Origin of the sequence: Blastococcus aurantiacus (assembly GCF_900102425.1) — a bacterium.
In the GTDB taxonomy this organism is placed as follows: Bacteria; Actinomycetota; Actinomycetes; order Mycobacteriales; family Geodermatophilaceae; genus Blastococcus; species Blastococcus aurantiacus.
The window spans coordinates 677669-720763 of record NZ_FNBT01000001.1 but is presented as its reverse complement, the minus strand read 5'-3'; the positions used below and the strand labels follow the sequence as shown (position 1 = coordinate 720763).

Here is a 43095-nt window from a genome sequence, read left to right as displayed (position 1 = left end):
CCAGCGGGTTGATAGGCCGGAAGTGGAAGCACCGCAAGGTGTGGAGCTGACCGGTACTAATAGGCCGAGGGCTTGACCACACACACCCACTCGGGCTGTCGTGCAGGTCAGGGTCAATTAACGAAGATTGCTTCGCGTCCACTGTGCGGTTCTGAACGCACGAACCAGGTCGTCCTGGATCGATAAGTTCACAGAGTTACGGCGGTCATGGCGAGAGGGAAACGCCCGGTCTCATTCCGAACCCGGAAGCTAAGCCTCTCAGCGCCGATGGTACTGCCCTGGAGACGGGGTGGGAGAGTAGGACGCCGCCGGACAACCATTACCGAAAGGGCCCCAGCATCCGTGCTGGGGCCCTTTCGCATGCCCAGACCACACCCGCCGCCGCCGACGTCCCCCCTTCTGCTTTACCGCGGAAAAGCAGGACGTCGCCGTCCCTCCTCTGCTTTACCGCGGAGAAGCAGACCCCGGTGTCAGCGGCGGGGTTCCTTGGTGGTCGCGCCGACGTTGTCGGCGAGCCACGCGTTGAGCGGCGCCAGGTCCCGCCAGGAGGTGCGCACCCGGTCCAGGACGTCGCGGGTGTGCAGCCAGTCCTCGGGCGTCCAGCGCCGCGTCGCGTGCAGCGCCTTGTGCTGCAGCAGCTCGAGCCGGTCGTCGTCGGCGGAGTAGCCGGCGGGGACGCGCACCAGGCGGTCGCCCTCGATGTCCCATCCGGCGGCCCTCAGCCGGTCGATCTCCCGCTCCAGCCGCACGCCCTGCACGGGGTCGGCCACAGCGCGGCGGTACCGGGCGATCTGGTCGCTCTCCAGGCGCCAGCTGCCGCCGGAGACCATGAGCCCGTCGGCCGAGATCTGGACGTACCAGGACCCGGCGCCTCGTCCCTCGGGTGTGACCACGGCGCCCTGGTGCGTCTTGTACGGGGTCTTGTCGTGCGAGAAGCGGACGTCGCGGTAGGGCCGGAACACCTTCGCCGTCCCGAACTCGCCCGAGAGCTCCTCCAGCAACGCCAGCATCGGTGCGCGGACGAACGACTCGTACTCGTCACGGTGCGCGGTCCAGAAGGTCTTGGTGTTGTCCGCCTCGAGGCCCTCGTAGAAGACCAGTCCCTCGTCGGGGAAGCCTGTGAAGCTCACGTGGGGTCCGCTGCCTCGTCGACCAGCCCGGTGTGCCAGCGCAGCTCGCGCAGCGGCGTCCCCCCGGTGTCCAGGGTCCGCGCCCAGCCATCGGTTTCCCAGCCGGCCGACTCGAAGAAGGCGGCGGAGACGTCGTCCGCCTCCGGCAGCCAGGTACGCAGCCGCACCACCCCCTGGGACAGGGCGAGGTCGACCGCCGCTGCCAGGAGCCGGCTGCCGTGTCCGCGACGCCCCCAGCGGGGCTCGACCAGCAGCGTGGAGATCTCGGACGTCGGCCCGGCGGGGTCGGGGCTCTCGCCGTCGGCCAGCTCCGCCGGTCCGAACGCGGTGAAACCGACGACCGTCTCCTGCTCCAGGGCGACCAGCACGAGGTGCGCCGGCGTCGGCGGCACCTCGACGGCGGTGCGCCACGCGTGCGCGGCGGCCTGCTCGTCCCAGGTGTCCAGCAACTCGGCCGGGAGCACCGACCGGTACGCGGTCCGCCAGGCGATGGCCTGCACACGGGCGATGTCCGATGCCTCCCCGGAGCGCGCCGGTCGCACCGAGACGTCGGCGGAGCCGGTCAGGCGGGGGAACGGCGTGGGGTCCACGTCCGCGAGCCTAGGCAGGCCCCCGGCGAGGAGGTGTCGGTGGCCGGGGGCAGGATCGCGCCGTGACGTCCGTGCAACGCCTCCCGGCCGGTCTGGCCCGGCGCATGGCGCTGGCCGCGCAGGGGTTCGCGGTCCCGCGTCCGTCGTCCCCGGTCGGGTCCCGACAGCTGCGCTCCGTGGCCCAGCGTCTGGCCGTCGTGCAGATCGACTCGGTGAACGTCCTGTCGCGGTCCCACTACCTGCCGTTCTTCAGCCGCCTCGGCCCCTATCCGCGCCAGGCGCTCGACGCGCTCACGAATGGCCGGGGCGCGGTGTTCGAGTACTGGGCGCACGAGGCTTCCTTCCTGCCGGTGCGGCTCCACCCCCACCTCCGCTGGCGCATGGCGGCGGCGGACGACGAGGCGTGGGGCTCGATGACCCGGGTGGCCAGGGAGCGGCCGGAGTACGTCGCCGCCCTGGTCGAGCGGGTGCGCACCGGTGGTCCGCTGCGCGCCGCCGAGCTGGGCGAAACCCGTCCCGACCGGCCGGGCAGCATGTGGAACTGGCACGCCGGCAAGGCGGCGCTCGAGTACCTGTTCTTCACCGGTGTGCTCACCGCCCGGGGGCGGACGGCCGGCTTCGAGCGGGTCTACGACCTCACCGAGCGGGTCCTGCCCGCGACGGTGCTCGCCCAGCCGGTGCCGGAGCGTGCCGATGCCGTGCGCGAGCTGGTCCGCACCGCTGCCCGCGCTCTGGGAGTCGCCACCGAGAAGGACCTGCGCGACTACTTCCGGCTGTCACCGGGGGACGCGCGCACCGCTGTCGCGGAGCTGACCGATGCCGGTGAGCTGACCGCCGTCGCGGTGGACGGCTGGGGCCGGCCCGCCTGGCTGGACCCGGCGGCCCACCGGCCGCGCTGGATCCGGGCGCGGGCGCTGCTGAGCCCCTTCGACTCGCTGGTCTGGGAACGGCCGCGGGTCGAGCGGATCTTCGGCTTCCGCTACCGGCTGGAGATCTACACGCCGGCGCCCAAGCGGGTGCACGGCTACTACGTGCTGCCCTTCCTGCTGGGCGACCGCCTGGTGGGTCGGGTCGACCTCAAGGCCGACCGGCAGGCGTCCGTGCTGCGCGTGCAGTCCGCCTTCGCCGAGGACGACGTCGCGCACGGCGAGGTCGCCGCCGAGCTCGCCGCCGAGCTGCGGCTCATGGCCGACTGGATGGAGCTCGAGGACGTCGTCGTGGGGGAGCGCGGCGACCTCGCCGGTGAGCTCAGCCGGGTGGTGGGGAGGCGCTGAGCCCGCCCGACTCCACGCCGAGGCCGCCCAGCACCACCACGGCGTGGATGCGCAGGTCGGCGGCGTGCTCGTCGTGGGTGCGCTGCACCGCGCCGTCGGCACCGATGCCGCCCAGGCCCCGGAACCGCCACCAGACGCGCCAGTCCGCGGGGACCCGCACGGCCAGCCCGGCCATGCCCATGCGCACCGTGAGGTCGATGCCGTGCGCGGGCAGCGGCAGGGCGGTCAGGTCGATCTCCCCGCCGGCCATCGCCAGATCGACGCGCAGCCGGGACAGATCGGGGTTGGTGGGGCGGAGCTCGAGCCCGTTGTGGGTGACCACCCGGCGGATGCTCGTGCTGGTCGCGTCCCCCTCGTTCCGGCGCCAGGCGGTGAAGAACCCGGCGAGCGCCACCACCGCCTGGAAGCTGAACCAGCCGACGATCCAGGGCCGGAGCCTGCGGACCACGGACGACCAGCTCGGCTCGCTCATGGGGACAGCCTGCCGCCGCGCGGCGCGCAGGACCAGGGGCGGGCTGCTCAGCCCCGCGGCGCCCCGGCGGGCGGGACACCGGCGAGCCGGCTGACCAGGGCCAGCCCGCCGGGCTCGCCGGGCCAGTGCCGGGCCAGCGCCCCGGCGCCGGCGCGCCTGGTCACCGACCGCAGCGTCCAGGCCACCACGATCACGTCGTCGGCGTAGCCGAGCACCGGGATGAAGTCGGGGACCAGGTCGATCGGCATGAGCAGATAGCCCAGCAGCAGCCACAGCCGGACCCGGACCCCGCGGGGAAGTGAGCCGTCGGCGGCCAGGCGGCGCACCAGGCGAACCACATCGGGAAGCAGGCGGAGAGCCGTCCGGGCGGTGAGCTCGTCGGTGCGCGCCCGCCACAGGAGCGCGAGCAGGACCAGCCAGAGGAGCAGCACTCCACCCACGACGACGGCCAGCGTCCGGACCCACTCCACCGGCCCAGTCTGCCGCCGCCGTCGCCGTACGCTCACGGCGTGCCCGAGATCGTGCCGCTGAAGGTCCAGGTCATCGCCCAGACGCAGTTCACCCCGCCGGCCGACGTCCCGTGGGAGACCGACGCCGAGGGTGGGCAGGCACTGGCCGAGTTCGCCGGCCGGGCCTGCTACCAGTCGTGGAGCAAGCCCAACCCGGTCACCGCCACGAACGCCGGGTACCTCCGGCACATCCTCGAGGTCGGGCACCTCTCGGTGCTCGAGCACGGCACGGTCAGCATGTACCTGACCGGGGTCTCCCGGTCGCTCACCCACGAGCTCGTGCGGCACCGGCACTTCTCCTACAGCCAGCTCTCGCAGCGCTACGTGCCCGAGCACGAGGCCGAGATGGTCGAACCGGCGGTGATCGCTGAGGACCCGGAGCTGCACGCGCTGTTCGTGGCCTCGACGGAGGCGGCGCTGACCGCCTACGAGCAGCTGCTCGCCGGCCTGGAGCAGCGCTTCGCGGACGGGCCCAACGCCACCCTGCGGCGCAAGCAGGCCCGGCAGGCCGCGCGCGCGGTGCTGCCCAACGCCACCGAGACGCGGATCGTGGTCACCGGCAACTACCGGGCCTGGCGGCACTTCGTGGCCATGCGGGCCAGCGAGCACGCCGACGTCGAGATCCGGGGGCTCGCCATCGCCTGCCTGCGGGAGCTGCAGCGGGTGGCGGGCAACGTGTTCGGGGACTTCCGGATCAGCACCCTGGCCGACGGCAGCGAGGTGGCCGCCAGCCCGCTGGTCGGGGAGGGCTGAGCCGCCTGTGGCTGCTGCGCCGGGCGGCTCCCGGCTGTCGGTCCCCGGCCGTAGTCTCGGGCGCGTGGCAGCTCCGATCGACACCCAGTACGAGGACCTCCTGCGCCGGATCCTGGAGCAGGGGACGCCGAAGCAGGACCGCACCGGCACGGGCACGGTGAGCCTGTTCGGCGAGCGGCTCCGGTACGACCTCTCCGAGCGCTTCCCGCTGGTGACGACGAAGAAGGTGCATTTCAAGTCCATCGCCGTCGAGCTGCTGTGGTTCCTGCGCGGGGACAGCAACGTGGGCTGGCTGCGCGACCAGGGCGTCACCATCTGGGACGAGTGGGCCTCGCCCGAGGGGGAGCTGGGTCCCGTCTACGGCGTCCAGTGGCGGTCGTGGCCCACACCGGACGGGCAGCAGATCGACCAGATCACGAACGTCCTGGAGACGCTGCGCTCCGACCCCGACTCCCGGCGCATGATCGTCTCCGCGTGGAACGTCGGCGCTCTGCCGGAGATGGCGCTGGCGCCCTGCCACGCGCTGTTCCAGTTCTACGTCGCCGACGGCAAGCTCTCCTGCCAGCTCTACCAGCGCAGCGCCGACATGTTCCTCGGCGTCCCGTTCAACATCGCCAGCTACGCGCTGCTCACCCGCATGGTCGCCGCCCAGGTGGGCCTGGAGCCGGGCGACTTCGTCTGGGTGGGCGGGGACTGCCACGTCTACAGCAACCACGTCGCGCAGGTGACCGAGCAGCTCTCCCGCGAGCCCAAGCCGTTCCCCACCCTGGACCTGGCCCCCGCGCCGTCCCTGTTCGACTACACCTACGACCACTTCACGATCCGCGACTACGACCACCACCCCGCCATCCGCGGCGCCGTGGCCGTCTGACCGCCCGCTCCTGATGACCGTCGGCATGGTGTGGGCGCAGGCCCGCGGGGGCGTGATCGGGGTGAACGGCGCTCTCCCGTGGCACCTGCCGGAGGACTCCGCGCTCTTCCGCCGGGTGACGATGGGGTCGACGGTCGTGATGGGACGCCGCACGTGGGAGTCCCTGCCGGAGCGCTTCCGTCCCCTGCCCGGCCGGGTCAACGTGGTCCTCACCTCCGACCGCGCCTGGACGGCGGACGGCGCGCTGACCGCGGCGTCGGTGGACCAGGTGCTCGCCGAGCACGAGGCGTTCTGGGTGATCGGGGGGGAGGCGGTCTACGCCGCGTTCCTCCCGCACGCCGACCGGCTGGTGGTCACCGACGTCGACGTCGAGGTGGACGGCGACACCTGGGCGCCGGTCCTGGACGGGGCCTGGACCCTCGCCGCGCGGACGCCGGGCAGCGGCTGGTCGGAGTCCGCGACGGGCGGCCTGCGCTACGCCGTGTCGGAGTACGAGCGCGCCGACGCGACCGGGACCGAGCACCCGCACGCGGCTCGGTAGATTCAGCCCATGACCACCGACCCCGCCCGGCCCTTCGGGCGCGTGCTGACGGCGATGGTCACGCCGCTGGCCGAGGACGGGTCGATCGACCTCGCCGGCGCCCAGGAGCTGGCCGCCCACCTCGTCGACCGCCAGGCGCACGACGGCCTGGCCGTGCTGGGCACCACCGGCGAGTCCCCGACCATGAGCGACGGCGAGTCGCACGCCGTCCTGGAGGCGGTGATCGACGCGGTCGGCGACCGCGCCACCGTCCTCGCCGGGGTCGGCACCAACGACACCGCCCACACGATCGAGCGGGCGCAGGCCGCCGAACGCCTCGGTGCCGACGGCCTGCTCGTCGTCACCCCGTACTACAACAAGCCCCCGCAAGCGGGGCTCCTGCGCCACTTCACCGCGGTGGCCGACAGCACCGACCTGCCGGTGATGCTCTACGACATCCCGCACCGCTCGGCGGTGCCGATCGAGGTCGAGACGATGGTGCGCCTCGCCGAGCACCCCGGGATCGTCGCGGTGAAGGACGCCAAGGGTGACTTCGGCGCCATGGCCTGGACGAAGGCGCGCACCGACCTCGCGTTCTACAGCGGCGACGACATGCTGAACCTGCCCATCCTCGCCATGGGCGGCGTCGGGGTGGTCAGCGTGGTCGGCCACCTCGTCGGCCCCCGGCTCGCCGAGCTCATCGCGGCGGTGGAGGCCGGCGACCTGGCCCGCGCCCGCGCCGTGAACGACAGCCTGCTGCCGGTCTACACCGGCATCTTCCGCACCCAGGGCGCGATCCTGGTCAAGGCGGCGCTCAACGCTCTCGGCCTGCCGGCCGGCCCGCTGCGGCCGCCGCTCGTCGAGGCGACCCACGACCAGCTCGCGCAACTGCGCATCGACCTCGCCGACGGAGGCGTTCAACTGTGAGTGGCCAGGTCACCCAGCCCCATCTCGATCTCAAGGCCCCGCCGCCGTTACCCGAAGGCGGCCTGCGCGTCATGGCGCTGGGCGGACTGGGCGAGATCGGCCGCAACATGGCGGTCCTCGAGTTCGACGGGCAGCTGCTCGTCATCGACTGCGGCGTCCTCTTCCCCGAGGCCGAGCAACCCGGGATCGACCTGATCCTGCCGGACTTCGGGGTCATCGAGCACCGGCTGGACGACATCACCGCCGTCGTCCTCACGCACGGGCACGAGGACCACATCGGCGCCATCCCGTACCTGCTGCGGCTGCGCGAGGACATCCCGCTGGTCGGGTCCCGGTTCACCCTGGCGCTGGTCAAGGCCAAGCTGCGCGAGCACCGCATCGACCCGGTGCTGGTCGAGGTCGCAGCGGGCGACGACCACCTGGCCGGGCCGTTCCACTGCGAGTTCATCTCGGTGAACCACTCGATCCCGGACGCCCTCGCCGTCGCGGTGCACACCCCGGCCGGGCTGCTGGTGCACACCGGTGACTTCAAGATGGACCAGCTGCCGCTCGACGGCGTCCTCACCGACCTCGGCGCCTTCGCCCGGCTCGGCGTCTCGGGCATCGACCTGCTGCTCGCCGACTCCACGAACGCCGAGGTGCCCGGCTTCGTCACCCCCGAGCGCAGCATCGGCCCGGTCCTGGACGACGTCTTCGCCCGGGCCACCCAGCGCCTGATCGTCTCCAGCTTCGCCAGCCACGTGCACCGCATCCAGCAGGTGCTGGACTGCGCGCACAAGCACGGGCGCAAGGTGGCGCTGGTGGGCCGCTCGATGGTCCGCAACATGGGGGTGGCCCGCGACCTCGGGCTGCTGCACATGGCCCCGGGCCTGATGGTCTCCCTGGACGACGCCGCCAAGATGCCGGCCGAGCAGGTCGTGCTGGTGAGCACCGGCTCGCAGGGCGAACCGCTCTCCGCGCTCGGGCGCATGGCGCGGGGCGACCACCACCAGGTCACCATCGAGGCCGGCGACACCGTCGTCCTCGCCTCCTCCCTGGTGCCGGGCAACGAGACCGCCGTCTACAAGGTCATCAACGGGCTGTCCCGGCTCGGCGCCACGGTCGTGCACAAGGAGACGGCGCGGGTGCACGTCTCCGGGCACGCGCCCGCCGGTGAGCTCCGCACGCTGCTCAACGTGGCCAAGCCCCGCTACCTGATGCCGGTGCACGGGGAATGGCGCCACCTGCGCGCCCACGCCAAGCTCGCCGAGGAGACCGGCATGGCGGCCGACCGCGTGCTGCTCGCCGAGGACGGCGTGGTGATCGACCTGGTCGACGGCAAGGCCACGATCGTCGGCAGCGTGCCCATCGGCAACGTCTACGTCGACGGGCTGAACGTCGGCGACGTCGGCGAGGAGTCGCTGCAGGCCCGCCGCATCCTCGGCGACGAGGGGTTCGTGGCGCTGACCGTCGTCGTCGAGCCCTCGACCCGCACGATCGTGCGGCCGGTGCACCTGTCCACCAAGGGCTTCTCCGACGACCCGTCGGCCTTCGACGAGGTCCTGCGCCTGGTCGAGGACAACCTGCGCCGGGCACTGCAGGACGAGGACGTCGACGCCCACCGGATGTCGCAGATCATCCGGCGCACCGTCGGCAAGTGGGTCTCGGACAAGCACCGCCGCCGTCCGATGATCATCCCGACGGTGCTCGAGGTCTGAGGTCCCGGCCGGTCGGTCAGCGCACCACGTCGATCGGCTCGATCCTCTCGCCCGCGGGCAGGTGGAAGCCCCACACCTGGGCGTAGAAGGACAGTTCGCCGTCCAGTGCGGCGCGGATGTTGGCGGCCTTGCGGAACCCGTGCTGCTCACCGGCGAACAGCAGGTAGGCGTGCGGCACGCCCTTCTCGCGGAGCGCCGCGACGATCGCCTCGGCTTGGGCGGGCGGCACGATCGCGTCCTCGTCGCCCTGGAAGACGGCCAGCGGGGTGTCCAGCGCGTCGACGTGGTTGATCGGCGACCGCTCCGCGTAGACGTCGGCGCCCTCCGGCCAGGGCGCTACCAGGCCGTCGAGGTAGCGGGACTCGAACTTGTGGGTCTCCGCGGCCAGCGCACCCAGGTCGGCGACGCCGTAGTGGCTGGCTCCGGCCGTGAAGACGCCGGGGCGCAGGGAGAGCGCGGCGAGGGTGGTGTAGCCGCCGGCCGAGCCGCCCCGGATGGCCATCCGCGCGGGGTCGACCCGCCCGGAGTCCGCGAGGAACCGGGCGCACGCGACGACGTCGTCCAAGTCGACGACGCCCCACCGGCCCTGGAGCGCGTCGCGGTACCGGCGTCCGTAGCCGGTGGAGCCCCGGTAGTCGACGTCGGCGACGCAGAAGCCGCGTGAGGTCCAGTACTGGACGGCCAGGTTGAGCACCGGCGAGGCCGCCGAGGTCGGGCCGCCGTGGACGACGACCAGCAGCGGCGGGAGGTCGCCGTCGGCAGCGGGGACGTCGGGGTTCGTCGGCGGGTAGACCAGCGCGTGGGCGACGTCGATGCCCGTGCCGGCGTCCTCGGTCGGGAAGGCGACGTGCTCGGGACGGGAGAACCACGCCGGGTCCAGACCGAGGTCCCGTGCCGGGCGCAGCACCACCGCGTCGCCACCGTCGAGCGGCACGCGCAGCACCACCGGCTCGCTGTCCGGGCCACCGGCGACGCAGACGACGCCGTCGCCGGCCGCCGCCAGGTTGCGGAACGACGCGTAGGGCACCTCGAGCTCGCGCACGCTCCCGTCCGCCTCGAGGACGGCGAGCCGGTCGGCTCCGTCGCGGCCGTAGGCGAACGCGACCCGGCGGTCGGCCAGCAGCGCGAAGCGGGACTGCCCGAACACCCACTGCGGGCCGGCGATGTCGGCACCCACGTCCACGACCAGCTCGGCCTCCTCGTGCGGCCGCTTCCGGTACAGCGACCAGAAGTTCGTGCGGTCGGCGAACCACCACAGCGCCAGGTCCCCGCCCCACGTGGGCTGGACGACAGACTCGCCGGGGCCGCCGGCGAGCACGTGCTCGCTGCCGTCGGCGGCGCGGACGACGAGCTGGGCGGCGTCCCACGGCATGGAGGGGTGGTCCCACTGCAGCCAGGAGAGCGTCACGCCGTCCGGCGCGAGCCGGGGGTCGGAGACGAAGTCCGGACCGCTCACCAGGACCTCGGCGCCCTCGGCGGTGATCCGGACGATCTCGTTGACGACGTCGGCCGCACCGCCGGAGGCCCGGTGGGTCTCCCGGACGGCGAGAACGCCGTCGGCGGTGACGTGCAGGTCGGCGTAGCGCACGCCCGAGGGCGCCGCGGGCTCGGGCGTGACGGCCACGGGGGAGTCGCTGCCCGCGTCCAGTCGGTACAGCCGCTGGTCCGAGAACTCGGTGAACCAGAGCGTGCCGTCGCTGACCGTCCACGAGCCGCCGCCATACTCGTGCACGCGGGTGCGGGCGTTCCACGGAGCGGGCAGGACGTCGGCCACGGTCCCGTCCGGTGAGCGCCGCACCACCACCGACCGGCCGCCCTCGTCGGGCCGGGACTCCGCCCACCACACGTCGGCGCCGTCGACCACCACCTCGCCGATCCGGGCGGCCGCGCGGACCACGAGCTCGGAGGTGATCGGGGTCGGCCAGCCGCCGTGTCGACGAGGAGAGCTCATGGCTGTGACGTTATGAGATGCGGCGCCGGTGCGGGACACGACCGCCTGCCTGCCCCGTCACGGCCTCCGCGCGGATTACCGTTCGACGCATGCCTGCCCGCACCACGTCGACGCGCCGGCCGGCGTCCACGCGCAGCCGCTCGGGATCGACCGCGGCCAGCAAGAAGCGGCCGGCCGCCAAGCGGTCCGGCAACCGTCGTCCACCCGCGCGCAAGAAGGACGCCGGCTTCAGCCTGTGGCGTGCCGCCAGCGGCACCTGGGGGCTGCTCGCCCGGGGGGCGGGCGGCCTCGCCCGGTCGGTCGCCCGGCCCGCGGAGGCCGAGCCGCTCGCGCCCGAGCACCGCCGTGACGGGGTGGGCCTGGCCGTCCTCGGCCTGGCCGTCGTCCTGGGCGCCGCCGCCTGGAGCAACGGGATCGGCCCGGTGGGCGTCGCCCTGACCGACGGCGTCCGCTGGGTCATCGGCTCGCTGGTGATGGTGCTGCCGGTCGTGCTGTTCTTCGCCTCCCTCCGGCTGCTGCGCAGCGGGCCGCGGCCCGAGGCGCGGGGCCGGCTGGTGATCGGCTGGGTCTGCGTGACCGCGTCGGTGCTCGGCGTCGCCCAGGTGGTGGGCGACCCCGCCGACCCCGAGCGCGGCCTGCCCGGGTCCGGCGGGCTGATCGGCTGGGCCGTCGGCACGCCCCTGGTCGCCGGCATGGGGCCGGTCGTCCCCGTCGTCCTGCTCGCGCTGCTCGCCTTCTTCGGCCTGCTCGTCATCACCTCCACCCCGGTGCACCAGATCCCCGAGCGCCTGCGCGAGCTCACCGACCGGCTGCTCGGCCGGGACGACTACTACGAGGACGACGACGAGTACGGCGACTTCGACGAGTACGAGGAGGAGGCCGACGCCGCGCCGACCACCCGGAAGTCGCGGCGCAAGCTCGCGGAGGACCTGCTCGCCACCGGCCCGATCGACCACGGGGCGATGGCCGCGGCCGCCGATGCCACGCTCACCACCGAGCCCGAGCACACCGAGCTGCGTCCCGCACCCCCTCGGCCGCCGGTGGTGGACCGCACCCTCCCCGAGGACCTGCCGCCGATCACCGAGCCCGAGCAGCTGTCCATCCAGCCGGTGGAGGGCAACTACGTCCTGCCCTCGCTGTCCATGCTGCGCCCGGGGGACCCGCCGCGGGCCCGCTCGAAGGCCAACGACGTCGCCATCGAGGCGATCACCGGCGTGCTCGACCAGTTCAACATCGACGCCGCGGTCACCGGCTTCACCCGTGGCCCGACGGTCACCCGGTACGAGGTCGAGCTGGGCCAGGGCGTCAAGGTGGAGAAGATCACCGCGCTGACCCGCAACATGGCCTACGCGGTGGCCAACGACAACATCCGCATCCTCGCCCCGATCCCCGGCAAGTCCGCCGTCGGCATCGAGGTGCCCAACACCGACCGCGAGAAGGTGTCGCTCGGCGACGTCCTCCGGTCCGGTGCGGCCAAGCAGGACCCGCACCCGATGCTCGTGGGCCTGGGCAAGGACATCGAGGGCGGCTTCGTCTGCGCCAACCTGGCGAAGATGCCCCACCTGCTCGTCGCCGGTGCCACCGGCGCCGGTAAGTCCAGCTGCGTCAACTCGATCCTGACCTCGCTGCTGCTGCGGGCCACCCCGGACCAGCTCCGGATGATCCTGGTCGACCCGAAGATGGTCGAGCTGACGCCGTACGACGGCATCCCGCACCTGATCACGCCGATCATCACCGACCCCAAGAAGGCCGCCACCGCGCTGGCCTGGCTGGTCGAGGAGATGGAGCAGCGCTACCAGGACATGAAGTCCACCGGTGTGCGGCACATCGACGACTTCAACCGCAAGGTCGAGAAGGGCGAGATCACCGCGCCCCCCGGCAGCGAGCGGGTCTACCGCCCCTACCCGTACATCCTCGCGATCGTCGACGAGCTCGCCGATCTGATGATGGTCGCCCCGCGGGACGTCGAGGAGCACATCGTCCGCATCACGCAGAAGGCGCGTGCGGCCGGCATCCACCTCATCCTCGCGACGCAGCGCCCGTCGGTCGACGTCGTCACCGGCCTGATCAAGGCCAACGTGCCCTCGCGTCTGGCGTTCTCCACCTCGAGCCTCACCGACAGCCGGGTCATCCTCGACCAGCCCGGTGCGGAGAAGCTCATCGGCATGGGTGACGCGCTGTTCATGCCCATCGGTGCGGGCAAGCCGATGCGTGTCCAGGGCGCCTTCGTCACCGACGCCGAGATCGAGGCGGTCGTCGAGTTCGCCAAGCGGCAGGCCGAGCCGGAGTACCGCGAGGAGGTCTTCTCCGCCGGGAACGCCGGCGAGAAGAAGGACATCGACGAGGACATCGGCAACGACCTCGACCTGCTGCTGCAGGCCGTGGAGCTGATCGTGACCAGCCAGTTCGGCTCCACCTCGATGCTGCAGCGCAAGCTGCGCGTCGGGTTCGCCAAGGCCGGCCGCCTCATGGACCTCATGGAGAGCCGGGGCATCGTCGGCCCGTCCGAGGGCTCCAAGGCGCGCGACGTGCTCATCAAGCCCGACGAGCTGGAATCGGTCATGTTCACCCTCCGCGGCGGGCCGGCCTGACGCGGAGGACAGGGATCACTCCCAGGAGCGGTGGGGACGGCGGTACGGGCGACTACGATGGCCCGGTGACAGCTGCGCCCCACCCTGCCCGGAAGGTGGCGGTGGTGACCCTCGGCTGCGCCCGCAACGAGGTCGACTCCGAGGAGCTGGCCGGCCGGCTGGCCGCCGGTGGCTACGAGCTCATCGACGACGCGGACGCCGCCGACGCCGTGCTGGTGAACACCTGCGGGTTCATCGAGTCGGCCAAGAAGGACTCCGTCGACGCGATCCTGGCCGCCACGGACAGCGGCGCCCCCGTCGTCGCGGTCGGCTGCATGGCCGAGCGCTACGGCTCCGAGCTGGCCGGGGCGCTGCCCGAGGCCACCGTGCTCGGGTTCGACGACTACGCCGAGATCGGGAACCGCCTCGACGACGTCATCGCCGGCCGCCCGCTGGTCCCGCACACCCCGCGCGACCGCCGCACCCTGCTGCCGATCAGCCCCGTCCAGCGCAGCGCCGCACGCGCCGCGGTCGACGCCCCCGCGATCCCCGGCCACGACTGGCTCCGCCGCAAGCGGCTGGCCTCCGGTCCCGTCGCGGCGCTGAAGCTGGCGTCGGGCTGCGACCGCCGCTGCGCCTTCTGCGCGATCCCGACGTTCCGTGGCGCCTTCGTCTCCCGCCCGCCGGCCGAGGTGCTCGGCGAGGCACAGTGGCTGGCGTCGCAGGGCGTCACCGAGCTGGTGCTGGTCAGCGAGAACTCCACGTCCTACGGCAAGGACCTCGGCGACCTCCGCTCCCTGGAGAAGCTGCTGCCAGAGCTGGCCGCCGTCGAGGGCATCGCCCGGGTCCGGGTCGCCTACCTCCAGCCGGCCGAGCTGCGCCCCGGTCTGCTCGAGCTGATCGCCGGCACGCCGGGGGTCGCCCCCTACTTCGACCTGTCCTTCCAGCACTCGTCGCCGTCGCTGCTGCGCCGCATGCGCCGGTTCGGCGGCACCGACGACTTCCTCGCGCTGATCGAGCGCGCGCGGGCACTGGCCCCGGGCGCCGGCTTCCGCACCAACGTCATCCTCGGGTTCCCGGGGGAGACCGAGGACGACGTCGCCGAGCTCGAGCGGTTCCTCACCGAGGGCCGCCTGGACGCCGTCGGCGTGTTCGGCTACTCCGACGAGGAGGGCACCGAGGCCATCGGCCTGCCGGGCAAGCTCGACCAGACCGAGATCGACGCCCGGGTGCGGCGGATCACCGACCTCGTCGAGGAACTCACCGCGCAGCGCGCCGAGGACCGCGTCGGCGAGCACGTCGAGGTGCTGCTCACCGAGGACCTCTCCGCCGAGGAGGGTCCCGGCGTGTGGCTCGGGCACGCCGCCCACCAGGACCCCGACGCCGACGGCACCACGACCGTCGCCGGGGTGCCCGACGGAGCGGTGGCCGGCGAGCTGGTGCCGGCTCTGGTCGTCGGCACCGAGGGCATCGACCTGGTGGCGCGGGCCGTCGTCCCGGCCGTGGCCGGATCTGGTCGGTGAGGGGATGAGCGAGGTGCTGCCCGACCCGGCCGCGACGCCACCGCAGACGGCGCGCCTCGTGAACCTGCCCAACGCGCTGACGGTGCTGCGCCTGGCCGTCGTCCCGGTGTTCGCCTACCTGCTCCTCCACGACGAGGGTCTCGACGACGCCGGCCGCTACTGGGCCACCCTGGTGTTCGCGCTCGCGATCATCACCGACCGGTACGACGGGATGATCGCCCGGCGCACCGGTCAGGTGACCGAGTTCGGCAAGCTGGCCGACCCGATCGCCGACAAGGCGCTCACCGGCACCGCCCTCATCGGGTTGTCCGCGCTGGGGATGCTGCCCTGGTGGGTGACCTGGGTGATCCTCGTCCGCGAGGTCGGCGTCACGGTGCTGCGCTTCTGGGTCATCCGGCACGGGGTGATCGCGGCCAGCCGCGGCGGCAAGGCGAAGACCGTCGCCCAGGCGCTGGCCATCGGGCTCTACATCCTGCCGCTCACCGGCCTGCTGGCCACCGCGCGGTGGTGGGTGATGGCGCTCGCCCTGGCGCTGACCGTCCTCAGCGGTCTGGACTACGTCGTCCGGGCCCTGCGGCTGCGCCGGACCAGTGCCCGTGCGATGAAGGCCGCGGCCGCCCGCCGCTCGGCTGCCGGCAGCGCCGGCGCCGCCGACGAGCGCACCGACACCGCGGCCTGATGCCGGCTGCCGCCGACCTGCACCGGGCCCTGGTGGCGCGCGGTGAGACGGTCGCGGCCGCCGAGTCGCTGACCGCGGGGCTCTTCTGCGCCCTCCTGGCCGAGGTGCCGGGGGCCAGCGCGACGTTGCGCGGGGGCGTAGTCGTCTACGCCACCGACCTCAAGACCGCGCTCGCCGGCGTCCCGGCCGACCTGCTCGCCGAGCACGGTCCGGTGAGCCGGCCGACCGCCGCAGCTCTGGCCGAGGGCGTCCGGGACCGGTGCTCGGCGACGTGGGGCGTCGGGCTCACCGGTGTCGCCGGCCCCGCCCCCGTCGACGGGCACGGACCCGGCCGCGTCTACGTCGGCATCTCCGACGGGCAGCGGACCGACGTCGTGGAGCTGGACCTGCCGGGGGACCGGGCGGCCGTGCGCGGCGCGGCCGTCGCCGCCGCCATGGACGCCCTGCTCGACCGGCTCGGCTGAGCGAGCTGCGGGAACGCCCACCGGGGTGTTCGCGTTACGCCCTGAGAGGACGCGAGCCCGGTGGGCCAGCCACCGGACCGAGCGCCAAGTACCGTGAGCGCACGGCGCTCGACGAGGGCGCCGGCCTTCCCCGCTCGCAGGACAGGAGAGTGGCCATGTTGCTGCTGCGTACCCAGCTAGGGAGCACCCTGCGGGGTCACCGGCTGCGTCAGCGCCGGACGCTGCGCGACGTCTCGGGTGCTGCCCGGGTCAGCCTCGGCTACCTCTCCGAGGTCGAGCGCGGGCAGAAGGAGGCGTCCTCCGAGCTGCTGGCCTCCATCTGCGACGCCCTGGACGTCGAGCTGGCGGACCTGCTCGCCGAGGTGAGCCTGGAGATGCGCGTGGCCGGTGCCGGTGGCGTCCGCTCCCTCGCGCCGTCCGCCCCGGCCCAGGCCGCCGACGCGGCGGTCGCCGCCGAGCAGCCGGCCGTCGAGGAGACCGCGGTTCCCGCGGCCGAGCCCGCCCTGGCCCTCGTCGGGGGTCCGGCCCGCTCCGCCCTCCGCCGCGGCGAAACGGTCTCGCTCGCCGCCTGATGCGTCTGTGCGTCTCCCGGCCGCAGTCGTGAATCCCACGCGGCGCGGCCTGCTCGAGGGTGCGGCGCGGGCCTTCGCCGAGAACGGCGTCCGGCGCAGCACCATGCAGTCCGTGGCGGCCGCGGCCGGGGTCGCCAAGGCCACGCTGTACAACCACTTCCGGACCAAGGACGACGTCGCCCGCGCGCTGCTCGCGGCGGAACTCGACCGGCTCACCGACCTGGCCGCTGCCCGACCGCCCGGCGAGGCGCTCGCCGCTCTCTCCGACGAGCTGGGGGGCCATCCGGTGCTGCGCCGGCTGGCCGAGGTCGAGCCCGACCTGCTCGCGGGGCTGCTCGCCGTCGACGCCGCGCGCTGGGCGGCGCTCCGGGACCGGCTGGCCGCCGCTCTGCGGACCGATGCCGACGGCGCCGACCTGGCCGCCCGCTGGCTGCTCGGCGTGGTGGTCCAGCCGGGGCGGTCGATGGACCGGCACCGCCACGCCGCCCGGCTGGCCGCGGCCCTGACCGCCGCCCCCGCTGACGCCTGAACCCGGTCGGCAGCACCCTCCGGCGCTCGCCCGGGTCAGGCCGGGAGCAGCGACCGGGTGAGGACGACCCGATCGGCGCCCGAGCCGGCATGGTTCCGCGAGAGGTGGGCGCCGGCCCCGAGCGACGTGTGGAACGCGAGCGCCACCTCGTTGTCCGGTCGGGTCACCGCCTGTACGACGCGCGCGCCGGTGCTCACGGCCAGCTCGTCGAACCAGCGGCACAGCCGCCGGCCGAGCGCAGATCGCCGGTGGTCGTCCCGCACCGCGAGGAGGTGCAGGTAGGCCAGCCTGTCCGCGGTCACGACACCGAGGACGTACCCCACGTCCTCGCCGCCGGCGTCCATGGCGAGGGCGCCGAACCCGCCGAACTGGTGGAACCAGACCGGATGGTGCAGCGACCGGGTGTCGGTGTCCCAGAAGCGGTCGTGCCGTTCGAGCAGGCGGGCCCGGACGGGGGTCGCCGACAGCTCCGACAGGCCGACGATCCGCACGTCCCCAGCGGCGGTCACAGGGCGGCGCGCGCCGCGTCGACCTCGGCGCGCGTGGGCGGGTCGGCGCCGACCCGGGTGCAGTTCAGGGCGGCGACGAGCGCGGCGTCGTCGACGAGGTCGAGCAGCCGGTCGTCGTCCAGCGCCTCGAGGGCCGCCCGGTCGGTGATCCCGGCCGCGAGCAGCCCGCTGAGCAGCCCGGCGGCCAGGGAGTCTCCGGCGCCCACGGTGTCGGCCACCTCGACCCGGGGGGACTCCCGGTGCAGCACCGGATTCCCCGGCCGGGCAATCCGCAGGGGCGCGCCGCCGTCGGTGAGCAGTACCAGGGCCGGTCCGCGGGCCGCCCACCGCCGGGCGACGTCGTCCAGGTCGCCGGCGTCGGGCTCCAGCCACGCCAGGTCCTCGGCGCTGACCTTGACGACGTCGGCGTGCGCCACGAGGCGGTCCAGGCGAGCGGTGACCGACGCGCGGTCGTTGCCCAGCGTGGCGCCGACCGGGCCGTCGGCCAGCGGGGGCCGGATGTTGGGGTCGACGCTGATCAGGGCACGGCCGGCGAGCCGGTCGACCAGCGCGGCGATCACGTCGGCGCCCGGCCGGGTCCAGCTGGAGATGGAGCCCACGTGCAGCACGGCGGTGCCCTCGGGCACCGACCGGGCCAGCTCCTCGTCGGTCCACTGCCAGTCGGCCGCCCCCAGCACGTGGAAGCCGTAGTCCGGGGACCCGTCGGGGTGCAGCCCGATGACCGCCAGGCTCACCGGCTCGGCGGCGTCGACGAAGCCGCCGACGTCCACCCCGGCGAGCTCGGCGTGCCTGCGCAGGGCGGCGCCCAGCGGGCCGGTGCCCAGCCGTGCCACCAGCGCCACCGGGGCGCCCAGTCGGCCGGCCGCCACCGCGACGTTCAGGGCGTTGCCGCCCGGGCGCGCGACGTACTGAGGCGCGGTCCCCTCGGGGCCCGAGCCGGCTTCCGGGACGGGCAGCAGGTCGACGACCAGCTCGCCCAGGACGCACAGGGTGGGAGTCGGTGCGGGCACGGACCAACCGTAGGTGGCTGCGTCCCTCTCCACCGTCCGTGTCGACCCGTTGGCCAGCCATGGCACCCACCTGGGACGATGGTGACGACGAACACCGCCGCGCCGGCCACCCATCCCCGGCTTCGGTGCCGGAGCAGGAGGAACCATGCCCAACCCGTTCGTGAAGCTGTGGAAGTACCTCACCGCGTCGGCCAACGCGCAGATCGACCAGCGGGCCGATCCGAAGATCCAGATCGCGCAGGCGATCGAGGCCGAGCAGCAACGGCACCAGTCGCTGGCCAACCAGGCCGCCGCCGTGCTCGGCAACCAGCGTCAGCTCGAGATGCGGCTCAACCGGCAGCTGGGCGAGGTCGAGAAGCTCCAGTCCTCGGCGCGCCAGGCGCTCACCCTCGCCGACAAGACCCGCGCCGCCGGTGACGCCGCCAAGGCCGCCGAGTACGAGAACGCCGCCCAGGCCTTCGCCACCCAGCTCGTCGCCGCCGAGCAGTCCATGGAGGACCTCAAGCGCAGCCACGACGAGGCGCTGCAGGCCGCGGAGCAGGCCCGCGGTGCGGTCGAGCAGAGCCGCATGCGGCTGCAGACGACGCTGGCCGAGCGGACCAAGCTGATGAGCCAGCTCGAGCAGGCCAAGATGCAGGAGCACGTGGCGAGCTCGCTCAAGCAGGTCAACGAGCTCTCGGCGCCGGGGAACACCCCCAGCTTGTCCGAGGTCCGCGACAAGATCGAGGCCCGCTACGCCAACGCCCTCGGGCAGGCGGAGTTGGCGCAGAGCTCGGTCGAGGGCCGGATGCTCGAGGTCGAGAAGGCCACCCTCGACGTGGCCGGCGCCTCGCGGCTGGACCAGATCCGCGCGTCCATGGGCGGCGGAACGCAGGCGGTCGAGAGCGGCGCACCGGCGGCGGCCCTCGAGCAGGGGTCGCCCGCCGCTCAGCAGCAGTCGGCCGAGCAGCGGCAGGCGCAGCCGGTCGAGCGGCCCGAGCCGGCCTGATCACCGGCGCCCCCTTCGGGCGCGCACGCCGTCGTGGGCGGTCTCCGGTTCCCCGGAGGCCGCCCGCGCCGCGTCAGGGATGGATCAGCCGGGCGTCGCCAGCGGCCGCGGCCGCCCCGGCTCACCGGTGCGGGCCAGCGGGTCGATCGGGGCGTCCGTCGCCTGGCAGCGGGGGCACCAGTAGGTCACCCGCTCCTGCGTGTGGGGCCCCTGGTCGCCCATGAGGACGGGAGTGCGGCAGCGCCGGCAGGGCTTGCCCTTGCGGCCGTAGACCCAGTGGTCCTGGCCGCGGCGCAGATCGCCCGTGGTGCTCTGCTCCGGGTGGTCGCGGTTGGCGAGCATCAGGGTGCGGGCGCGGGTCACGAGCGGTTCGAGCTTGGCGTCCATGTCGGCCACCCGGGCCCAGGGATGCACCCCGCAGAGGAACAGCGACTCGACCTTGTAGAGGTTGCCGGGGCCGCACAGGTTGCGCTGGTCGAGGATGGCGACGCCGACCTGCTCGTCGGGGTGCGACCGGAGCCGGCGCAGCGCCTCCTCCAGATCCCAGTCCGGCCCGAGGACGTCGGGCCCCAGGTGCCCGACCAGCCGGCCCTCGTCGCTGGTGGGGACGATCTCGACGTCGTGCAGCCGGTAGCCGACGCACTCCCACTCGTCGGTGGCCAGCACCACACGGACGTCATAGCCGGGCCCGCCGCGCCAGCGCGCGCCCGGCCGGTAGATGTGCCAGCTGCCGTCCATCCGGTAGTGCGTCCGGAGCGTGCGCTCGTCGGCCAGCCGGATGAGCATGTGCTTGCCGCGGGGGACCACCTCGCGGACGGTGGCGCCCGCGAGGTCGAGGGCGGCCAGCTGCGGCAGGCGGAACTCGCCCCTGCGCAGGGTGGCGCCGGCCAGCGCCTGGTTCATGCGCTTGGCCGCCAACCAGACGGTGTCTCCTTCGGGCACGACGACCATGATCCTCTGCGGATCGCGACGGCGCCGGTGATCGGGCCGCCCGTGCCTGTGAGCGTGGCAGCATCCGCGGGGTGATCGCGGGGCGACCGGCCGAGCCGGTGGAGGTGCCGGCGTCCGTCGCCGCCGTGGTCGGGACCGCGCAGCTCACTCCGGTCTGGCGGAACCAGCTCGGCGGCCTCACCTGGGAGCTCGGCGACGGTCCGCAGCGGCGGTTCGTGAAGTGGGCTCCGGCGGGCAGCGGGCTGTCGCTCGGGCGCGAGGTGGAACGGCTGCGCTGGGCCGCCCGGTTCACGCCGGTTCCGGTGGTCCTGGGGCACGGCGCGGACGTCGACGGGGAGTGGCTGCTCACCGCGGGACTGCCGGGCCGCAGTGCCGTCGACCCGCGCTGGCTGGCCGACCCGGGGCCCGCCGTGCACGCGATCGGCGCCGGCCTGCGGGCGCTGCACGACGCCCTGCCGGTGGCCGACTGCCCGTTCGACTGGTCGGCGGGCGCCCGCGTCGCGGCGGTGCGTCCGGCCTCCATGCGTCGGGAGCGGTTCTCGTCGGAGCATGCCGCTCTGTCGCCCGCCGAGGTGCTGGCCAGGCTGGCCGACGTCCCGGACGTCGACCGGCTGGTGGTCTGCCACGGCGACGCCTGCGCGCCGAACACGCTGCTCCGCGACGACGGGCGCTGGTCGGGGCACGTCGACCTCGGGGCGCTGGGCGTGGCCGACCGGTGGGCCGACCTCGCGGTGGCCACCTGGAGCACGGGCTGGAACTACGGGCCGGGGTGGGAGCGCCCGCTGCTGGAGGCGTACGGGATCGAACCCGATCCCGTACGGCTCGCGTACTACCGGCTGCTCTGGGACGCCGATCCGTGAGTCGTCCGGTCGCTCAGCCGCGCAGCCGGAGACCACGGGGGGTGGCGCTGAAGCCGGCGGCCTGGAGCGCCGCGGACAGCGGCGTGGACTCGTGCACGGAGGCGCCGTCGGCCTTCTGGACGACCATGCGGCCCAGCGCGCCCGCGGCGACGGCACTGGACAGGGCCGTCGCCGCCTCCTTGAGCGTCTGCTCGTCCTCGGTCCAGGACAGCAGCGTCTTGCCGCCGCGCTCGACGTAGAGGACCAGCTCGCCGTCGACCAGCACCACCAGCGCTCCGGCCTTGCGTCCCGCGCGGTGCCCGGTGACCTTGCGGGTCGTGCCGGTGCCCTCGCCGAGGTCGACCGCGTCGGTGTCGACAGCCGCCGTCCGGTCGGGCCAGGGCAGTGCGGCGCCGTAGACGTTGGCCGGGTCGGTCGCGGCCAGCACGACGGCACCGCCGGGCAGCCGGTCGGGGGCGGCGAAGCTGCGCAGCCGGTCCACCGAGCCGGGCGTGCCGAACTGCGCGGCGCCGAGGGTCTCGACGAAGTAGCCGCGCCGGGCGCGGCCGTTCTCCTCGAACGCCCGCAGCACCGGGTACACCGCCGGGAAGCCGCCGGCCACCTGCTCGGCCATCACCGCGCCGCGGGTGAGCACGCCGTGCCGCTCGATCAGCGCCTCGGCGCGGGCGGTCGTCCGGCGCGTGGCGTTGGCCTCCCGGTCGGGCAGCCGGGACCAGCGGCCGGCCATCGACGGGGGACCGGAGCGGGTGGGCATCGCGGGGCGGCCGAGCCGGGTGCGGCCCGAGCGCGAGCGTTCCAGCCGGGCCCGGGGCGGAGCGGGCGTCCTCTTGTGCGTGCCGCCGCCGCCCAGCCGGGTGCGCAGCGGCGCCAGGGTGTCGTTGGTGAGCGCGCCGGCCCAGACGAGGTCCCAGACCAGGTCGGCCAGCGCGGTGTCGTCGGTCGCGCCGAGGAGGTCGGACAGGCCGCGGAAGAACAGCGCCTGACCACCGGCGAGGAGGTCGAGCAGCGAGCCGCCGGCCTCCGGCAGCTCCAGCGGTTCGGGCAGCAGGAGGGGGGCGAGGTCGGCCGGCACCAGGCTGATCCAGCCGTCGCCGCCGGGCAGCCCACCGGCGCCGGCCCACAGCACCTCACCGGCGCTGGTGAGCTCGTCGAGCATGGCGGGGGAGTAGTCGCGCACGCGGGTGGGGAGCACGAGGGACTCCAGCGCGCTGGCCGGGACGATGGCGCCGGCCAGCTGCTCGACGACGGCCAGGACGCCGTCGGTGCCGCGCAGCCGGCCGCCGACGCCCTGCCACGAGGGCGAGAAGCGGGCCAGCGTGCCGATCGGCACGGGCTCGACCTCCTGGCGCAGCTTGGCCAGGCTGCGCCGGCGGATCGAGCGCAGCACCTCGGCGTCGCACCACTCCTGGCCTGTGCCGCCGGGCCGGAACTCGCCGGACACGAGCCGGCCGGTGCTGGTCAGACGCTGCAGCGTGGCGGTGACCACGGCGACGCCCAGACCCAGCCGTGCGGCCACCTCCTGAGGCTGGAACGGGCCGTGGGTGCGGGCGTACCGGCCGACGAGATCGCCCAGTGGATCGGCGACCGGCTCGGTGAAGACCTCGGGCACACCCACCGGCAGTGCGGTGCCGAGGGCGTCGCGGAGACGGCCGGCGTCCTCGATGGCGACGTGCCGCTCTTCGCCGGCGATGCGCACCCGGAGTGCACGCCGGGCGTCGACGAGCTCGGCCAGCCACTCCTCGGGCACCCCGCGGGCGGCGGCCTCCGCGACGGTGAGGTCACCCAGTCCCCGCAGCAGGTCCGAGGCGCCGTCCACGTCACGCGGGTGCCGCTGCTGGGGGAGCCGCTGCAGCTCGGACTCGATCTCGGACATCGCGTCGCCGTCGAGCAGCTCGCGCAGCTCGGTCCGGCCCAGCAGCTCGGCGAGCAGGCCGGTGTCCAGGGCCAGCGCCTGCGCGCGGCGCTCGGCCAGCGGGGCGTCGCCCTCGTAGAGGAACTGCCCGACGTACCCGAACAGGAGCGACTGGGCGAATGGCGAGGCGGTCTCGGTCTGCACGTCGGCCACCCGCACGCGGCGGGACCGCACGTCGCGCATCAGCTCGACCAGGCCGGGCACGTCGTAGACGTCCTGCAGCACCTCGCGGGCGGCCTCGAGGGTGATGGGGAAGGAGGCGAACTCGCTGGCGACCGACAGCAGCTGGGCCGCGCGTTGGCGCTGCTGCCACAGCGGGGTGCGCCGGCGCGGGTCGCGACGGGGGAGGAGCAGGGCCCGGGCGGCGCACTCGCGGAACCGGCTGGCGAACAGCGCCGAGGTGCCCACCTCCGCGGTCACCTCGCGCTCGACGTCGTCCGGGTCGAGCACCGCGAGGTCCGCCTCCGGCGGTTCGCCGGTGGTGTCGGGGAGCCGCAGCACGATGCCGTCGTCCGAGTGCATCGAGGCGACGTCCACCCCGTACCGCTCGCGCAGCCGGGCGGCCAGCACCAGCGCCCAGGGGGCGTTCACCTGGGCGCCGAAGGGGGAGTGGACGACCAGCCGCCAGTCGCCCAGCTCGTCGCGGAACCGCTCGACGAGCAGCGTGCGGTCGTCGGGGAGGTGGCCGGTTGCCGCCTTCTGCTCGGTCAGGTACGTGAGCAGGTTCGCCGCGCCCCACTCGTCCAGGCCGGCGGCCCGGGCGCGCTCGAGGCCGGCCTCGGGCGTCGCCGTCCCGACCTCGCGCAGGAACGCGCCGAGCGCCCGGCCCAGTTCCAGCGGCCGGCCGGGAGCGTCCCCGTGCCAGAACGGCATCTTGCCCGGCTGCCCGGGCGCCGGGGTGACGAGCACGCGGTCGTGCGTGATGTCCTCGATGCGCCAGGAGGACGAGCCCAGGAGGAAGACGTCGCCCACGCGGGACTCGTAGACCATCTCCTCGTCCAGCTCGCCGACCCGCCGTCCGCCGGTGCCCTCACCGCCCACCAGGAAGACGCCGAACAGGCCGCGGTCGGGGATCGTGCCGCCGCTGGTGACGGCCAGCCGCTGCGCGCCGGCCCGCGCGGTCAGCGTGTCGGTGACGCGGTCCCACGTCAGGCGGGGGCGCAGCTCGGCGAAGGCATCGGAGGGGTAGCGCCCGGCCAGCATGTCGAGGACGGCGTGCAGGGCGGACTCCGGCAGCGAGCTGAAGGCCGCGGACCGGCGCACCACCGCGGCGACCTCGTCGACGGTCCGTGGGCGCTCGGAGACGATGGCCACGATCTGCTGGGCCAGCACGTCGAGCGGGTTGCGCAGGTAGCGGATGGACTCGATCGCGCCCGCCTTCATGCGCTCGGCGACCAGCGCGCACTGCACCAGGTCGCCGCGGTACTTGGGGAACAGCACGCCCCGGCTGACCGCCCCGACCTGGTGCCCCGCCCGTCCGACGCGCTGCAGGCCGGCCGCGACCGTCGGCGGTGACTCCACCTGGACGACGAGGTCGACCGCGCCCATGTCGATGCCGAGTTCGAGGCTGGAGGTGGCGACGACGGCGGGCAGCCGCCCGGACTTCAGCGCCTCCTCGACGATCGCCCGCTGCTCGCGGGACACCGATCCGTGGTGGGCCGCGGCGACCGGCTGGAAGTCGTCGGGCATGCCACCGCCGGAGCCCGCCTGCGCCATCAGCGCGGCCGCGTTGGTGCCAGGCGGAACGGGCTCTCCTGTGGCGCGTTCGTAGGCGAGCTCGTTGAGCCGGCTGGTGAGCCGTTCGGCCAGCCGGCGGGAATTGGCGAAGACGATGGTGCTGCGGTGGGCCTCCACCAGGTCCAGCACCCGCTCCTCGACCGCCGGCCAGATGGAGCTGCGCGGCTGGTTGCCGGCGGCCGAGCCCTCGAGCTCGCCGGTGGGCTGGCCCAGCTCGCCCATGTCCTCGACGGGGACGACCACGGACAGGTTCCACTGCTTGGTCGAGGCGGGCGCCACGACGCGCACCGGCCGGCCGCCGGTGAGGAAGGTCGACACCTCCTCGATCGGCCGCACGGTGGCGGACAGGCCGATCCGCTGGGCGGGGCGCTCCAGCAGCTCGTCGAGCCGGTCGAGGGTGACGGCGAGGTGTGCGCCGCGCTTGGTGTGGGCGACGGCGTGCACCTCGTCGAGGATGACCGTCTCCACCCCGCGCAGCGCCTCGCGGGCGGCGCTGGTCATCAGCAGGAACAGCGACTCGGGCGTGGTGATCAGGATGTCGGTGGGGCGCTTGGCGAACGCGCGACGCTCGTCGGCCGGGGTGTCGCCGGACCGGATGCCGACGCGGATCTCCGGGCGGGGGAGGTCGAGCCGGGCCGCGGCCTGGCCGATGCCCGTCAGCGGAGCCCGCAGGTTGCGCTCCACGTCGACCGCCAGCGCCTTCAGCGGGGAGACGTAGAGCACGCGGCACCGGGACTGCTCGTCCACCGGCTGCGTCGTGCTGAGCCGGTCGAGGGACCACAGGAACGCCGCGAGGGTCTTCCCGGAGCCGGTGGGCGCGACCACGAGGGCGTGCTCGCCGCTGCTGATGGCGTCCCACGCGCCGTCCTGCGCCGCCGTGGGCTGCTGGAACGCACCGGTGAACCACGCCCGGGTCGGCTCGGAGAACCGGTCGAGCGTCGAGGCGGAGGTCTGGCGGGAGGCCACGGAGCCAGTGTCCCCGCGGGGTACGACAGTTCGCCGGTCGGAGCGGTCCCCACCACCCGACCGGGCTGCGCCGGCGGCGAAAGCGACTCGGCCCGCGGGCGCCCGTGCGGCAGACTCCGCGCATGCGACCGTCGGCAGGGCCTGCTGCACCGGGCGTCCGGGACGTCCCCGACGTCGCCGCGGTGCAACGACGGACCGTGCGCGTGCTCGGTGGCAGCGTCGCACTCGCCGGCCTCGGCGTCACCATCGGGATCACCGCGGGCGGCCTGCTGGCGCGTGACGTGGCCGGCACCGACAGCGCCTCCGGCCTCGGCCAGACCGCCGGCGTGCTGGGTGCGGCGGTCCTGGCCGTCCCACTCGCCCGGATCAGCAGCTCCGCCGGCCGGCGCGCGGGACTGGCCGTCGGCTACGCGGTGAGCGTCCTGGGTGCGGTCATCACGGTCGTGGCGGCCGCCGCTTCCTCACTGCTCCTCCTGGTGGCCGGGCTCTTCCTCTTCGGTGCGGCCACGGCCTGCGGCCTGCAGGCGCGCTACGCGGCGGCCGACCTGGCCGCACCCGAGCAGCGCGGTCGGGCGCTGTCGATGGTGGTGTGGGCGACGACCGTCGGCTCGGTCCTGGGTCCCAACCTGGCGGCACCGGGGGCGGATGTGGGCACCGCTCTCGGTCTCCCCGCCCTCGCCGGGGCCTTCCTCGTCTCGGCCGTCGTCTTCGCCGTCGTCGCCCTCGTCCTGCTCGCGCTGCTCCGGCCCGATCCGCTGGTGCTCGCCCGGCGGCTGGGTGGCGGCACGGGGGCACCTCCGCCGCGGACGGCCACCCGGCCGGCGCTGCGCGCCGTGTGGGCGACGCCGGCCGGTCGGCTCGGCCTGACGTCCGTGGTCGTCGCCCACTCGGTGATGGTCGGCGTCATGGTGATGACGCCGGTGCACATGGGTCACGCCGGAGGCAGCGAGGAAACCGTCCTGCGGGTGGTGGGGCTGGTCATCAGCGTGCACGTGGCCGGCATGTACCTGTTCTCCCCGCTGGTCGGCGCGCTCGCCGACCGCGTCGGGGCCCCCACGGTCGTGGCTCTGGGCGGCGTCCTGCTGCTGGTTGCCACAGCCGTGTCGGGGACCGCCGGGCCGTCGAGCTCGGTGCAGCTCGGTATCGGGCTCCTGCTGCTCGGGCTGGGGTGGTCCTGCGGCCTGATCGCCGGCTCCACGCTGGTGACGGCGTCCGTGGGCGCCGACCTGCGTCCCACCGCCCAGGGCGGCACCGACCTGCTGATGGGTCTGGGTGCGGCGCTGTCGGGCGCGGTGGGCGGACCGCTCCTGGCCTGGGGTGGCTTCGAGCTGGTGTCGGGCGTCTCGGCGGCGCTGGTCCTCCCGCTCGCCGTGATCTGGGCGTCGGTCGCCCTGCGACCTCAGCGGCCTCGGTAGTTCCTCACCAGCAGTACGAGCGACGCCAGCAGTGCGGCGATCACGGCCAGCTGCAGCACGACGTCGAGCGTCTCGGACCCGGTGCTGGGAACCATCGCAGCAGCCTAGGCGCGCCCGGCTGCGGCGGGCATCCGGCGAGGCGCGCTAGCGTCGAGGGGTGCGCCTGCAGGAGTTCTGGTCCCGACTGGACCACCAGTTCGGGGCGATGCGCGCCCAGAGCGTGTCCCGCGACCACCTCTTCTCCGAGCTGGGCGGGCGGAGCGCGGTGGAGGCGATCGACGCCGGCGTCCCGGTGCGGAGGGTCTGGCTGGCCATCTGCGACGCCTACGACGTGCCGCCCAAGGAGCGCTGAGCCCGCTCGGCCCCGGGTCGTCCGGTACCGGTGTGGCCGGTGGTCCGGGCACCTCAGGACGCGGGCGTGTCGGCCTGGCAGTCGAACAGGTGTTCGGCCTACAGTGGCGTCCACAGGCGACCGGGATCTCCACAACTCCGGTCACGACCCGAGAACTGTCGGTGGCTCGTCCTAGCGTCGGTCCCGACCCGCTTCCCGCGAAACCGAAGGTGACCACCATGGCGACACTCGACCGCGACAAGGCCCTCGACATGGCCCTCGCCCAGATCGACAAGCAGTTCGGCAAGGGCTCGGTCATGCGCCTGGGCGACAGCCCCGAGGTGGCCATGAAGGTCATCCCGACCGGCTCCATCGCCCTCGACATCGCGCTGGGCATCGGCGGCCTCCCCCGCGGCCGCGTCGTGGAGGTCTACGGCCCGGAGTCCTCCGGTAAGACGACCGTCGCGCTGCATGCCGTGGCCAACGCGCAGGCCGCCGGCGGCATCGCCGCCTTCATCGATGCAGAGCACGCGCTCGACCCCGAGTACGCCCGCGCCATCGGCGTGGACACCGACGCCCTGCTGGTCAGCCAGCCGGACACCGGTGAGCAGGCCCTCGAGATCGCCGACATGCTGATCCGCTCCGGTGCGCTCGACATCCTCGTCATCGACTCGGTCGCCGCCCTGGTGCCCCGCGCAGAGATCGAGGGCGAGATGGGTGACAGCCACGTGGGTCTGCAGGCCCGGCTGATGAGCCAGGCGCTGCGCAAGATCACCGGTGCCCTGAGCAACTCCGGGACGACGGCGATCTTCATCAACCAGCTGCGCGAGAAGGTCGGCGTCGTCTACGGCTCGCCCGAGGTGACCACCGGTGGTCGTGCGCTGAAGTTCTACTCGTCGGTCCGCCTGGACGTCCGCCGCATCGAGACCCTGAAGCAGGGCACCGAGGCCGTCGGAAGCCGGACCCGCGTCAAGGTCGTCAAGAACAAGGTGGCCGCACCCTTCAAGCAGGCCGAGCTCGACATCCTCTGGGGTCAGGGCTTCAGCCGCGAGGGCGGGCTCATCGACGTCGGTGTCGAGCAGGGCTTCGTGAAGAAGTCCGGTGCTTGGTACACCTACGACGGCGACCAGCTCGGTCAGGGCAAGGAGAACTCGCGCAACTTCCTGAAGGACAACCCCGACCTCGCCGACGAGCTCGAGAAGAAGATCAAGGAGAAGCTCGGCATCGGGCCGCAGCTGGACGCCCCGGTGGCCGACCCGGTCGACTTCTGAGCCGCTGGTGACCGATCGATCGGGCGGGCGCCGCCGCGGTCCCGGGAGCTCCTGGGGCACGCGGCGGCGCACTCCCTCGGCTGACGCCGTCGACATGGCGCCCGAGGAGATGGCCGACCCCGAGTCGGTCGCACGGAACCTCTGCTTGCGGGCGCTGACCGGCGCTCCGAAGACCCGACAGCAGTTGGCCGATCTCCTGGCCGACCGCGACGTTCCCGATGACGCCGCGGAGACGGTCCTCGACCGGCTGAGCGACGTCGGGCTGATCGACGACGAGGCCTTCGCCCAGGCGTGGGTCAGTTCCCGCCAGGCCGGACGGGGCCTGGCACGGCGCGCGCTCAAGGCGGAGTTGCGTGCGAAGGGTGTGGACGACGACGTCGCAGCCACGGCCGTCGAGGCGGTCGACGACGACGACGAGCGGGAGACCGCGCGCCGGCTCGTGGAGCGGAAGCTGCCGAGCATGCGGCGGCTCGACCGCGCGACCGCAACCCGGCGCCTGATGGGCATGCTCGCCCGCAAGGGCTACAGCGGAGGGCTGGCTGCCGGCGTCGTGCGCGAGGCCCTCGACGCCGACGGCGCGGATGATGTCGCGGTCGCCGAGTTCGACGAGCTCGACGAGGACGCACTGCTGCCCTGAACCGGCGAGCACGTGGAGAGGCCCGGAACCACGACGGTTCCGGGCCTCTCTGCCGTCGGCCTCCTGTAGGGAGGCTGTTCTCAGGTGGGGTCGGGGTCGTTCGGTCCCTGGCGTCGTCCGGCGCTGCCGCCTATCTCGCTGACCCCGCCGTAGGGCTCGTGCCGCTTGCCGGCGTGCGCCTCGGCCTGGAGCCGGTCGACCAGGTGCGGGTAGTGCGCCTCGAAGGCGGGGCGCTCCGAGCGGATCCGCGGGATCTCCACGAAGTTGTGCCGCGGCGGCGGGGACGACGTCGCCCACTCCAGCGAGTTGCCGTGGCCCCACGGGTCGTCGCGCAGGGCGAGCTTCCCGTACTTCCAGGAGCTGACCACGTTGTAGATGAACGGGATCACCGAGGCGCCCAGCACGAAGCTGAAGATCGTCGAGATCATGTTCAGCGTGGTGAAGGTGTCCGTCGGCAGGTAGTCCACGTACCGGCGCGGCATGCCCTCGTTGCCCAGCCAGTGCTGCACGAGGAACGTGCCGTGGAAGCCCACGAAGGTCATCCAGAACTGCAGCTTCCCCAGCCGCTCGTCCATCATCCGGCCGCACAGCTTCGGGAACCAGAAGTAGATGCCGGCGTAGGCGGCGAACACCACGGTGCCGAAGACGACGTAGTGGAAGTGAGCGACGACGAAGTAGCTGTCGTTGACGTGCCAGTCCAGGGGCGGGGAGGCCAGCAGCACACCGGTCAGGCCGCCCAGCAGGAACGTGACGAGGAAGCCGACGGAGAAGAGCATCGGCGTCTCGAAGGTCATCTGGCCGCGCCACATGGTGCCGATCCAGTTGAAGAACTTCAGCCCGGTGGGCACCGCGATCAGGTAGGTCAGGAACGCGAAGAACGGCAGCAGCACCGCGCCGGTGGCGAACATGTGGTGCGCCCACACGGCCAGCGAGAGGAAGCCGATCGCCAGCGTGGCGCCGACCATGCCCTTGTAGCCGAACAGCGGCTTGCGGGCGAAGACCGGGATGATCTCGGTGACGATGCCGAAGAACGGCAGCGCGATGATGTAGACCTCGGGGTGCCCGAAGAACCAGAAGAGGTGCTGCCACAGCATCGGCCCGCCGTTCTCGCGGGAGTAGATGAGGGCGCCCAGGTTCCGGTCCGCCAGCATGGCCATGAGGGCCGCGGTCAGGATCGGGAAGGCGAGCAGCACCAGGATGCTCGTCACCAGGGTGTTCCAGGTGAAGATCGGCATCCGGAACATCGTCATGCCGGGCGCGCGCAGGCAGACGATCGTGGTGATGAAGTTGACGCCACCGAGGATCGTCCCCAGGCCGCTCACGGCCAGACCGGCGAACCACAGGTTCGCGCCCACACCCGGGCTGTGCACGACGTCGGAGAGCGGGGCGTAGGCGTACCAGCCGAAGTCCGCCGCACCGCCCGGTGTGAGGAGGCCGCTCACGACGATCAGGCTGCCGAACAGGAACAGCCAGAACGACAGGGCGTTCAGCCGCGGGAACGCGACGTCGGGGGAGCCGATCTGCAGCGGCATGATCAGGTTGCCGAAGGCGAAGAACAGCGGCGTCGCGAACATCAGCAGCATCAGCGTGCCGTGCATCGTGACCAGCTGGTTGTACTGCTCCGGCGAGAGGAACTGCAGCCCGGGGCGGCCGAGTTCGGCTCGCATGAGCATGGCCATCAGGCCACCCAGGATGAAGAAGACGAACGACGTCGTCAGGTACATCAGGCCGATGGTCTTGTGGTCGGTCGTGCGCAGCAGGTTCGACAGCCGCGAGCCGGGGCTGGGGGCCGCGGCGGGGCTCGGCCGGCTGACGATCGGCCGTGGGGCGATGGCGGTCATGCGGCGTCTGCCGCGAGTGCGCGGGCGGAGACCCGTCGGTCGGCGGTGCAGATGCCGGACATGGTCGGCCCCCGGAGTTCAGTGACGGCGCGGCGTGCTCGGCTGTTTCGAGCTGCCCCGCCATCGTCGCCCACCCGGGCCGGTTCGGAAACTGGAAGCCGTGTCGCAGGGCGACCTCTCCGGTCCCGGCCTCAGCTCCCCGGGTTCCAGGCGCTCAGGTCGACGGCGGTCCCGCCGTGCGCATCGGCGTCCGCGACCAGCCACGCGGCGTCGCGGACCTGACCGCTGCCCAGCCAGCGGGCGATGTCGAGGGCGAACGCCGACTGCGCCACAGCAGAGGGGGTGCCGACCGCCCCGGCGAAGGTCACGTCGGTCACCTCGCCGTCGGCGGACCGCAGCACCACTCGGCAGCGGGCGCGGCGGTGGCGGGCCGGGGGCACGGCTTCGCGGACGACGGCGGATTCGGCTCCCGCGGCGGCGGCGAACTCCGTCGCGGCGCTCCGCAGCCCGGTGACGAACCGCTGGGCGTCGTCCATGGGAGCGTCCGGCTGGACGAGGGCGAGCGCGAGCGCGCCGGCGCTGGCGACGGTCTCGAGCGGCATCGCACCGTCGATGGCGGTACGCGGAACGGGGGGCAGGCTGCGGCGCCGACCGGCGTGGATGGTCTCCATGGTGACGGACAGTCTCGCCACGCCGCACAGCCGTGTCCGGGGGCGCGCCGACGGTGGGGCGACTGGGACGGACGGGTCGATCAGGACCCTCAGGAGCGGCTGACCAGCGCGGCAGCGTCGTCGCCGGACGACCGCCCGGGGCCGGGCAGGCGCCCGCCGGCGGATCCGGCGACCTGCACGACGGAGGCGCCCACGCACAGCACGACCACACCCGCGAGGACGTCCAGGATGTAGTGGTTGCCCGAGCCCAGCACCACGAAGAAGGTGCTGAACGGGTAGACCATGGCCACGACGCGCACCCAGGTGCGGCGGACCAGGAGGACCAGCACGACCCCGCACCAGGCGGCCCAGGCACAGTGCAGCGAGGGCATGGCGGCGAACTGGTTGGAGAGCGCGTCCGATCCCGGGCTGCCCGAGGCCGGCCACCACCCCCAGGCCGACGTCTGGCTCATGACGTCGACGAAGCCCTCGTCGGCCAGGAGCCGCGGCGGCGCTGTCGGCAGCGAGTAGAAGCCGATCAGCGCCAGCGCCGTGGTGACCATGAGGATGCCGCTGGCGGCGCGGTACCGGGTGGGGCGCCGCACGAACAGCCAGGCCAGGACCGCCGGGGTGACGAGAAAGTGCAACGTCGCGTAGTGCAGGGCGACCGCGCCGGCGACGACGTCGGTGCGGTGCACCCAGTCGTTGAGGCCGCGCTCGAGAGCCAGACCCCAGGCGTCCTCGACGGCGAGGATCTCCCGGCCGTTGGCGTAGGCGCGGGCGACGACGTCCCCGACGCTGTTGCGCACCAGCGAGTAGACGCCGTAGAGGACGGCGAGGATCAGGATCTCCACCCACCACACCGGGCGGGCGAACGACCGGAGCAGGAACCCGCGACCGGCGGCTTCCGCGGTGGGCGACGCGTCGTCGCGCACACCGGTCGGCGCCAGGGTTGCGGTCACGTCCCACTCATCTCGTCGGCGGAGGCTCGTTCCCTACTCCATCGGATGGGACGGCACCCTCCTTGACCGCCCGGCGGCGGAAAATCCATCGCGGTCAGGCGCCTCCGCCGACCGGCGCACCGCCGACCGGAGTCAGGCCGGCGGTCTCGGCCGGCTGCTCGGTCGAGCGGCCCGCCCGCGCCTGGCGCCGCTCGATGTACTGCGCCAGCCGCCCCAAGGCGTAGTTGATGGCGATGTAGATGAGCGCGACGACGAAGAACGTCTGGATCGGGTTGCCGAGGTTGCGCTGGATGCTCTCGCCCTGGCTGAGCAGCTCGTCGTAGTTGGCGATGAAGGTGACCAGCGAGGTGTCCTTGAGCACGACGATGAGCTGGCTGATGATCGCCGGCAGCATGGTGCGGAACGCCTGCGGGAGCAGCACGATGCGCATGGTCTGCCAGTTCGTGAGGCCGGTCGCCAGGGCCGCCTCCCGCTGACCTCGCGGCAGCGAGGCGACGCCGGCGCGCACGATCTCGGCGAAGATGACCATGTTGTAGACGGTGAGGCCGATGATCAGGCCCCAGAAGACCTGGCCGCCCGGCCACTCCCGCATGTCGAGGCCGACGTCGGGCAGCACGCGCACGCCGATGTACACCAGCACCACGACCGGCACGCCGCGGAAGAGTTCGACGAGACCGATCAGCGGGATCCGGCCGGCCCTGCCGAGCGAGAGCCGCGCGACCGCGATCAGCGTGCCGAGCACGACGGAGAGCACCATGGCCACCGCCGCGGCGCGCAAGGTGTTCAGGATGCCCGTGCCGATCAGCCGCCAGACGGAGTCGAAGACCTCGTTGCCCGGATCGATCAGCGGGCCCCACTTCTCCATGGAGAACTGGCCCCGCTCGTCCAGCCGCCGGTAGACGACGAACGCCAGGCCGAGGAGGACCAGGACCGCGACGACGGTGCCGATCTGCGTCCGGCGCCGCGCCCGGGGACCCTGGGCGTCGTAGAGGACGGCCTGCTGCTGGCTCATCGGGCGATCGCCACCTTCCGCTCGAGGACCTGCAGCAACGCGCCCGACGTCAGCGTGATGACCAGGTAGCCGACGGCGACGCCCCCCACGAAGATCGGGAGGGTCTCGTAGCCGAGGGCGCTGGTCAGCCGCTGGCCGGTGCTCCACAGGTCACCACCCACGCCGAAGGCGCCGACGACGGCCGAGTTCTTCATCATGGCGATGAGCACGCTGCCCAGCGGGGGGACGACGGTGCGCAGCGCCTGGGGGAGCACCACGAAGCGCAGGCCCTGGGTGAAGTTCAGCCCGATCGAGCGGGCGGCCTCCGCCTGCCCGGCCGGCACCGAGTTGATCCCCGACCGCACCGCCTCGCAGACGAATGCCGAGGTGTACAGCACCAGGCCCAGCACGCCGAAGGCGAAGAACGACCGGTTGATGCCGAGCTCGGGGAGCCCGAAGGCGCAGAACACGAGCACGACGGTCAGCGGGGTGTTGCGGAAGGTCGTCACCCAGAACGTGCCGAAGGCGCGCAACGGCGGGATCGGGGAGACCCGGCAGGCGGCGATGAGCACGCCCAGAGGGAGGGCGCCGGCCAGCGCGTACAGGATGATCCTGAGCGAGGTCAGGAAACCGTCGACGAAGAGGTCGATGTTGTCGAAGACAGGACTCACTGGCTCTCCCTCGGCGCCGGCGCTGCTGGATGGGGACGGGGCTCCGCGGCCGGCCGGCTCACGGGCCGGCCGGCCGCGGGGTGCTCAGACGGTCAGGCGCACGGGGCGGGCTCGGGCAGCTCGGGGGTCTCGGTGCCCTCGACCTGGCCGGCGGTGGCCTCCCACGCCTCGATGTAGGCGTCCTCGTTCTCCTGCAGCGTGTCGTTGATGAACTCGCAGAAGGCGACGTCGCCCTTCTGGATGCCGATGCCGTAGGGCTCCTCGGTGAACTGCTCGCCCACCAGCTTGAAGTCACCGTTGGACTTGGAGACGAAGCCCAGCAGGATCACGTTGTCGGTCGTCACGGCGTCGACCTGGCCGTTGCTCAGCGAGTCGGCGCACTGCGAGTACTCGTCGAACAGGACCAGCTGGTCGGGGCTGGCCAGGTACTCGGTGATCTGCTCGGCCGGGGTGGAGCCGGTGACCGAGCACACCTTGGCGTCCGGGTTCTCCTTGAGGGAGTCCGGGCCGGTGATCTCGTCGTTGTCCGAGGCGACCATGATCTGCTGGCCGGCCAGGTAGTACGGGCCGGCGAAGGAGATCCGCTCCTTGCGCGTGTCGTTGATCGTGTAGGTCGCGACGACCATGTCGACCTCGTCGCCCTCGATGACCTCCTCGCGGACGGCCGAGGGGGTCTGCACGAACTCGATGTCGTCCTCGGCGATGCCCAGGGCGCCGGCGATGATCTTGGCGACCTCGACGTCGAAGCCCTCGACCTCGCCCTCGAGGTTCTCCAGGCCGAAGCCCGGCTGGTCGAACTTCGTGCCGACGCGGATGGTCCCGGCCTCGGCGATCTCGGCCATCGTGGTGCCGGCCTCGAACTCGACGTCGGTCTCGACGGCGGGCTCGGACGCGGACGAGTCGTCGTCGCCACCGCAGGCGGCGGCGGTCAGGGCGACGACGGACAGGGTCGCCACCAGGGCGGTACGGCGGAACTTCATGGTCGGTCCTCTCGCTGGTTGAACGTGTGGATCAGTGGGTGAGGATCTTGGAGAGGAAGTCCTTGGCCCGGTCGGAGGTCGGGCTGGTGAAGAAGGTCTCCGGCTCGGCCGTCTCGACGACCCGGCCGCCGTCCATGAAGACGACGCGGTTGGCCGCCCGGCGGGCGAAGCCCATCTCGTGGGTGACGACGACCATGGTCATGCCGTCCTTCGCGAGGCCGACCATGACGTCGAGGACCTCGTTGATCATCTCGGGGTCCAGTGCCGAGGTGGGCTCGTCGAAGAGCATCACCTTGGGCTCCATGGCCAGGGCGCGGGCGATGGCCACGCGCTGCTGCTGACCGCCGGAGAGCTGCGCCGGGTACTTGTCGGCCTGGCTGGCCACGCCCACGCGCTCGAGGAGCTCCCGGGCCCGGCTCTCCGCCTCGCCCTTGGACTTCTTCCGCACCTTGACCGGTCCGAGCGAGACGTTCTCGAGGACCGTCTTGTGGGCGAAGAGGTTGAAGCTCTGGAACACCATGCCGACGTCGGCCCGCAACCGGGCCAGCTCCTTGCCCTCCTCGGGCAGCAGCGCGCCGTCGATGGTGATCTCGCCCTTGTCGATGGGCTCGAGCCGGTTGATCGCCCGGCACAGGGTCGACTTGCCCGAGCCCGAGGGACCGATGACGACGACGACCTCGCCGCGGCCGATCTCCAGGTCGATGTCCTGCAGGACGTGCAGTTCGCCGAACCACTTGTTGACGCCGGACAGGCGGACGAGAGGCTCTCCGTTCGGGCGGCTGGTCACCCCGGGGACACTAAGGGGGGAAGGTGCCGGATCCCGCACGGTGGGATCACGAAGCCGTAACGAAGGCCGATCTTTCCCCCGGGTGGGGCACGCGCGGTCGCCGGGCGGCAGGGAGGTGCGGGCGCCGTACCCTCGCTGCTGTCATGGAGAGCGCAGCGCAGAGCACCGAGCGCACCTACCGGGTGCGCACCTACGGGTGCCAGATGAACGTGCACGACTCCGAGCGGCTGTCCGGGCTGCTGGAGCAGGCCGGCTACCGGGCCGCCGCCGAGGGGGACGACGCCGACGTCGTCGTCCTCAACACCTGCGCGGTCCGGGAGAACGCCGACAACCGGCTCTACGGCAACCTCGGCCACCTGCGCCCGGTGAAGGACGCCCGCCCCGGCATGCAGATCGCCGTCGGCGGCTGCCTGGCGCAGAAGGACCGCGGCGAGATCGTGCGGCGCGCCCCCTGGGTCGACGTCGTCTTCGGTACGCACAACGTGGGGTCGCTGCCGGCGCTGCTGGACCGTGCCCGCCACAACGCCGAGGCGCAGGTGGAGATCGTCGAGTCGCTCGAGGTGTTCCCCTCGACGCTGCCGGCGAAGCGGGACTCGGCCTACTCGGGCTGGGTGTCGATCAGCGTGGGGTGCAACAACACCTGCACGTTCTGCATCGTCCCGGCGCTGCGCGGCAAGGAGAAGGACCGCCGTCCCGGCGAGATCCTGGCCGAGGTGCAGGCGCTGGTCGACCAGGGTGTGCTCGAGGTGACCCTGCTCGGCCAGAACGTGAACGCCTACGGGGTGGAGTTCCGCGAGCGGGGGGCCTTCGCCGACCTGCTGCGGACGGCGGGGCGGATCGAGGGCCTGGAGCGCATCCGCTTCACCAGCCCGCACCCGCGCGAGTTCACCGACGACGTCATCGAGGCGATGGCGGAGACCCCCGCCGTCTGCCACCAGCTGCACATGCCGCTGCAGAGCGGGTCGGACGACGTGCTGCGCCGCATGCGCCGCGGCTACCGGCAGGACCGCTACCTCGGCATCATCGACCGCGTCCGCGCCGCCATGCCCGACGCCGCGATCACCACCGACATCATCGTGGGATTCCCCGGCGAGACCGAGGCCGACTTCGAGCAGACCCTCGAGGTCGTCCGGCAGGCCCGCTTCGCCAGCGCCTTCACCTTCCAGTACTCCAAGCGCCCCGGGACGCCGGCCGCCGACATGGACGACCAGCTGCCCAAGGCGGTCGTCCAGGAGCGGTACATGCGGCTGACCGCCCTGCAGGAGGAGATCAGCTGGGCCGAGAACCGCGCGCGGGTCGGCCGGCGGGTCGAGCTGCTCGTCGCCGCGGGAGAGGGCAGCAAGGACGCCGCCACCGGCCGGCTCTCCGGCCGCGCCCGCGACGGCCGCCTGGTGCACTTCACGGCAGCGGACGGCGTCCGCCCCGGCGACGTCGTCGAGACGGTGGTGACCGACGCCAAGCCGCACTTCCTCGTCGCCGACGGCGTGCCGCTGTCCCACCGCCGGACGCGCGCGGGCGACGCGAGCGAGGCAGGCACCCGCCCGACCACGGCCGGCGTCACGCTGGGGATGCCTCGGATCGGCGTCCCGGATCCGCTCCCGGTCCTCGCCACCGGCTGCTCGGTGTCCTGACGACGACGCCCCCTTCCGGAGTTCCGGGCGGGGGCGTCGTCGTGGGTGGTTCAGCGACGGGCGGACTTCTCGGCTTCTGCCAGCCACTCGCGGCGGGTGGCGAGGTTGGCCTGTGCCTCGCCGATCCGCCGCTGGTCGCCGGCGGCCTCGGCCTTGGCCAGCTGCTCCTCGGCCTTGGTCACGGCGGCCCGCATGGACGTGACCATCGGGTTCTCGGCGGCGGCCCGGGGGCGACCGGCGTCGGCGGCGCCGCGGACCTTCTGCTCGACGGCCTGCATGCGGTCCTCGAGCTGGCGCATGGCCCCGCGCGGCACGTGCCCGACGGCGTCGTAGCGCTCCTGGATCTTGCGCAGCGCGGTCTGCGCCCCGCGGAGGTCCTTGGACGGGTCGATCCGCTCGGCCTCGGCCAGCAGCTCCTCCTTGAGCTTCTGGTTGGCCGCCTCCTCGCCGGTGCGCGCCTTGTCCGACTCCGTGCGGGCAGCGAAGAAGACGTCCTGCGCGGCGCGGAACTGCTTCCACAGGTCGTCGTCGCCGTCGCGGCCGGTGCGCGGCACCGCCTTCCAGCGGTCCATGAGCGAGCGCATCGCGGCGCTGGTCGGGCCCCAGTCGGTGGACGCCGACAGCCGCTGCGCCTCCTTGATCAGCTCCTGCTTGGCGGCGCGTGCCTCACCGCGCTGGGCGTCGAGCTGGGCGAAGTGCGCACCCCGCCGGCGACCGAAGGCGTCCCGCGCCGCGGCGAAGCGCGTCCACAGCGCCTCGTCGGTCTTGCGGTCGATGCCGCGGATCGTCTTCCACTCCTCGACGATCGCCTTGAGCCGGTCGCCGGCGGCCTTCCACGCCGTCGACTCCTCGGCGATCTTCTCGGCCTCGGCGGCCAGCGCCTCCTTGCGTGCCACCTGGGCGGCGCGCTGGGCGGCCTTCTCGGCGCGGGACTCCGCCGCGGCGGAGTCGGCCGTGCCGACCATGGCGCGCGCCCGGGCGGCGAGCCCGTCGAGGTCGCCGACCGCGGCGGCGGTCGGGATCGACTCGGCCAGTGCCTGCGCCTTGCCCTTGATCTCCGAGGGGTTGCCGGTGTGCGCCTTCAGCCGGGCCTCGAGCAGGGAGACCTCGGTGGCCAGGTCGTCGAATCGGCGGGCGTAGTGGGCCAGGCCCGCCACGGGCTCACCGGCCTGCCAGGAGCCGACGGCCCGCTCGCCGTCGGCGGTGCGGACGTAGACGGTGCCGTCCTCGTCGACACGGCCCCAGCGGGAGGGGTCGACGACCGCCTCGGCCGAGGGCGCCATGGTCGCGGGTGAGGGCACCGCGGGAGCGGGGATCGGCGCGGCGGGGCCGGCGGCAGCCGCCGCGGGCGGCGTCTCGGCGTCGGGCGCGACCGTGGGGACGGCTACCTCAGGGGCGACCGCCTCGAGGGTCTCGGCCGGCGCGAGGGTCTCGGCCGGCGCGACCACCGGCTCGGGGTCCGCTGCCGCGGCGACGGGCTCTGCCGGCGGCTCCTCGGCGGCGCCGGGTGCCGGTGGCGGCACCGCGGCCTCGGGGGCGACCGTCTCGAGCGTCTCGGCCGCCGGGACCGCCACCTCGGGAGCAGCGACCTCGGGAGCAGCCGCCTCGGGGGCCGGCTCGGCCGTCGGGTCGGGGAGGGCGGCCCCGGCCGGAATCGGGGCGTCGGGCGTACCGGCCTCTGGCGTCACCGCGTCCGGTCCCTGCTCCACCTCCGGGCTCGCTCCGTCGGGGGTCTCCACAATCGGTGGAGTGGCCTGCTGCGCCCCGCTGCCGGGGTTGTCCGTGCTCGACACGTGGGCAGTGTCCCACGTCGCATCGGCGAGACTGAGGGCGTGAGCCGCGAATCCGGAGGACCGTCCCTCTCCTCCAGCCCGAGTGGCCCTCCCGTCGCCTTCTGCCCCTCCGCGCCGCTGCTCCTGCCCGCGGTCGAGGGCGGCCCGTCGCCGGAGACGACCGAGCTGCGCGGCGCCTGCCTCGCCGCCGTCGCCGCGATGCTCGCGAGCGGTCCGGACTCCGTCGTCGTGGTGGCGGGCGGGGCCCCGGCGGGGGCGCGCTACGGCGAAGGCGACGTCGCCCGGCTGCACGGCCTGGGCTTCGAGCTCGACGTGCCCTTCGCGGGCCCGCCGGCAGCGCGGCCGGGGGTCGCCGGGCCGGAGTTCGCCGTGGGCGCCTGGCTGCTGGACGAGGTCGCGTACCGGGGCGGGCGGATCGGCGTCGGGCCCGGTGAGCTGGCCCGCGTGCTCGCGGAGAGCGCCGAGCCGGTCGGGGTGCTCGCACTGGCCGACGGATCGGCGCGCCGCGGGGTCAAGGCGCCGGGCTACCTCGACGACCGGGCCGCGCCCTTCGACGCCGCCGTCGCCACGGCGCTGGCGGACGGGGACACCGCCGCGCTCGCGGGTCTGGACGCGGCCGAGGGGGAGCGGCTGCTGGCCGCCGGGGTGCCGGTGTGGCGGGCCGTGGGCGGCGCGCTGGCCGGATGCGCGGTGTCCGGCCGGCTGCACGCCGACGTCGCCCCGTTCGGCGTCGGCTACCTCGTGGCCGAGTGGACGCCGCAGTGAGCGAGGCGCCGCCGGTGGTGGCCGTCGTCGGGCCGACCGCCACCGGCAAGACCGCCCTCGCCGTGGAGCTGGCCCGCCGGCTCGGCGGCGAGGTGGTCAACGCCGACTCCATGCAGCTCTACCGGGGCATGGACATCGGCACGGCCAAGCCCGACGCCGCCGAGCGGGGCGGGGTGCCGCACCACCTGCTGGACCTGTGGCACGTGCGCGAGCCGGCGTCGGTGGCCGAGTACCGGCAGCGGGCGCGGGCGGAGATCGACCGGCTGCGGGCCGCGGGCGTCGTCCCGTTGCTCGTCGGGGGGTCCGGGCTGTACGTCCGGGCGGTCCTGGACGAGCTGGACTTCCCGGGCACCGACGCCGGCGTGCGGGCGCGGCTGGAGGCGGAGCTCGCCGAGCTGGGTCCGGCCGCGCTCCACTCCCGGTTGGCCACGGTCGACCCGGCCGCGGCGGCCGCCGTCCTGCCCGGCAACGGACGGCGCATCGTGCGGGCCCTCGAGGTCGTCGAGATCACCGGCGCACCCTTCCGCGCCACGATGCCCGACCCGGTGCCGCACTACCCGGCGGTGGTGCTCGGCCTGGACCGGGAACCCGCCGAGCTCGACGAGCGGATCGCCCTGCGGGTGGACCGGATGTGGGACCGGGGGCTGGTCGCGGAGGTGGAGGCGCTCGCCGCCGACGGCCTGCGCGAGGGGCCCACGGCCTCGCGCGCGCTGGGCTACGCGCAGGTGCTGGCCCAGCTCGACGGCGCCCTCAGCCCGGCGGAGGCGCGGGAACGGACGGTCGTCACCACCCGCCGCTTCGTCCGCCGGCAGCGCTCCTGGTTCCGCCGTGACGCCGCCACCACCTGGCTCGACGCCGCCCGGCCCGACCTGCTCGACGCGGCGGCCGGCGTGATCGCCGACCGTACGATCGGCCCGTGACCGCCTCCCCGCGCGTGCTGATCGGGCACGGCACCGAGAACGACTTCGTCGTGCTGCCCGACCCCGACGGGACGGTGTGGCCCGAGGCGCGCCTGGACGCGGCTCTGGTGCGCCGGCTGTGCGACCGCCGTGCCGGACTCGGTGGCGACGGCGTGCTGCGCCTCGTGCGCACCGCGCACGTACCCGACGCCCCGGCGGTGCTGGGCGCGGACCTCGCCGCCTGCGAGTGGTTCATGGACCACCGCAACGCCGACGGCTCCTTCGCGGAGATGTGCGGCAACGGCATCCGGCTGTTCCTCCACGCGCTGATCAGCGAGGGGCTGCTCGACCGGGCGGCGTGCATCGAGGGCCTCCTGGTGGGCACCCGCGGAGGACCGCGCCGCGTGGGGGCGGCCGAGGGCGGCGGCTACTGGGTCGACATGGGTCCCGCCCGCGAGTTCGGCCGCGGGTCGGCCGACCTCGACGGCCACACCTTCCCCGGGCTCGCGATCTCGATGGGCAACCCGCACCTGGCCGCCCTCACCGACGTCGACGTCGACGGCCTCGACCTCACCCGCGAGCCCGCGTTCGACGCCGCGCTGTTCCCCGAGGGCGTCAACGTCGAGCTGATCAACGAGCTGGAGCCCGGCACCCACATCCGCATGCGGGTCCACGAGCGAGGCGTGGGGGAGACGCGCTCGTGCGGCACCGGTGCCTGCGCGGCGGCCTACGCCGCGCTCACCCATGCCGGCCGGACCGAGGGCACCGTCGTCGTCGACGTGCCCGGGGGTCGCCTGTCGGTGCAGATCGACCCCCGGACGACGGTGCTCACCGGCCCCGCGGTGCTGGTGGCGGCCGGCTCGCTGTCGCAGGAGTGGCTGGGGGCCTGAGGCTCAGACGCGGTCGTCGTCGTCGGTCGGCGACTCCGGCATCATCGACTGGCCCTCGGTGCCCGGGCTGCCGGTCGGTTCGCCCCGACCGCTGTCCTGGTCGGGGCCACCGCCCATGGGGTTGCGGGGCGGCCCGCCGATGCCCTTCGGCTCCCGGCCCGGGTCCTCGAGCTCGCTGTTCGAACCCACGCTGCTCGATCCGGTGCTGCTCATCGGTTCCTCCTCGTGTGCGGGATCTCGTTCCGAAAGGCCGTACCCGCGCACCGGATCGGGATGCACCGGGGCCCTCCCGGCGTTGTGCCCGGTGATGACAACTCAGGTGCTACCTGCCGCAGACCGTGCCACGCTGGAGACGATGACGACCGCCGCGAACACCCCCGTCGAGGAGCCCACCGCCCCCTCGACCCGTCCTGCCCCCGCCGCCGACCGCCGGGAGGGGAAGGACGACACCACCGGTTCCTACGCCCTCGAGGCCCGTGGCGCGCTGCGCCGCGTGGCCGGGCTGGGCACCGAGCTGGCCGACGTCACCGAGGTCGAGTACCGGCAGCTGCGCCTCGAGCGCGTGGTGCTCGTCGGAGTCTGGACCGAGGGGACGCAGGTCGACGCCGACCGCTCGC

The 43095-nt window shown here is 73.6% G+C and carries 42 protein-coding genes and 2 rRNA genes (1 of these 44 running past the window's edge); 25 read left to right on the top strand and 19 right to left on the bottom strand.

Annotation, left to right across the window (positions count from 1 at the left end; translation table 11 throughout):
* A 23S ribosomal RNA gene (locus BLS70_RS03375) occupies positions 1-80 on the top strand; the annotation flags it as partial.
* Positions 81-197: 117 nt separating this feature from the next.
* A 5S ribosomal RNA gene (rrf, locus tag BLS70_RS03370) occupies positions 198-314 on the top strand.
* Positions 315-470: 156 nt separating this feature from the next.
* On the opposite strand, the gene BLS70_RS03365 is transcribed toward rrf, so the two are convergent.
* Both BLS70_RS03365 and BLS70_RS03360 read right to left on the bottom strand, forming a co-directional pair.
* A complete protein-coding gene (locus BLS70_RS03365) occupies positions 471-1130 on the bottom strand; it encodes a DUF2461 domain-containing protein (protein ID WP_091764043.1) in 660 nt (219 codons plus the stop codon).
* A complete protein-coding gene (locus BLS70_RS03360) occupies positions 1127-1720 on the bottom strand; it encodes a GNAT family N-acetyltransferase (protein ID WP_091764042.1) in 594 nt (197 codons plus the stop codon). Before BLS70_RS03360 ends, BLS70_RS03365 begins: the two co-directional genes overlap by 4 nt.
* A gap of 62 nt (positions 1721-1782) precedes the next feature.
* On the opposite strand from BLS70_RS03360, the gene BLS70_RS03355 reads away from it, so the two are divergent.
* Positions 1783-2994: a winged helix-turn-helix domain-containing protein gene (locus BLS70_RS03355; protein ID WP_255362204.1), complete on the top strand. Its 1212-nt coding sequence runs from the start codon at positions 1783-1785 to the stop codon at positions 2992-2994.
* On the opposite strand, the gene BLS70_RS03350 is transcribed toward BLS70_RS03355, so the two are convergent.
* Together BLS70_RS03350 and BLS70_RS03345 are read right to left on the bottom strand one after the other, a co-directional pair.
* Positions 2969-3466, bottom strand: a complete 498-nt coding sequence (locus BLS70_RS03350; protein WP_091764041.1) for a hypothetical protein — start codon at positions 3464-3466, stop codon at positions 2969-2971. The genes BLS70_RS03355 and BLS70_RS03350 overlap by 26 nt on opposite strands.
* 47 nt (positions 3467-3513) lie before the next feature.
* On the bottom strand, positions 3514-3936 hold the full coding sequence (locus BLS70_RS03345; protein ID WP_091764040.1) for a YkvA family protein: 423 nt from the start codon (positions 3934-3936) through the stop codon (positions 3514-3516).
* A gap of 39 nt (positions 3937-3975) precedes the next feature.
* On the opposite strand from BLS70_RS03345, the gene thyX reads away from it, so the two are divergent.
* From thyX to BLS70_RS03320, 5 genes are all read left to right on the top strand, one after another.
* On the top strand, positions 3976-4728 hold the full coding sequence (gene thyX, locus BLS70_RS03340) for an FAD-dependent thymidylate synthase (protein WP_091764039.1): 753 nt from the start codon (positions 3976-3978) through the stop codon (positions 4726-4728).
* Positions 4729-4792: 64 nt separating this feature from the next.
* On the top strand, positions 4793-5599 hold the full coding sequence (locus BLS70_RS03335; RefSeq protein WP_091764038.1) for a thymidylate synthase: 807 nt from the start codon (positions 4793-4795) through the stop codon (positions 5597-5599).
* A gap of 13 nt (positions 5600-5612) precedes the next feature.
* Positions 5613-6140 carry a dihydrofolate reductase gene (locus tag BLS70_RS03330; protein ID WP_091764037.1) on the top strand — a complete coding sequence of 176 codons (528 nt, stop codon included), beginning with the start codon at positions 5613-5615 and terminating at the stop codon, positions 6138-6140.
* Positions 6141-6149: 9 nt separating this feature from the next.
* Positions 6150-7046: a 4-hydroxy-tetrahydrodipicolinate synthase gene (dapA, locus tag BLS70_RS03325; RefSeq protein ID WP_091764036.1), complete on the top strand. Its 897-nt coding sequence runs from the start codon at positions 6150-6152 to the stop codon at positions 7044-7046.
* Complete coding sequence (locus BLS70_RS03320) at positions 7043-8743, top strand: ribonuclease J (protein ID WP_091764035.1); 1701 nt, start codon at positions 7043-7045, stop codon at positions 8741-8743. The genes dapA and BLS70_RS03320 overlap by 4 nt, the downstream gene beginning before the upstream one ends.
* A gap of 16 nt (positions 8744-8759) precedes the next feature.
* On the opposite strand, the gene BLS70_RS03315 is transcribed toward BLS70_RS03320, so the two are convergent.
* Positions 8760-10694, bottom strand: a complete 1935-nt coding sequence (locus tag BLS70_RS03315; RefSeq protein WP_091764034.1) for a S9 family peptidase — start codon at positions 10692-10694, stop codon at positions 8760-8762.
* An 89-nt stretch (positions 10695-10783) separates the two neighbouring features.
* Here BLS70_RS03315 and BLS70_RS03310 point away from each other — a divergent pair, with 89 nt between their 5' ends.
* The 6 genes from BLS70_RS03310 to BLS70_RS03285 all read left to right on the top strand — a co-directional run bounded on the left by BLS70_RS03310 (position 10784) and on the right by BLS70_RS03285 (position 17031).
* On the top strand, positions 10784-13285 hold the full coding sequence (locus tag BLS70_RS03310; RefSeq protein WP_091764033.1) for an FtsK/SpoIIIE family DNA translocase: 2502 nt from the start codon (positions 10784-10786) through the stop codon (positions 13283-13285).
* A 65-nt stretch (positions 13286-13350) separates the two neighbouring features.
* Positions 13351-14787, top strand: coding sequence for a 30S ribosomal protein S12 methylthiotransferase RimO (rimO, locus tag BLS70_RS03305; RefSeq protein ID WP_091764032.1), 1437 nt, complete (start codon positions 13351-13353; stop codon positions 14785-14787).
* 4 nt (positions 14788-14791) lie between these two features.
* Positions 14792-15466 (top strand): CDP-diacylglycerol--glycerol-3-phosphate 3-phosphatidyltransferase, encoded by a 675-nt coding sequence (pgsA, locus tag BLS70_RS03300; RefSeq protein WP_091764031.1) that lies wholly within the window; start codon positions 14792-14794, stop codon positions 15464-15466.
* Positions 15466-15930, top strand: a complete 465-nt coding sequence (locus tag BLS70_RS03295) for a CinA family protein (protein ID WP_091764030.1) — start codon at positions 15466-15468, stop codon at positions 15928-15930. The genes pgsA and BLS70_RS03295 overlap by 1 nt, the downstream gene beginning before the upstream one ends.
* A 155-nt stretch (positions 15931-16085) precedes the next feature.
* Positions 16086-16502, top strand: a complete 417-nt coding sequence (locus BLS70_RS03290; RefSeq protein WP_091764255.1) for a helix-turn-helix domain-containing protein — start codon at positions 16086-16088, stop codon at positions 16500-16502.
* 28 nt (positions 16503-16530) lie between these two features.
* The gene (locus BLS70_RS03285; RefSeq protein ID WP_091764029.1) at positions 16531-17031 is read left to right on the top strand and encodes a TetR family transcriptional regulator; all 501 of its coding nucleotides are present in this window, start codon (positions 16531-16533) and stop codon (positions 17029-17031) included.
* Between the two features lie 35 nt (positions 17032-17066).
* On the opposite strand, the gene BLS70_RS03280 is transcribed toward BLS70_RS03285, so the two are convergent.
* Both BLS70_RS03280 and BLS70_RS03275 read right to left on the bottom strand, forming a co-directional pair.
* Positions 17067-17540 carry a GNAT family N-acetyltransferase gene (locus BLS70_RS03280; RefSeq protein WP_091764028.1) on the bottom strand — a complete coding sequence of 158 codons (474 nt, stop codon included), beginning with the start codon at positions 17538-17540 and terminating at the stop codon, positions 17067-17069.
* Positions 17537-18550 carry a PfkB family carbohydrate kinase gene (locus tag BLS70_RS03275; protein WP_255362203.1) on the bottom strand — a complete coding sequence of 338 codons (1014 nt, stop codon included), beginning with the start codon at positions 18548-18550 and terminating at the stop codon, positions 17537-17539. The genes BLS70_RS03280 and BLS70_RS03275 overlap by 4 nt, the downstream gene beginning before the upstream one ends.
* 145 nt (positions 18551-18695) lie before the next feature.
* Between BLS70_RS03275 and BLS70_RS03270 the strand changes: the two genes are divergently transcribed.
* Positions 18696-19538, top strand: coding sequence for a PspA/IM30 family protein (locus tag BLS70_RS03270; protein WP_091764026.1), 843 nt, complete (start codon positions 18696-18698; stop codon positions 19536-19538).
* An 84-nt stretch (positions 19539-19622) separates the two neighbouring features.
* Here BLS70_RS03270 and BLS70_RS03265 read toward each other — a convergent pair whose 3' ends face one another.
* Positions 19623-20480, bottom strand: a complete 858-nt coding sequence (locus BLS70_RS03265; protein WP_091764252.1) for a DNA-formamidopyrimidine glycosylase family protein — start codon at positions 20478-20480, stop codon at positions 19623-19625.
* 80 nt (positions 20481-20560) lie between these two features.
* Between BLS70_RS03265 and BLS70_RS03260 the strand changes: the two genes are divergently transcribed.
* Entirely contained in the window at positions 20561-21349 is a 789-nt protein-coding gene (locus tag BLS70_RS03260; RefSeq protein WP_218122250.1) for an aminoglycoside 3'-phosphotransferase, read from the top strand.
* Between the two features lie 13 nt (positions 21350-21362).
* Here BLS70_RS03260 and BLS70_RS03255 read toward each other — a convergent pair whose 3' ends face one another.
* Complete coding sequence (locus BLS70_RS03255; protein WP_091764025.1) at positions 21363-25964, bottom strand: ATP-dependent helicase; 4602 nt, start codon at positions 25962-25964, stop codon at positions 21363-21365.
* 122 nt (positions 25965-26086) lie between these two features.
* Here BLS70_RS03255 and BLS70_RS03250 point away from each other — a divergent pair, with 122 nt between their 5' ends.
* A complete protein-coding gene (locus tag BLS70_RS03250; protein WP_091764024.1) occupies positions 26087-27379 on the top strand; it encodes an MFS transporter in 1293 nt (430 codons plus the stop codon).
* Here the strand turns inward: BLS70_RS03250 and BLS70_RS20400 are convergent.
* Positions 27364-27474, bottom strand: a complete 111-nt coding sequence (locus BLS70_RS20400; RefSeq protein WP_143030330.1) for an LPXTG cell wall anchor domain-containing protein — start codon at positions 27472-27474, stop codon at positions 27364-27366. The two genes, BLS70_RS03250 and BLS70_RS20400, sit on opposite strands and share 16 nt — an antisense overlap.
* A 62-nt stretch (positions 27475-27536) precedes the next feature.
* Here BLS70_RS20400 and BLS70_RS03245 point away from each other — a divergent pair, with 62 nt between their 5' ends.
* The 3 genes from BLS70_RS03245 (at position 27537) to BLS70_RS03235 (ending at position 29618) form a co-directional block, all read left to right on the top strand.
* The gene (locus BLS70_RS03245) at positions 27537-27731 is read left to right on the top strand and encodes a DUF3046 domain-containing protein (protein WP_091764023.1); all 195 of its coding nucleotides are present in this window, start codon (positions 27537-27539) and stop codon (positions 27729-27731) included.
* Between the two features lie 218 nt (positions 27732-27949).
* On the top strand, positions 27950-28981 hold the full coding sequence (gene recA, locus BLS70_RS03240) for a recombinase RecA (protein ID WP_091764022.1): 1032 nt from the start codon (positions 27950-27952) through the stop codon (positions 28979-28981).
* Positions 28982-29075: 94 nt separating this feature from the next.
* Positions 29076-29618 carry a regulatory protein RecX gene (locus BLS70_RS03235; protein ID WP_091764021.1) on the top strand — a complete coding sequence of 181 codons (543 nt, stop codon included), beginning with the start codon at positions 29076-29078 and terminating at the stop codon, positions 29616-29618.
* 80 nt (positions 29619-29698) lie between these two features.
* Here BLS70_RS03235 and ctaD read toward each other — a convergent pair whose 3' ends face one another.
* The 7 genes from ctaD to BLS70_RS03200 all read right to left on the bottom strand — a co-directional run bounded on the left by ctaD (position 29699) and on the right by BLS70_RS03200 (position 36500).
* Positions 29699-31459, bottom strand: a complete 1761-nt coding sequence (ctaD, locus tag BLS70_RS03230; RefSeq protein ID WP_091764020.1) for an aa3-type cytochrome oxidase subunit I — start codon at positions 31457-31459, stop codon at positions 29699-29701.
* A 191-nt stretch (positions 31460-31650) separates the two neighbouring features.
* The gene (locus tag BLS70_RS03225) at positions 31651-32130 is read right to left on the bottom strand and encodes a hypothetical protein (RefSeq protein ID WP_255362202.1); all 480 of its coding nucleotides are present in this window, start codon (positions 32128-32130) and stop codon (positions 31651-31653) included.
* A gap of 89 nt (positions 32131-32219) precedes the next feature.
* A complete protein-coding gene (locus tag BLS70_RS03220) occupies positions 32220-33071 on the bottom strand; it encodes a phosphatase PAP2 family protein (RefSeq protein ID WP_091764019.1) in 852 nt (283 codons plus the stop codon).
* A gap of 94 nt (positions 33072-33165) precedes the next feature.
* Positions 33166-34083 carry an amino acid ABC transporter permease gene (locus tag BLS70_RS03215; protein ID WP_091764018.1) on the bottom strand — a complete coding sequence of 306 codons (918 nt, stop codon included), beginning with the start codon at positions 34081-34083 and terminating at the stop codon, positions 33166-33168.
* Entirely contained in the window at positions 34080-34733 is a 654-nt protein-coding gene (locus tag BLS70_RS03210) for an amino acid ABC transporter permease (protein ID WP_091764017.1), read from the bottom strand. Before BLS70_RS03210 ends, BLS70_RS03215 begins: the two co-directional genes overlap by 4 nt.
* A 92-nt stretch (positions 34734-34825) precedes the next feature.
* Complete coding sequence (locus BLS70_RS03205; RefSeq protein ID WP_091764016.1) at positions 34826-35713, bottom strand: glutamate ABC transporter substrate-binding protein; 888 nt, start codon at positions 35711-35713, stop codon at positions 34826-34828.
* A 31-nt stretch (positions 35714-35744) separates the two neighbouring features.
* Positions 35745-36500: an amino acid ABC transporter ATP-binding protein gene (locus BLS70_RS03200; protein WP_091764015.1), complete on the bottom strand. Its 756-nt coding sequence runs from the start codon at positions 36498-36500 to the stop codon at positions 35745-35747.
* Positions 36501-36643: 143 nt separating this feature from the next.
* On the opposite strand from BLS70_RS03200, the gene miaB reads away from it, so the two are divergent.
* Positions 36644-38131, top strand: coding sequence for a tRNA (N6-isopentenyl adenosine(37)-C2)-methylthiotransferase MiaB (gene miaB / locus BLS70_RS03195; RefSeq protein WP_091764014.1), 1488 nt, complete (start codon positions 36644-36646; stop codon positions 38129-38131).
* A gap of 50 nt (positions 38132-38181) precedes the next feature.
* Here the strand turns inward: miaB and BLS70_RS03190 are convergent, their stop codons facing one another.
* Positions 38182-39924: a DUF349 domain-containing protein gene (locus BLS70_RS03190; protein WP_091764013.1), complete on the bottom strand. Its 1743-nt coding sequence runs from the start codon at positions 39922-39924 to the stop codon at positions 38182-38184.
* A 39-nt stretch (positions 39925-39963) separates the two neighbouring features.
* Here BLS70_RS03190 and BLS70_RS03185 point away from each other — a divergent pair, with 39 nt between their 5' ends.
* Genes BLS70_RS03185 through dapF form a run of 3 tightly spaced genes read left to right on the top strand, consistent with a single transcriptional unit; the run spans position 39964 to position 42478 of the window.
* The gene (locus BLS70_RS03185; RefSeq protein ID WP_091764012.1) at positions 39964-40689 is read left to right on the top strand and encodes a class III extradiol ring-cleavage dioxygenase family protein; all 726 of its coding nucleotides are present in this window, start codon (positions 39964-39966) and stop codon (positions 40687-40689) included.
* Entirely contained in the window at positions 40686-41609 is a 924-nt protein-coding gene (gene miaA / locus BLS70_RS03180; protein ID WP_255362201.1) for a tRNA (adenosine(37)-N6)-dimethylallyltransferase MiaA, read from the top strand. The genes BLS70_RS03185 and miaA overlap by 4 nt, the downstream gene beginning before the upstream one ends.
* A complete protein-coding gene (gene dapF, locus BLS70_RS03175; RefSeq protein WP_091764010.1) occupies positions 41606-42478 on the top strand; it encodes a diaminopimelate epimerase in 873 nt (290 codons plus the stop codon). The genes miaA and dapF overlap by 4 nt, the downstream gene beginning before the upstream one ends.
* Before the next feature lie 3 nt (positions 42479-42481).
* Here dapF and BLS70_RS03170 read toward each other — a convergent pair whose 3' ends face one another.
* Positions 42482-42691 carry a hypothetical protein gene (locus BLS70_RS03170; protein ID WP_091764009.1) on the bottom strand — a complete coding sequence of 70 codons (210 nt, stop codon included), beginning with the start codon at positions 42689-42691 and terminating at the stop codon, positions 42482-42484.
* 142 nt (positions 42692-42833) lie between these two features.
* Between BLS70_RS03170 and hflX the strand changes: the two genes are divergently transcribed.
* A protein-coding gene (hflX, locus tag BLS70_RS03165) for a GTPase HflX (RefSeq protein ID WP_091764008.1) crosses the window boundary here: on the top strand, positions 42834-43095 show its beginning. Its footprint extends 1202 nt past the window's final position; 262 of the gene's 1464 nt are visible here — the first part of the coding sequence; its start codon is at positions 42834-42836; its stop codon lies off the right edge, out of view.

What these genes read in the sequence shown, in the direction of transcription:
- BLS70_RS03350 (WP_091764041.1), bottom strand. Translation starts at nt 3,466, where the DNA reads ATGAGCGAGCCGAGCTGGTCGTCCGTGGTCCGCAGGCTCCGGCCCTGG.
- BLS70_RS03330 (WP_091764037.1), top strand. Translation starts at nt 5,613, where the DNA reads ATGACCGTCGGCATGGTGTGGGCGCAGGCCCGCGGGGGCGTGATCGGG.
- dapA (WP_091764036.1), top strand. Translation starts at nt 6,150, where the DNA reads ATGACCACCGACCCCGCCCGGCCCTTCGGGCGCGTGCTGACGGCGATG.
- BLS70_RS03315 (WP_091764034.1), bottom strand. Translation starts at nt 10,694, where the DNA reads ATGAGCTCTCCTCGTCGACACGGCGGCTGGCCGACCCCGATCACCTCC.
- BLS70_RS03310 (WP_091764033.1), top strand. Translation starts at nt 10,784, where the DNA reads ATGCCTGCCCGCACCACGTCGACGCGCCGGCCGGCGTCCACGCGCAGC.
- pgsA (WP_091764031.1), top strand. Translation starts at nt 14,792, where the DNA reads ATGAGCGAGGTGCTGCCCGACCCGGCCGCGACGCCACCGCAGACGGCG.
- BLS70_RS03295 (WP_091764030.1), top strand. Translation starts at nt 15,466, where the DNA reads ATGCCGGCTGCCGCCGACCTGCACCGGGCCCTGGTGGCGCGCGGTGAG.
- BLS70_RS03290 (WP_091764255.1), top strand. Translation starts at nt 16,086, where the DNA reads ATGTTGCTGCTGCGTACCCAGCTAGGGAGCACCCTGCGGGGTCACCGG.
- BLS70_RS03270 (WP_091764026.1), top strand. Translation starts at nt 18,696, where the DNA reads ATGCCCAACCCGTTCGTGAAGCTGTGGAAGTACCTCACCGCGTCGGCC.
- BLS70_RS03250 (WP_091764024.1), top strand. Translation starts at nt 26,087, where the DNA reads ATGCGACCGTCGGCAGGGCCTGCTGCACCGGGCGTCCGGGACGTCCCC.
- BLS70_RS20400 (WP_143030330.1), bottom strand. Translation starts at nt 27,474, where the DNA reads ATGGTTCCCAGCACCGGGTCCGAGACGCTCGACGTCGTGCTGCAGCTG.
- recA (WP_091764022.1), top strand. Translation starts at nt 27,950, where the DNA reads ATGGCGACACTCGACCGCGACAAGGCCCTCGACATGGCCCTCGCCCAG.
- BLS70_RS03235 (WP_091764021.1), top strand. Translation starts at nt 29,076, where the DNA reads ATGGCGCCCGAGGAGATGGCCGACCCCGAGTCGGTCGCACGGAACCTC.
- ctaD (WP_091764020.1), bottom strand. Translation starts at nt 31,459, where the DNA reads ATGACCGCCATCGCCCCACGGCCGATCGTCAGCCGGCCGAGCCCCGCC.
- BLS70_RS03225 (WP_255362202.1), bottom strand. Translation starts at nt 32,130, where the DNA reads ATGGAGACCATCCACGCCGGTCGGCGCCGCAGCCTGCCCCCCGTTCCG.
- BLS70_RS03215 (WP_091764018.1), bottom strand. Translation starts at nt 34,083, where the DNA reads ATGAGCCAGCAGCAGGCCGTCCTCTACGACGCCCAGGGTCCCCGGGCG.
- BLS70_RS03205 (WP_091764016.1), bottom strand. Translation starts at nt 35,713, where the DNA reads ATGAAGTTCCGCCGTACCGCCCTGGTGGCGACCCTGTCCGTCGTCGCC.
- miaB (WP_091764014.1), top strand. Translation starts at nt 36,644, where the DNA reads ATGGAGAGCGCAGCGCAGAGCACCGAGCGCACCTACCGGGTGCGCACC.
- BLS70_RS03170 (WP_091764009.1), bottom strand. Translation starts at nt 42,691, where the DNA reads ATGAGCAGCACCGGATCGAGCAGCGTGGGTTCGAACAGCGAGCTCGAG.